Source organism: Sporacetigenium mesophilum DSM 16796, from assembly GCF_059569055.1.
Genome location: NZ_JCANUR010000004.1, coordinates 115344 through 157180 on the forward strand (window position 1 = coordinate 115344; position 41837 = coordinate 157180).

At 28.7% G+C, this 41837-nt stretch carries 48 protein-coding genes (1 of these 48 only partly in view); 39 read left to right on the forward strand and 9 right to left on the reverse strand.

Annotation, left to right across the window (positions count from 1 at the left end; all coding sequences use genetic code 11):
- A protein-coding gene (locus BS62_RS05685; RefSeq protein WP_496490284.1) for a metal ABC transporter permease crosses the window boundary here: on the forward strand, nt 1-61 show its 3' portion. Its footprint begins 791 nt before the window's first position; 61 of the gene's 852 nt are visible here — the last part of the coding sequence; its start codon lies off the left edge, out of view; its stop codon occupies nt 59-61.
- Between the two features lie 19 nt (nt 62-80).
- Here the strand turns inward: BS62_RS05685 and BS62_RS05690 are convergent, their stop codons facing one another.
- Nucleotides 81-2249 carry a type IA DNA topoisomerase gene (locus tag BS62_RS05690; RefSeq protein WP_496490285.1) on the reverse strand — a complete coding sequence of 723 codons (2169 nt, stop codon included), beginning with the start codon at nt 2247-2249 and terminating at the stop codon, nt 81-83.
- Between the two features lie 170 nt (nt 2250-2419).
- Here BS62_RS05690 and BS62_RS05695 point away from each other — a divergent pair, with 170 nt between their 5' ends.
- From BS62_RS05695 to BS62_RS05735, 9 genes are all read left to right on the forward strand, one after another.
- Entirely contained in the window at nt 2420-3034 is a 615-nt protein-coding gene (locus BS62_RS05695; RefSeq protein ID WP_496490286.1) for a fibronectin type III domain-containing protein, read from the forward strand.
- A gap of 102 nt (nt 3035-3136) precedes the next feature.
- Nucleotides 3137-3571 carry a dUTP diphosphatase gene (gene dut / locus BS62_RS05700; RefSeq protein WP_496490287.1) on the forward strand — a complete coding sequence of 145 codons (435 nt, stop codon included), beginning with the start codon at nt 3137-3139 and terminating at the stop codon, nt 3569-3571.
- Nucleotides 3572-3654: 83 nt separating this feature from the next.
- Complete coding sequence (locus tag BS62_RS05705) at nt 3655-3849, forward strand: asparagine synthase (RefSeq protein ID WP_496490288.1); 195 nt, start codon at nt 3655-3657, stop codon at nt 3847-3849.
- A 122-nt stretch (nt 3850-3971) separates the two neighbouring features.
- Complete coding sequence (locus BS62_RS05710; protein WP_496490289.1) at nt 3972-4379, forward strand: hypothetical protein; 408 nt, start codon at nt 3972-3974, stop codon at nt 4377-4379.
- Between the two features lie 512 nt (nt 4380-4891).
- The gene (locus BS62_RS05715) at nt 4892-5125 is read left to right on the forward strand and encodes a DUF1450 domain-containing protein (RefSeq protein ID WP_496490290.1); all 234 of its coding nucleotides are present in this window, start codon (nt 4892-4894) and stop codon (nt 5123-5125) included.
- Nucleotides 5126-5600: 475 nt separating this feature from the next.
- Nucleotides 5601-6131 carry a serine O-acetyltransferase EpsC gene (gene epsC / locus BS62_RS05720; protein ID WP_496490291.1) on the forward strand — a complete coding sequence of 177 codons (531 nt, stop codon included), beginning with the start codon at nt 5601-5603 and terminating at the stop codon, nt 6129-6131.
- Between the two features lie 250 nt (nt 6132-6381).
- Entirely contained in the window at nt 6382-7656 is a 1275-nt protein-coding gene (locus BS62_RS05725; RefSeq protein WP_496490292.1) for a cation:proton antiporter, read from the forward strand.
- 228 nt (nt 7657-7884) lie between these two features.
- A complete protein-coding gene (locus BS62_RS05730; protein WP_496490293.1) occupies nt 7885-9141 on the forward strand; it encodes a cation:proton antiporter in 1257 nt (418 codons plus the stop codon).
- 140 nt (nt 9142-9281) lie between these two features.
- On the forward strand, nt 9282-10520 hold the full coding sequence (locus BS62_RS05735) for a cation:proton antiporter (protein WP_496490294.1): 1239 nt from the start codon (nt 9282-9284) through the stop codon (nt 10518-10520).
- A 27-nt stretch (nt 10521-10547) separates the two neighbouring features.
- Here the strand turns inward: BS62_RS05735 and BS62_RS05740 are convergent, their stop codons facing one another.
- Genes BS62_RS05740 through BS62_RS05750 form a run of 3 tightly spaced genes read right to left on the reverse strand, consistent with a single transcriptional unit; the run spans nt 10548 to nt 11635 of the window.
- Entirely contained in the window at nt 10548-11120 is a 573-nt protein-coding gene (locus tag BS62_RS05740; protein WP_496490295.1) for a manganese catalase family protein, read from the reverse strand.
- Between the two features lie 15 nt (nt 11121-11135).
- On the reverse strand, nt 11136-11411 hold the full coding sequence (locus tag BS62_RS05745; protein ID WP_496490296.1) for a spore coat protein CotJB: 276 nt from the start codon (nt 11409-11411) through the stop codon (nt 11136-11138).
- On the reverse strand, nt 11411-11635 hold the full coding sequence (locus BS62_RS05750; protein WP_496490297.1) for a spore coat associated protein CotJA: 225 nt from the start codon (nt 11633-11635) through the stop codon (nt 11411-11413). The genes BS62_RS05745 and BS62_RS05750 overlap by 1 nt, the downstream gene beginning before the upstream one ends.
- Nucleotides 11636-11861: 226 nt before the next feature.
- Between BS62_RS05750 and BS62_RS05755 the strand changes: the two genes are divergently transcribed.
- Complete coding sequence (locus BS62_RS05755; RefSeq protein WP_496490298.1) at nt 11862-12737, forward strand: tRNA 2-thiocytidine biosynthesis TtcA family protein; 876 nt, start codon at nt 11862-11864, stop codon at nt 12735-12737.
- A 41-nt stretch (nt 12738-12778) separates the two neighbouring features.
- Here BS62_RS05755 and BS62_RS05760 read toward each other — a convergent pair whose 3' ends face one another.
- Complete coding sequence (locus BS62_RS05760) at nt 12779-13054, reverse strand: DUF1294 domain-containing protein (protein WP_496490299.1); 276 nt, start codon at nt 13052-13054, stop codon at nt 12779-12781.
- Nucleotides 13055-13195: 141 nt separating this feature from the next.
- Between BS62_RS05760 and glpK the strand changes: the two genes are divergently transcribed.
- From glpK to BS62_RS05780, 4 genes are all read left to right on the forward strand, one after another.
- A complete protein-coding gene (gene glpK / locus BS62_RS05765) occupies nt 13196-14725 on the forward strand; it encodes a glycerol kinase GlpK (RefSeq protein ID WP_496490300.1) in 1530 nt (509 codons plus the stop codon).
- Nucleotides 14726-14858: 133 nt separating this feature from the next.
- Complete coding sequence (locus BS62_RS05770) at nt 14859-15638, forward strand: sulfite exporter TauE/SafE family protein (RefSeq protein WP_496490301.1); 780 nt, start codon at nt 14859-14861, stop codon at nt 15636-15638.
- Nucleotides 15639-15801: 163 nt separating this feature from the next.
- On the forward strand, nt 15802-16329 hold the full coding sequence (locus tag BS62_RS05775; protein ID WP_496490302.1) for a hypothetical protein: 528 nt from the start codon (nt 15802-15804) through the stop codon (nt 16327-16329).
- 179 nt (nt 16330-16508) lie between these two features.
- Nucleotides 16509-17525, forward strand: a complete 1017-nt coding sequence (locus BS62_RS05780; RefSeq protein ID WP_496490303.1) for a 3'-5' exonuclease — start codon at nt 16509-16511, stop codon at nt 17523-17525.
- A 26-nt stretch (nt 17526-17551) separates the two neighbouring features.
- Here BS62_RS05780 and BS62_RS05785 read toward each other — a convergent pair whose 3' ends face one another.
- Nucleotides 17552-17902, reverse strand: a complete 351-nt coding sequence (locus BS62_RS05785; protein WP_496490304.1) for a hypothetical protein — start codon at nt 17900-17902, stop codon at nt 17552-17554.
- A 198-nt stretch (nt 17903-18100) separates the two neighbouring features.
- Between BS62_RS05785 and BS62_RS05790 the strand changes: the two genes are divergently transcribed.
- From BS62_RS05790 to BS62_RS05875, 18 genes are all read left to right on the forward strand, one after another.
- The gene (locus tag BS62_RS05790; RefSeq protein WP_496490305.1) at nt 18101-18937 is read left to right on the forward strand and encodes a DUF166 domain-containing protein; all 837 of its coding nucleotides are present in this window, start codon (nt 18101-18103) and stop codon (nt 18935-18937) included.
- A 273-nt stretch (nt 18938-19210) separates the two neighbouring features.
- Nucleotides 19211-20398 carry an MORN repeat-containing protein gene (locus tag BS62_RS05795; RefSeq protein WP_496490306.1) on the forward strand — a complete coding sequence of 396 codons (1188 nt, stop codon included), beginning with the start codon at nt 19211-19213 and terminating at the stop codon, nt 20396-20398.
- 226 nt (nt 20399-20624) lie between these two features.
- Nucleotides 20625-20942: a thioredoxin gene (gene trxA, locus BS62_RS05800; protein ID WP_496490307.1), complete on the forward strand. Its 318-nt coding sequence runs from the start codon at nt 20625-20627 to the stop codon at nt 20940-20942.
- Nucleotides 20943-20957: 15 nt separating this feature from the next.
- Entirely contained in the window at nt 20958-21809 is an 852-nt protein-coding gene (locus BS62_RS05805) for an NAD(P)/FAD-dependent oxidoreductase (protein WP_496490308.1), read from the forward strand.
- A gap of 214 nt (nt 21810-22023) precedes the next feature.
- Entirely contained in the window at nt 22024-22863 is an 840-nt protein-coding gene (locus BS62_RS05810; protein WP_496490309.1) for a fumarate hydratase, read from the forward strand.
- Nucleotides 22864-22886: 23 nt separating this feature from the next.
- The gene (locus tag BS62_RS05815; protein WP_496490335.1) at nt 22887-23432 is read left to right on the forward strand and encodes a Fe-S-containing hydro-lyase; all 546 of its coding nucleotides are present in this window, start codon (nt 22887-22889) and stop codon (nt 23430-23432) included.
- Between the two features lie 34 nt (nt 23433-23466).
- Nucleotides 23467-24642: an NAD(P)-dependent malic enzyme gene (locus BS62_RS05820; protein WP_496490310.1), complete on the forward strand. Its 1176-nt coding sequence runs from the start codon at nt 23467-23469 to the stop codon at nt 24640-24642.
- Nucleotides 24643-24749: 107 nt separating this feature from the next.
- Complete coding sequence (locus BS62_RS05825) at nt 24750-25199, forward strand: NfeD family protein (RefSeq protein ID WP_496490311.1); 450 nt, start codon at nt 24750-24752, stop codon at nt 25197-25199.
- Nucleotides 25200-25226: 27 nt separating this feature from the next.
- On the forward strand, nt 25227-26165 hold the full coding sequence (locus BS62_RS05830; protein ID WP_496490312.1) for an SPFH domain-containing protein: 939 nt from the start codon (nt 25227-25229) through the stop codon (nt 26163-26165).
- A 170-nt stretch (nt 26166-26335) separates the two neighbouring features.
- Nucleotides 26336-26791 carry a hypothetical protein gene (locus BS62_RS05835; RefSeq protein WP_496490313.1) on the forward strand — a complete coding sequence of 152 codons (456 nt, stop codon included), beginning with the start codon at nt 26336-26338 and terminating at the stop codon, nt 26789-26791.
- A 210-nt stretch (nt 26792-27001) separates the two neighbouring features.
- Nucleotides 27002-28012 carry a LacI family DNA-binding transcriptional regulator gene (locus BS62_RS05840; protein WP_496490314.1) on the forward strand — a complete coding sequence of 337 codons (1011 nt, stop codon included), beginning with the start codon at nt 27002-27004 and terminating at the stop codon, nt 28010-28012.
- Nucleotides 28013-28041: 29 nt separating this feature from the next.
- On the forward strand, nt 28042-28953 hold the full coding sequence (gene rbsK / locus BS62_RS05845; RefSeq protein WP_496490315.1) for a ribokinase: 912 nt from the start codon (nt 28042-28044) through the stop codon (nt 28951-28953).
- 2 nt (nt 28954-28955) lie between these two features.
- Complete coding sequence (gene rbsD, locus BS62_RS05850) at nt 28956-29351, forward strand: D-ribose pyranase (RefSeq protein ID WP_496490316.1); 396 nt, start codon at nt 28956-28958, stop codon at nt 29349-29351.
- 16 nt (nt 29352-29367) lie between these two features.
- Nucleotides 29368-30858 carry a ribose ABC transporter ATP-binding protein RbsA gene (gene rbsA / locus BS62_RS05855; protein WP_496490317.1) on the forward strand — a complete coding sequence of 497 codons (1491 nt, stop codon included), beginning with the start codon at nt 29368-29370 and terminating at the stop codon, nt 30856-30858.
- A gap of 2 nt (nt 30859-30860) precedes the next feature.
- Nucleotides 30861-31820, forward strand: a complete 960-nt coding sequence (gene rbsC, locus BS62_RS05860; RefSeq protein ID WP_496490318.1) for a ribose ABC transporter permease — start codon at nt 30861-30863, stop codon at nt 31818-31820.
- A 59-nt stretch (nt 31821-31879) separates the two neighbouring features.
- Nucleotides 31880-32791 carry a ribose ABC transporter substrate-binding protein RbsB gene (gene rbsB / locus BS62_RS05865; RefSeq protein ID WP_496490319.1) on the forward strand — a complete coding sequence of 304 codons (912 nt, stop codon included), beginning with the start codon at nt 31880-31882 and terminating at the stop codon, nt 32789-32791.
- Nucleotides 32792-32946: 155 nt separating this feature from the next.
- Nucleotides 32947-33381, forward strand: coding sequence for an NfeD family protein (locus BS62_RS05870; RefSeq protein ID WP_496490320.1), 435 nt, complete (start codon nt 32947-32949; stop codon nt 33379-33381).
- A 15-nt stretch (nt 33382-33396) separates the two neighbouring features.
- Nucleotides 33397-34356, forward strand: a complete 960-nt coding sequence (locus BS62_RS05875) for an SPFH domain-containing protein (protein ID WP_496490321.1) — start codon at nt 33397-33399, stop codon at nt 34354-34356.
- Between the two features lie 76 nt (nt 34357-34432).
- Here the strand turns inward: BS62_RS05875 and BS62_RS05880 are convergent, their stop codons facing one another.
- From BS62_RS05880 to BS62_RS05890, 3 genes are all read right to left on the reverse strand, one after another.
- Entirely contained in the window at nt 34433-34933 is a 501-nt protein-coding gene (locus BS62_RS05880) for a CAP domain-containing protein (protein ID WP_496490322.1), read from the reverse strand.
- Nucleotides 34934-34993: 60 nt separating this feature from the next.
- A complete protein-coding gene (locus BS62_RS05885) occupies nt 34994-35527 on the reverse strand; it encodes a DUF3189 family protein (RefSeq protein WP_496490323.1) in 534 nt (177 codons plus the stop codon).
- Between the two features lie 66 nt (nt 35528-35593).
- Nucleotides 35594-36400 carry a fascin domain-containing protein gene (locus tag BS62_RS05890; protein ID WP_496490324.1) on the reverse strand — a complete coding sequence of 269 codons (807 nt, stop codon included), beginning with the start codon at nt 36398-36400 and terminating at the stop codon, nt 35594-35596.
- 145 nt (nt 36401-36545) lie between these two features.
- On the opposite strand from BS62_RS05890, the gene BS62_RS05895 reads away from it, so the two are divergent.
- The 6 genes from BS62_RS05895 to BS62_RS05920 all read left to right on the forward strand — a co-directional run.
- On the forward strand, nt 36546-37106 hold the full coding sequence (locus BS62_RS05895; protein ID WP_496490325.1) for a GNAT family N-acetyltransferase: 561 nt from the start codon (nt 36546-36548) through the stop codon (nt 37104-37106).
- A gap of 167 nt (nt 37107-37273) precedes the next feature.
- Nucleotides 37274-38671 (forward strand): NAD(P)/FAD-dependent oxidoreductase, encoded by a 1398-nt coding sequence (locus BS62_RS05900; RefSeq protein WP_496490326.1) that lies wholly within the window; start codon nt 37274-37276, stop codon nt 38669-38671.
- A gap of 139 nt (nt 38672-38810) precedes the next feature.
- Nucleotides 38811-38984 (forward strand): DUF1540 domain-containing protein, encoded by a 174-nt coding sequence (locus BS62_RS05905; protein WP_496490327.1) that lies wholly within the window; start codon nt 38811-38813, stop codon nt 38982-38984.
- A gap of 119 nt (nt 38985-39103) precedes the next feature.
- The gene (locus BS62_RS05910; RefSeq protein WP_496490328.1) at nt 39104-39565 is read left to right on the forward strand and encodes a hypothetical protein; all 462 of its coding nucleotides are present in this window, start codon (nt 39104-39106) and stop codon (nt 39563-39565) included.
- 129 nt (nt 39566-39694) lie between these two features.
- Nucleotides 39695-41227, forward strand: a complete 1533-nt coding sequence (locus BS62_RS05915) for a YfcC family protein (RefSeq protein WP_496490329.1) — start codon at nt 39695-39697, stop codon at nt 41225-41227.
- A gap of 149 nt (nt 41228-41376) precedes the next feature.
- A partial coding sequence (locus BS62_RS05920; RefSeq protein ID WP_496490330.1) for a hypothetical protein occupies nt 41377-41837 on the forward strand: 461 nt, incomplete at its 3' end.

Below are 41837 nucleotides of genomic sequence, written 5' to 3' on the forward strand. Positions count from 1 at the left end.
AACAAAAAACATAAGTGGAAAAAAGGCTATTTATGAAAACAAAGCATTAGATACACATTAAAAAAGAGAAATAGCCATGGCTATTTCTCTTTATTTTTATTATCTTCAAATGTCATATCCCATCCCCAATATCCATTTTCTTTCTTTGTGTATGTTAGGGTAGCGTCAAATTTATTTCCTTTTTTAGAAGTAAGCCCTTTAACCTTGCTTTGACCATTTTTTAATATACTTTTTACCATAGTTTTATTAGGCTTTTTCTTTAATGCCTTTAAGAATTTATCTTCATTCCAAATTCCAAATTTACATTCTTGGTAGTTTTTACAAATGAACCCTTTAGATATTTCTACAACATCACTTTTACATACAGGACATTTTCCTAAAGACTCTATATCTTTAGAATTATCACCAGATGTATCTGTAGATGTAGTATATGATTTAGTAGAAGCATTGTATTTATAAATAGTTGTATTTATAGATTTATTAGTATCTTGTTTTATAACATCTACACCCTTTAATACAAACTCAATCATATTTCTTAAATAATCACTTTTAGTATATTGTCCTTTTTGTATATCAGAAAGACTTTTTTCAAGCTTTCCTGTATAATCTACGTCTAAAAGTTCTTTTATAGGGAATATTTCAACTAAGTTTTTACCAAGATCAGTTATATAATACGATTTTCCCTTTTTGCTTACATATCCAACATCTAATATTTTCTTTAATACGTCAGCACGGGTAGCAGATGTACCTATAGAGTAACCTGATAAAACAGCTGTATCTTCTTCAGAGATATTTTTTCCGCAATTTTTCATAGCCTTAAGTAAGGTATCTTCTGTATATGATTTTGGAGGTGTAGTCTGTTTTTCAACTATTTCTAACTTTTCAACATCCACCTCTTCGTTTATATCTACTAGTGGCAATAATTCATCGCCTTCTTCTTTACCGTAAACTTCTAAATACCCTTTAGATTTTAAAACTTTACCCTTAGTTATGAATTTATGATTATTTACATCAGTAGTTATCTCTGTATTTTCATATTCAGCAGGAGGCATGAAGTTTGCCAAAAATCTGTCTTTAATTGCCTTATATACTAATTCTTCATCAGGAGTTAATTTATTAGGAACTATATAAGTTGGGATTATAGCACTATGACTATCTACTTTAGAAGAATCAAATATTCTCTTTGTCTTAGTAAAGTTTATTTTGTCTTCATATGGTAGGCCTTTTTTTAGTTTATCTAGAGTTTGAGATACTTTGCCTGCTAAACTTTCTTCTAAATATATAGAATCCGTTCTAGGATATGTTATGCAACCTCCAGATCCCTTTCCTTCATAAAGAGATTGACACACTTTAAGAACTTTATCAGATGTCCAACCGTTATGTTTAGAAGTTATATATCCTTGTAATGATGTTAAACTAAATAATTTAGGTGCATATTCTTTAGACTTAGATACTTTCTTATCTTTAATAAAACCTTTTTTATTTTGTATATCATCTAAGATTTTTTGTATATCTTCTTTTTTATCGAATCTTGAATTTTTATTTTTAATATATTTGCCAGTATATTTTCCATTTAAAGCTATGAAGTTTCCGTGAAGTTCAAAATAAATTTCAGGTATAAAGTTTTGTATTTCCATATCTCTATCATATACAAGCTTTACTGTTGGAAGTATAACTCGTCCTATATTAAGTAATTTTCCATTACCGTATTTTAAAGTTGCAACACTTGTAAAATTTATACCAATAAGCCAATCAATAACAAGCCTTGTATATCCTGCAGCTTGAAGATTTCTCATCTCAGTATCATCTTTTAAATTTGCAAGACCACGCTTTATATCTTCAGGAGTCCACTCATTTACCAATATTCTCTTTATTGGTTTTTTATTTTTAGCTAGTAAAAACACTAGAAAAGATATAAGTTCTCCCTCTCTGTCGTTATCTGTTGCATTTATAATTAATTCTATATCTTCTTTATGTAAAAGTTCCTTAACTATATTAAATTGTTTTAATTTGCTGCTTTCAACTTTAAATCTAAATTTATCAGGTATAAAAGGAAAGTTATTTATTTTCCAACTTCCAGAATAGGATTTATCATAGTCTTTTGTATCATACAAAGAAACTAAGTGACCTACAGCGTAAGTTACTATATACCCACTGCCTTCAAAATATCCGTCTTGTTTTTTCTTAGCACCCAAAAAAGATGATATTGTCTTCGCAACAGATGGCTTTTCAGCCAATATTAGTTTCATTCTATCCCTCCTAGTTCACTAGTTAGCAATTATTAATATTAACATATTTATTAAATTTTGTATAGAATATATACAATAAGAAGAAACTATATTGTTTTTGCATAAGTTAAAATAAATTTTTACATAAAAACTCTAAATGTACAAAAAATAAAATAATGGAGGTGGTTTGTTTGAAAAATATAAAAAAGTATATATGGGTATGTATTATCTTTACTTTTTTGTTAACTTGTACAATAGTAGCTTTAGATAAAACAGATTCTCCTCAAGGAATTAGAGTTGTATTTTTGTCTAATAAGAAAATATATTTAGAATGGGAGAAAGTAAAAGATGTAGAGTATTACAATATATATAAATGTAATAAAAAAGACGGACCCTATGAAATAATATATAAATCATATGAAAGTTTATATACAATAGAAAATGTAGTACCAGGAACTAAAGTATTTTATAAAATTACTTCTGTGAAAGATAATGCTGAATCAAAATTCAGTGATATAGTACCTGTAGAAATACCAAAAATAGAGCCTCCAAAATCTATTTATATATCTGCAGTTTCTAGCAGTGCAATATATTTAAGATGGGATAAAATATACGAAGCTGATTATTATCTTATATATAGAAGTAACTCAGAAAAAGGAAAGTATATAGAAATAGGTAAAACTGATGTTAATACATATATAGATACTGGTCTAAGACCCCTTACACCATATTTTTATAAAATTAAATTAGTTAAAAATGGAGTAGAATCTTCCTTAAGTGAAGTTGTATATTCTACAACTAACTAAAATGAACTTATGTTATAGTGAAATTTTTTATTTAAATTAATGTATTTCTTTATATAATATTAAGGTTATAATAAATATATAATTTTAAAAGGAGAAAAAAATATGTTTGAATTAAAAATAAAAAAATTACATAGCGATGCAATAATTCCAAATTTTGCTCATGAAGATGATGCTGGAATGGATTTATATTCAATTGAAGAAATTATAATATCACCTAATGAAACAAAGCTAATAAAAACTGGGATATCAATACAACTGCCAAAAAATACTGAAGCTCAAGTAAGACCGAGAAGTGGACTTGCATTAAAGCATAGTATTACAGTTTTAAATTCTCCAGGAACAATAGATGAAGGATACAGAGGAGAGATAGGAATTATATTAATAAACCATGGTAAAAATGATTTTAAAGTTGAAAAAAATATGAAAATAGCTCAAATGGTTATAAAACCTACATATAAAGTATATATACAAGAAGTTGATGAACTAGATAATAGTGATAGAGGAAGTGGAGGATTTGGCTCAACTGGTCTAAAATAACATTTTAATAAAATTTTACATCTAATATTATATATGGATTTGCACACAATAATAACAATCAACATCTAAAGGAGGTTGTCATTATGAAAAAAGGAATGATACCAGTTGCGTTAGGTACTGCAGTTACAGCTACAGGTCTAGCTGTTGATGTTATGCAAATGAAAAAACAAAATTGGAAGAAAAATGATTATATGAATATGGCAGGAGCGCTTTTAGTAGGTGCAGGTGTTGCACACGTAGCTTTAGGAGCTCTTGACATGAACAAAGGAAAAAGATAACAAAGAAATAAAAAAGAGCTTTTATATTATAAAAGCTCTTTTTTATTATTTTTTTGTATTAAAATTATATTTTTTTGAAAATAATATTAATGTAGGAATATAAAATGCAAGGAGAGATATAGATGGCACTAGTTCAAGATTTTTATAAATTTAAATATAGCAAAAACTCTTATTATATTGATATGCAAGTAAATCGAGATGCGATTCTTATAATGGAAGAAGCTTTAAATGAACGACTTAGTAATTATGTAAGAACTAGAGATACTGAATGTGCTTATATGAGGCTAAAAGAATACTTTCAACAAACTAGAAGAGAGCAATATAATCAGTATGTTCATTTAAAATTAAATAAATGTTATTTAAAGTATATAAAAAACCTATATTTATATTTTAAAGATAGGCCAGACTACTATGTGTTAAAGGCATTATATGATTATATTGAAGTATTTTTACTTGAAGATATAGAAAATATAGCTGGATTTAGCAGTTTAGATGAAGATGTAAAAATAAGGGTATTATCTATGATATAATTTTTAAAAATCTTATCAATTCTTTTGATAAGATTTTTTTTTGGTTCACTTTTGTATAAATATTGCATATAATATATTAAAATGATATAATATAAAAAAAGCATTCAAATGTATGAAAAATTAAAAAAAAGAGAAAATATTAATATAGAATTCAATACTATTATAGGAGGTTATATATATGGAAAATAATGAGGTTTTAGTATACTTTGACTATGAATTAGATATGGATTATGATTATGATCCAGAGCATACTTATCAGTAAAAAATGAAAGAGATTTGCAAGATGCAGTTTAATGCGAAATTCATGCAATTATTCTTGCAAAAACACAGAAAATTATCTTGTTATATATTTTTTATATATTACAAAATATACATAACAAGAATAAAAGCAAAGTTCTAATTTGCAAATTGCATGTTAGAACTTTTTTATTGCAATAAGCTTTAAAAGTATAAAACTTGTATTATTTGTTAAATATAACAAATATGTAAAAATACAAGGAGGTATAAATTTAATGGGAATAAGAATACAATTTTGTGAAAATAATTTTCAATATGGGACAGAAGAAGTAAAGACCAGACTAATGGAAGAATTTGATGAAGCAGATATTGAGGTATTTCCATGTTTAGAATTATGTAGAGAATGTGCAGAAGGGCCTTATGCTATAGTTAACAATGAAGTGGTACAAACAGATAGTGCAGAAGCATTATTTCAACAGTTAAGAAATATGATAAAAGAAGATATGTAGACAATAGAAATTATTAGAAAATCTTAAAGTTGAATAAATATATATAAGTTAGAATATAATAATAGTAGTAAGTTGTATAATCCCAAAATACAATGACTATCCAAATACATAAAAAATTCCACGTTTTTTTTAAGTAGAGGTAAAACTCTACTATTTTTTTGTTAATAATAAATTATTTGTTGTAATATTTTGGGTGATATATTTGTAACAATTTATAATTCTGATTATTGACATCATTGCATGATAAATTATATAATTAAAACATACTAAAATGATAGGGATTAGATATGACAAAAGGAGGAAATAAGACATGGTATTTAATAGTGTATTAAAAATGATAGGTAAAACACGATGTTAAAGTTAACTAATATAGCTGATGAAAACATTTCCAAAATATATGTGAAGTTAGAAAAGTTAAATGTTGAAGAAAAATATTTATCTATGGGATTATATCAATAATAAATTGGAGGTTAATATGTTTAAATCTTTAAAGGAAGATATTGCTAATATACAAGAAAATGACCCTGCTAGCCCGAGTTTTATAGAGGTTATGATATTATATCCATGTGTTCATGCCATGATTTCTCATAGAGTAGCACATAAGTTATACAACAAAAAAAGATTCTTTACAGCAAGGCTAATATCACAAGTAAGTAGATTTTTCACTGGCATAGAAATACATCCAGGAGCAAAAATAGGAAGAAAGTTCTTTATTGACCACGGCATGGGAGTTGTTATAGGGGAAACCGCAGAAGTGGGAGATAATGTTACAATGTTCCATCAAGTTACTCTTGGAGGAACAGGAAAAGATAAAGGTAAAAGGCATCCAACAGTTGGCAACAATGTGTTTATAGGAGCTGGAGCTAAATTACTTGGTCCTATTACTGTAGGAGATAATGTAAAAATAGGCTGTAATGCAGTTGTACTTCAAGATGTTAATTCGGATGCAACTGTAGTTGGAATACCAGGAGATGTAGTTAGATTTAGAGGTCAGAAAATTATATAAACTAATAATATATAATTTAGTAAAAAGAGCTTATGAAATTTATTATAAGCTCTTTTTTTGTTGTTTATAGTTAAAAAACGTAATATACAGATATTATTAAAATCTTTGTAATTTACTTGCAATTCTCAATATAATAATATTTTTTATTAGGGTGTTGACTTTAATATTGAATGGGAATATACTGATATGAGTTAAGGCTTAGTATACAAAATTCATAGTCTTTTATTACTAACTAATATGGGGTGATAATATGGAAAGTTCATCAGCAGCGATAGCTACAAGCAACCTATTGCTTATATTTTCAGCGATAGCTATAACAGGTATAGTTTGTGGTAAGCTAAGTGAAAAAGTTAATCTTCCAGATGTAGTATTGTTTTTAATAGCAGGTATAGTTATGGGACCGGCTTTTTTAAATATAGTAAGTATCGAGTCTTTTCCTATTGAAAATAACTTATTGCTTACATTTGGATCAGCTTTTATTCTTTACGAAGGTGGTAGAGAAATAAAGCTTAAAGTTTTAAACAAAGTAAAAACAACGGTAGGTCTATTAGCTACAGTTGGAGTTGTAATTTCAGCAGTTGTGGTAGCGTTTGCAGTGCAGGCGATATTTAAAATAGATTTTATATATGCACTGCTTGTAGGTTCTGTTATAGCATCAACAGATCCAGCTACATTAATACCAGTATTTCAGCAAGTTAATATTAAAGATAGAGTTAAACAAACAGTAGTTAGTGAATCTGCATTTAATGATGCAACAGGAGCAATACTTGTAAGTGCAGTTCTTGCTATAATAACCTCAGGAAAAATATCTATAGCTCAAAATGCTAAAGAACTTGTTATTATGGTAGTAGTAGGTGCCTTAGTTGGTGTAATACTTGGATATGTATTCTCATTACTTATATCTGATAAAAAATCAGGTATATTCCACCAATATGCTCCTATAATTTCAGTATTAATAGTTGCATTAGCTTATGAAACAGCTACATTATTACACGGTAGTGGATATATGGCAGTATTTATAGCCGGACTTATAAGCGGAAATAAAAAAGTATTTGGATTATGGGTACCAGAACAATCTTTCCAATCAGAGCTACACTTTAGAGAAAGTGTTAGTACTTTAGCTCGTATGGGTATATTCGTAATATTAGGTACTCAAATTGACATGGCTTCTTTAAGCCAATATTGGTTACCTTCTTTAATAATAGTTTTAATTTTAATGTTTATAGCAAGACCTTTATCAATAATTCCTTGTGCACTGCCAGATAGAGAAGCTAAGTGGTCATGGAAAGAGATGATATTTATGATGTGGGTAAGAGAGACAGGTGTTATACCAGCAGCATTATCAGGTATAATAGTTGCAATGAAAATACCAGGATATCAAATAGTATCATCAGTTGTATTTATGACAATACTTATAACATTATTATTACAAGCTAGTACAACTAAAATGGTAGCTAGAAAATTAGGAATATTAGAAGAAGAAGAAACAAAGAAACAACACAAGGCAAAAGGTGCAATAATATAAAATTACTATAGAATTAATTAGCTTGATGGTTTTCATCAGGCTTTTTTAATTATAAAGAAATTGAAATTTCTAACTACTAAACTTAAGCAACGGACCTGATCTTCAAGGTCGTTGGGGACATGAGCGAAGCGAATTTTTTATTTAACAAAGAATTAATATTATAAAGGTTGCGTTACTATACCCATAAACATACTAATAATAAGTATAAAAGTATATGGGGGGAGTTTTATGGAAAATATAGCTGCTGTTATAGCTGCAAATAGCTTATTAACAATATTTGTAACTATAATTATAACGGGTATAGTAGTCAGTAAAATAAGTGAAATAATAAATATTCCAGATGTAGTACTTTATTTAATAGTAGGTATATTAATTGGCCCCACTTTGTTAAATGTTGTTAGTATTGAAAAATATCCAGTAGAAAATAACGTTATACTTATATTTGGATCTGCTTTTATTCTTTATCAAGGTGGAAGAGAGGTTAGCTTAAGGATTTTAAATAGCGTTAAGACTACAGTTATATTATTGTCGACTACAGGTGTTGTAATATCGGCACTTGTAGTACAATTAATAACAAGTATAGTGTTTCCAATAGAACCTATTTTTGCATTATTAGTAGGAGCAGTGATAGCTTCAACTGATCCTGCCACATTAATACCTATATTTAATAAAGTGAACATACAAGATAAAGTAAAACAAACTATCATAAGTGAATCTGCATTTAATGATGCAACTGGTGCTATACTTACAGCCGCAGTTATTACCATTATAACTTCAGGAAAATTTTCGGTAATGGAAAATGCACAAGAATTAGGTATTATGCTAGTAGTAGGTATGTTATTCGGTATATTAATATCATTTATACTTTCGATCCTTATATGTGATAAACCATATGGGATATTTCGTGAATATGCACCAATAGTATCTATAATTGGGGTGTTGGCTTCCTATGAATTATCAATAAAATTTGGTGGCAGTGGATATATGGCAACTTTCATAGTAGGGCTTATATGTGGAAATAAAAATCATTTTGGAATAAATCTACGAAATGAAGATAGCTTAGCACAAACATATGTTAGAGAAACCTTAGGAAGTATATGTAGGATGTCAATATTTATATTGTTAGGAACTCAAGTTAATCTTGTTGTACTTGGTCAGTATTGGTTAGAATCTTTGGTAGTAACATTAGTGTTTATTTTCATAGCAAGGCCTTTATCTGTTTTAGTTTGCACTATACCAGATAGAGGTGCTAAATGGGATAAAAAACAAATTTTGTTTATGATGTGGGTAAGAGAAACTGGTGTAATACCAGCAGCATTATCAGGCATAATAGTTTCTATGAAAATACCTGGATATGAAATAGTTTCATCAGTAGTATTTATGGCTATACTTATAACTTTAATAGTTCAAGGAAGTACTACTAAATGGGTAGCTAACAAATTAGGATTATTAGAAGAAGAGGTAATTAAGGATAATTTAATGTAAAAGATAGAATATAAGACTTAACAAAAAAGACTTTATTTTGAATAAAGTCTTTTTTTGTTAAGTCTTATAATACATGATTAAAAACGATGTTAGATACATAAAATAAGCATAATATATTAAACTTTTAAGGAAGTGAATTAATGGAATTTCACGAAATTGCTAAAATTAGTGCAGATAGTTTATTAATTATAGTTGGTATAATAGCTATTATAGGAGTAATAAGTTCATGGATAAGTGAAAAGATTAATATACCTGATGTTGTATTATTTTTATTGTCAGGTATATTAGTAGGTCCTGCTTTTATTAACTTAGTTAGTTTAGAGGGTTATCCAATTATAAATGATTTGATACTAACTTTTGGATCTGCATTTATACTATATGAGGGTGGAAGAGAAGTAAAGTTAAGAGTATTAAATAATGTGAAAATAACAGTAAGTATACTTTCAACAATAGGAGTAGTAGTAACTAGTGTATTAGTAGCATTTGCAGCCTACTATATATTTAATATTGATTTTATATTTGGACTTTTATTAGGAGCAGTAATATCATCAACGGATCCAGCGAGCTTAATACCTGTATTTAATCAGGCTCATATAGAAAATAAATTAAAACAAACTGTAGTAAGCGAATCTGCATTTAATGATGCAGCAGGAGCTATATTAGTTGGATCTGTACTTACAGCTATAACTACTGGAAGAATATCTTTAAATACAAGTTTTATAGAATTGTTGACTATGATAATAGTAGGTACGCTAATAGGAGTAGTATCTGCATTGATAGGTATCGGACTTACATCAGATAAAAAATATGGTATACTTCATAATTATTCTCCGATTATATCTGTACTTATATGTATACTTGCATATGAAGCAGCATCTATGTTTGGTGGAAGCGGATATATGGCAGTGTTTGTAGCAGGTCTTGTAACTGGAAATAAAAAAACATTTGGACTATGGATACCAGAACAAGCCTATATAGCTGGCCTTCATTTTAGAGAAAATGTAGCTACACTTTCCCGTATGGCCATATTTATAGTGCTAGGAACTCAGATAGACTTAAATGTTTTAAATAAATATTGGTTACCGTCATTAATTATAGTATTAGTGTTGATGTTTATAGTAAGACCTATAGTTATATTAATAAGTACATTTCCAGATAGAAAAGCTATGTGGTCAAAAAATGAAATAATTTTTATGATGTGGGTAAGAGAAACTGGAGTTATACCTGCTGCATTGTCTAGTATAATAGTATCCATGGGTCTGCCAAATAATGATATTATATCATCAGTTGTATTTATGACTATATTAGTTACTATTTTAGTACAGGCAAGTACTACAAAATGGTTGGCAGAAAAATTAAATTTACGTGAAGAAATATAAAGCCACTAATCAGTGGCTTTATATTTCTTAGAATACTTTTTTACAATTTCCAAAATCGTATACATCCATTAGAACTTCACCGAATCTTTGGTAGTGAACAACTTCTCTTTCTGCTAGAAATTTTAGAACTTCTTTAATATCTACATTATCAGTCATACTTATAAGACGATAATATGTTGCTAATGCTTTTTGTTCAGCAGCCATATCTTCATGCAAATCAGTTATAGGATCTCCTGTAGATTGAATATAGGCTGCAGTCCAAGGAATTCCTGCTGCATCTGATGGATATACTGCATTAGCATGTTGTGCATAATGAGCTCCAAGACCTGCTGCTTTTAGTTCATCTGGAGTTGCATCTTTTAAAAGTTGATATACCATGGTAGATATTACTTCAACGTGAGCTAGTTCTTCTGTTCCTATATCTGTTAATAGAGCCATTCCTTTGCCAGTAGGCATTGTATATCTTTGGCTTAAATATCTCATAGCGGCACCTAGTTCTCCATCTGGTCCACCAAATTGAGTTATTAGATATTTAGCCATTTCTATATCTTTGCATTTTATATTAACTGGATGCTGTAATTTCTTTTCATAAATCCACATAAAACTTTGACCCTCCTATTTTTGATTATGATAATATTCTGGTTCCCAAGGCCAAGGCTCTTCTATCCATTGCCAAGGATATTTACTTGGAGAAAAGCCGAAGTTTAATAATGGGCCATAATAAGTTTCGTAGGTGCATTTTAATTTAGCAAGCTGATTTGCAAATGAGTTAAAAGTTGCAAGAGCGTTTCTATCATCAGGATGAGTGTCTAGATATAAATTCATATCCAAACATACAAACTCAATTCGTTGTATTTCCTTTAATAAATCACATCTATTCATAGCTGCCATTAGTATTTACCCCCATTCTTTTTATTCTTGTAGTTAGAATCTTTAAGATATATTTCTGGGAATGGGTGTTGCCATAAAAGGTATAATTCTGGGAATATAGTTCCGCATTTTAATGCTGTTTTAGGATCATACATTTTATCAAAAACTTGATTTTCAACAAATGGTCTGGCTAAGTTATTGTTGCCAGTTCCGCATGTATTACATTGATTGTTATTGTAGTTCAATGTCAATTCCTCCTTGCTGATATTAAGTAGACTAGCTACCTAATAATAGATTATGAATATTGGACAAATTTGTTACAGCTTTGTACAAAAAATTATATTGATAAATTTGTAATTAATCATTAAAAATAATGTATTTTATGATAAAATAAGTTTTATGTGTATTGTCAAATATATATAATAAGTTCATTTATGAATATAAAAACAAACAGAAAACTGAGGTGATAAAATGAGCAATTTAGCAGGTAAAGGCTGTGAAATTATAGTTCCTTTTGATGAAAGACAACCACTTAAAGATATTGAGAAAAGTGTCATAAAAAAATATAGAAAGCATCTGTGGTCGAAATTCATAAAAGCTATAAAAGATTTTAGTTTAGTTGAAGAAGGAGATAAAATAGCTGTAGCCATATCTGGAGGTAAAGATAGTTTGCTTATGGCTAAACTATTTCAAGAATTAAAAAGACATGGTCAAATTAATTTTGAACTAGAATTTATTGCTATGGATCCAGGATACCATAAAGATATAAGACAATTGCTAATAGACAATTGCGAATACTTAAATATACCGATACATTTGTTTGATTCTCAAATATTTGAGGTAGCAGATAGAATAGCTCAAGATTATCCTTGTTATATGTGTGCTAGAATGCGTAGAGGAGCACTTTATAATAAAGCTCAAGAGTTAGGATGTAATAAACTTGCCCTTGGACATCATTTTGACGATGTTATAGAAACAACTATGATGAATTTACTTTGTGCAGGTAACTTTAAGACAATGCTTCCAAAATTACACGCAACAAATTTTGAAGGGTTAGAGTTAATACGTCCTCTATATTATGTTAGAGAAGAAAATATTATACGTTTTATACAAAACAGTGGTATATGGCCTTTGAACTGTGCTTGTATGGTAGCTGCTAAAAAGACTGGTAATAAAAGACATGAGATAAAGGATTTAATTAATCAATTAAAACCTAACTTCCAAGATGTAGAAAAATCTATTTTCAAAGCAGCTCAAAATGTAAACATGGATGCCATATTAGGTTGGCAAAAAGATGGAGAGAAGTATTCTTTCTTAGATTTTTATAATGATGAAAATGAAGAGTAAAAAGCAGGATTAAATCCTGCTTTTTTATTTGTTTAAATATATTATATTGTCTTAAAGTAATAGAAAATAAAAATTATATGAATAATTAAAAACATAGGAATTAAAACCTTAAACTTAGTCTTTCGAGTTTTATGATGAAAAACTTTCATTCCAGTATAAGCTCCAAGGGGTCCTATTATACCGCAGAGAATTAAATTGTTTTCAGAAATTCTCCATTTATGACTAATGGCATTGTTTTTATCTATTTTATAAACAATCAAAGCTAATAAATTTAAAAACAAATAAAACAAAACTAATATGTTATTTTCATATATCATCTTAATATAATCCTTTCATATAAATAATATATTATATTATTATAATATAAATATTGTTTATATGCATTTATATTTATCGATAACATAAAACTGTCGCTAAATTTATAATAGTAGATTATATAATTACTAGGAGGAGAAATTATGAACAAGAAGTATATAATGTCCCTTGATCAAGGAACTACTAGCTCAAGAGCCATATTATTTAATCATGATGGAGCAATAATTGGAGTTGCTAAAAAAGAATTTACACAAATATATCCAAATGCAGGCTGGGTAGAACATGACCCTATGGAAATATGGGGAACTCAAATAGGAGTTGCAAGAGAAGTCATAGAAAGAACTGGTATAAAACCAGATGAAATAGCTGCAATAGGTATAACAAATCAAAGAGAAACCGCTGTTATTTGGGATAAAAATACAGGTAAACCAATACATAATGCTATAGTATGGCAATGTAGAAGAACATCATCTATTTGTGATGACTTAAAAGACAGGGGATTAGAAAAATCAATAAGGGAAAAAACTGGATTAGTTGTAGATGCTTATTTCTCAGGTACTAAAATAAAATGGATACTTGATAATGTTAATGGGTCAAGAGAAAAAGCAGAAAAGGGAGAATTATTATTTGGAACTATAGATACTTGGTTAATTTGGAACTTAACAAGGGGAAGGGTACATGTAACAGACTATACTAATGCATCAAGAACTATGATATACAATATAAATGAATTAAAGTGGGATGAAGAATTATTAAAAGAAATGGATATACCAGAATGTATGTTGCCAGAAGTTAAGCCATCAAGTTTTGTATATGGGGCTACATCTCCTGAATTATTTGATGGAGCGCAAATACCTATAAGTGGAGATGCAGGGGACCAACAAGCTGCACTATTTGGTCAGAGATGCTTTGAAGAAGGTATGGCAAAGAATACATATGGAACAGGATGCTTTATGCTAATGAACACAGGTGAAAATATAGTGAAATCAGATAATGGACTTTTAACTACAATAGCATGGGGCGTAGATAATAAGGTTGAGTATGCATTAGAAGGTAGTATATTTATAGCTGGCGCTGCTATTCAATGGCTAAGAGATGAATTAAAAATAATATACAATGCAGAGGAATCAGAAACTTATGCTAATAGTGTAGAAGATACAAATGGAGTATATGTTGTTCCTGCTTTTACAGGCCTTGGTGCACCATATTGGGATATGTATGCAAGAGGAACCATAATGGGGTTAACACGAGGTTCTACTAGAGAGCATATAGTTAGAGCTACATTAGAATCAATAGCATATCAAACTAAGGACGTATTAAATGCTATGCAAGAAGATTCAAAAATAAAATTAAAAACCCTTAAGGTAGACGGAGGAGCATCTGCTAATAACTTCTTAATGCAATTTCAGTCTAATATATTAGATGTACCTGTCAATAGACCTGCAGTTATAGAAACTACTGCCCTAGGAGCTGCATATTTAGCAGGACTTGCAGTTGGGTTTTGGTCTAGCAAGAAAGAGATTAAAGAAAATCAAAGTATGAACAAAGAATTTACAGCAAATATGAGTGAAGAAAAAAGAAATATGTTATACAGGGGATGGCAAAAGGCGGTAAAAAGGGCATTAGAATGGGAAAAGCAAGATTTAGAAGAATCAGCTAATTCAGAAGTATAATTATAACTTACAGGCAGTCTTTAAGACTCTTTATTTTAATACCTTGAATAATATTGTATAATTATAAGGTAAAGGAAGATAACAAGTTGCTGTATTTTATAGAAGGAACTATGAATATAAGGAGTAATATATTATGATAACTATTATACTTTTCACTTTAGTTGTATTTATGTCTAATGTTATACAAGGTATTACAGGATTTGCAGGAACTATTCTTGCAATGCCTTTTTGTATAATGCTAGTAGGAATTGAAACATCAAAACAAGTTTTAAATGTATTGGGAATACTTGCGTCTATATGGATAATTATAATATCATACAAAGATATATTATGGAAAGAATATATAAAAATTACTTCTATTATGGTCATAGGATTATTAATAGGTATGTGGGCATATGATAAAGTTCCAAATGAATTTTTATTAACTATATTACCTTTATTTATAATACTTATATCCATAAGAGGATTATTAAAGATTATAAAAGAAAATAAGAAAGATAATGAAATACATGGAATATCATATTCTCAAAATACTACTATAGACTTGGAAAATAATAAAGGGAAAAATATAATTATGAATACTTTGATATTTATATCGGGCATTATTCATGGAATGTTTGTAACAGGTGGCCCTCTTATAGTTATATATGCTGCAGAAAAAATTAAAGAAAAGTCTAACTTTAGAGCTACATTGTCTTTATTATGGATAACGTTAAATTCAATAGTAGCTTTCGAAGGTATAAAAACTGGAAAATTTACATATGAAGTTAACATATATTTACTTATATCTATAATAGGATTGGCTATTGGTATGATAGTAGGAAATAAACTTCATTATAAGATGAGTGAAAAGCTGTTTATGAAAATAACTTTTGTACTTTTGCTAATATCTGGGATAAGTATATTAATATAAAATAACAACCAAAGTTAATGGTTGTTATTTTTTATACAAGATTTAATTGTATAAATATTCTTTAAATTTAAAAGGGATTTTTATTTAGTATGATGAATTATTATATACATAGTAGAATAAATTATATTATTATTGTTTTTTTATTTATCAAGGGGGGGATTTTGTGTCAGAAGTCTTGAGCAAAATACAAGAAGAAATAAATTCATATAAAATAGAGTTAAATGTCATAGAAAACTGTATAAAAGGAAATATAAATACAGTAAAAAATAAGTTTAGAGAAAAAAATGTTGAGACAATTGAAGAAACTAGATATATGCTATCAAAAGCAAGAGATGATATAGGTTTTATAAGAATGTTTAATATATTAAATAAAAATATAAACAATTCATTAAAAGAAAACATGGAAGTATTAGAAATGACCTGCGAAAAACTAGATTATGTACCTTATAATATATTAGAACGTGAATTAGGTTTAATAGAGCAAAATTGCCAAATAGATATATTAGAACATGTAAAAGATTTTGGATCTATATATGAAAAAATAAATATAAGTATATCTTTTGATGAGATAATAGATAACTTCATTATAAAAGTAGAAGAATATACTAACATATATATAAAACATATAAATAGTTATTTAGAAAAACAAGAACAAAATATAAATAAGTTAAAATTAGCACAAAGCTTTTAGTCTAGTAAGCTAGAGATTTTTTAATCTCTAGCTTATTATTTTGAGCAACAGAACATATTTCAAGGTTGTTGGCTATACGAGCAAGGCGAATTTGTGAGATAATTATTAAATAACTGAAAAAATAATATAAAAGTGATACAATATAAGTAATAATAACTTCATATAGAAAGGAAAGCATTATGAAGAAAGTATATATAGACTTTGAAATGAACATGCCAAGTAATAAATGTAGAAAAGACATAGTAAATGCAGACATTATAGCTATAGGTGCAGTTATGTACGATGAAAATACAAAAGAAACAAATACTTTTAAGTCTCTAATTAAAACTGTAAGTAATCAAGATATATATGATCATATACAGGAATTAACAGGCATAGGAAATGAAGATATGAAAGATGCTCCAAGTTATGAAAAGGTTATGAGAGATTTTAAAAAATGGTTAGGTAACCTAAATAACATAGAAGGGATATACACTTTTGGAAACTTAGATTTAACTTGTTTTACACATACAGATAGAAGAAGTGCAGATAAATATAATCATCCTAGATTTGTAAGTAATATAAAAGATATGTTTATAGATCTAAAGGAAAAGTATATGGACTATGGTATAAAATGTATAAACTATATATCTTTAAAGAATTTATTAGATTATGCAAACATAAAATTTACTGGAGATGTACATGATCCATTAGCAGATGCATATAATCTATTAGTTTTAGATGAAGTTCTAAATGAAAATGAAGAACTACAAGAGTTGCTTATAATAAAAGATGTTATAAAGCCTCCTTTTACAGAATTAAATTGTGAAATTGAAAGCTATTTTGAAAACTATAGGCAGGCACTGAATAATAATAATATTCAAAATGAGTTAAATGAACTTTCAATTGAGATATTAAAGATATTTAGAGATTATCTAGTATCAATAAAAGATATAGATATTAACAATATAGACGACCTAAGAGATATAAATAGAAAAATAAATGTTTTTGATAAAGTAAAAAATATAGAAAAAGGATATTTTGATTTACTAATAGATGTATATTGGGATATGGTAGAACTAATAGAAGATTTAATGTTGTATAAACTAAGTTATGAAGAATATACATCAGAATTACAAAAAATAATAGATTGGTATGAAGAAGACATGAAATCTGAAAATATAAATATTATATCTTATTTAGAAGAGAGCTGTTGATTTTATACCATCAACAGCTCTTATTATTAACAGCAATATTTACTACAGTCTAATACATAACATATATCGTATTTTTCTTTTTTGCATTTTATTTTTTCATAATCAAATGACATTATCTTTATTACGTTGTTTATGTTAATATTAATAGAAGTATGATCAACATCACAATTACACTTTAGTTCCTTTATAATATCTCTTTTTATATTATCAATTACACAAGTGAAATTAAATCCTTCCTCTCCACTTTTTACTACTCCTTTTCTAACTTCATTGACTTCATATCCAAAAATATTATCACAATATTTATTATTTAAATTACACTCATCTATACAGTAAGAAACATGTACCTCAAAGTAATAATAAGACATACAGTCCATAACCCAACCCCCAATAAATATATTCTCTATATTATATTAAATGGAGTATTTTTTTATAACATTATAATATAGAACTAAAAGTATAATATTAAAAAGCCTGTATATTTATAAACAGAATTTTGTACCTTGTATTACAAAAATAACAAAACATATTTGATATAATCTAATAGGGAAAATATATAAAAGCAGGGGGTAAATATGAATATATCTATAATATGTTCTAAAAAAAGTGATAAGCTTCCAAAAAATTTATTTGAAAAGAAACAAGATACTAGATTTGCTAACGTCAAATTCATACCACATATAACTGATGATAAAGAGGTATGTACTGTGTGTGGTAAAAAATGCTTTTGGTGTAGAGAAAAATACAACTTAGATTTTTCAAAAAGTATAACTGAAATTATATATTTAGATGATGTAAATCCTTTATTTTTAGATGATATAAAATATTGTCTTCCAGATACTTTTAAAAAAACGGATTTACTTATAGCTATAGGAATTCATGAAGATATATTAGTTGAATTACCAAGGCTTATGAAAAAAAGCAATATAGGAGCACTATTAGTTCCTTGTGAGGATAGTGATTGGGTTAGTAGATGGACTAGGGAAGAGACTATAAAAGAATGTATTAAGTATGAAATCCAATATGATTTTCCTAAGCCATTTTGTGCCCTAAAACCTGGAGAATTTGATGTAATAAATAAATTTATAGACGAGTTTAGAATAGGAAAACCTAAGTTTAAATTTTATGTAGATGATGATAACATAATAAAAAAGGTTGTGGTAATTACATCTGCACCTTGTGGAAATGGATACAATGTAGCAAAACACCTAGTAGGGAAAAAAATAGGAGAAGAAGCTAAAAAAACTGTTGCAAAATACTGGCATAGTTATCCTTGTATGGGTGGAATGAAAATAGACCCAGAGATAGGGGATACTATATTACATATAGGTGGATATCTTCATTATGAAGCTCTTGAAAAAGCTGAAATAGTAAAAACAAATAAAGTTTTATTAGAAGAAGGGATGGCTTAAGCTATTCCTCTTTTAATTTCCAACTGATAAATTGAGAAACTGACCTGTTTCTCAAGGTCGTTGGCGACATGAGGGGTGTGAATTTATTACTTTTTATGATTGAATTCGATTTTCTTAGGAGAAATTTCGATATATAAATATTTCTCGGGAAATATTTATATAAAATTAGACAAAATTATATAGTAGTTAAAAATAAATTGTCAGATTATATATTACATTTTTTAATGTTTATTATCTTATATATTAATAATACAGTAAAAAGAGGTGATTATATTGTGGTTTGATATTGGACTTATATCTATAGGGGTAATTTTGATTTATTTATTAATCATATTTCCTATAACAAAAATACTAAAGAATAGAAAGAATAAAAAAATAAATAATAGCCTTAAAAAAGCCCAAGAACTATCTAAAAAAGATGCAAAAAACGAAATTATACAGTATGAAAATGGAGATAAGTATAAGGGTGGATTATTAGAATACCGACCTCATGGAAAGGGAACTTATTACTATAAAAATGGAGATATATACAAAGGTGAATTTAAGAACGGAGAAAGACATGGATTAGGGACTTGTTTATTTCAAAATAAAGATAAATATATAGGGTTATGGAAAGATGATAAAATGGATGGTATAGGTAAATATATATATTTAAATGGAACAATTTATGATGGAGACTTTAGAGATGGTAAAATGCAAGGGTTAGCAACATATAAATATATAAATAAAGACATGTACAAAGGAAGATTTGTAAATGGAAAAAAACAAGGAATGGGAACGTTTACATCATCAAAAGGAAATAAGTATATAGGTCAGTGGTATAATGATTTGCAAAGTGGAAATGGAAAATATATATATACAAATGGTTCAAAGTATGAAGGAGAGTTTAAAGAAGGAAAAAGAAATGGTTTAGGTACATTTACAAATCTAAATAAAGAAACATACACAGGATATTGGAAAGATAATGTTCCTCATGGGAAAGGAGTTTATATATATTCAAATGGAGATAAGTATGATGGAGAATTTGGGTATGGATATAGAAAAGGCAATGGAACATTAATATGTTCAAATGGTGATAAGTACCAAGGTCAGTGGAAGAACAGTGTTCCTCATGGAGATGGAATGTATATATATTCAAATAAAGAGCAATATAATGGAGAATTTAAAGACGGTAAAAAGCATGGAATAGGTACATTTATCTCAAAAGGCAATTATAAGTATGTAGGCAATTGGTTATATGACTTTAAGTGCGATGACGGAGTATATTTATTTGACGATGAAAGTAGGCTAGAAGTTACAATAAAAAACTTAGTTATAGAACAAGGAAAATATTATGAAAAAGATAGTAAAGAATTTAGACATATTAATAACTTAAATATATGTCAAAATGAAATGAAAGTGATTAAAAATATAAAAAAATATATATCAAAAAAAGATTTAAAGCCTCTTGTATATCAATAGAAAATAATATTTATAAATTATAGGCATAATATTATCCAAAATATGTTAAAATTAAAAAATAAAAAACATATATAATAAATTTTTTGTTAAATACTAATAATATTGGTGTATATATAAATGTAATATTACAAGTTGTATATAATATTCATATATTACGATATTGACATGTATATAAATTTGATGTATCTTATATATAAGATAAATAATTTATTTAGGAGGATTAATTATGTTAAGAGTAGTAAACAATAACGAATTTCAAACTGAAGTTATAAATAGTAATGGTGTAGTTTTAGTAGATTTTTTTGCTACATGGTGTGGACCTTGTAAAATGGTAGCTCCTGTACTTGAGGCTTTAAGTTCAGAAATGGAAGGAAAAGTAACTATATTAAAAGTAGATATTGATCAAAGCATGGAATTAGCTCAACAATACAAAATAATGAGTGTTCCTACTATGATGGTATTTAAAGACGGGAAGCCGGTTGAAACAATAATGGGATTCCAACCAAAGGAAAGCATAAAAGCTAAACTAGAAGCGCACATATAAATAAGAGGTGATATAATGCGATACGATATAGCAATAATAGGTAGTGGCCCAGCTGGCCTTTCTGCTGCTATAAACGCTAAAATAAGAAACAAAAACATAATAATGTTTGGATCTAATGAATTAAGTTCTAAGGTTACTAAAGCTCCAAAGGTTAATAACTATTTAGGACTTTATGATATAAATGGAGAAGGTCTAAAAAGTAGCTTTAAAGAACATATAGAAAAAATGGATATAAGTATAACTGAAGAAAGAGTAAATAATATATATGCTATGGGAGATTATTTCTCAATAATGGTAAATGACAAAATGTATGAATCAACTTCTGTAATACTAGCAACAGGAGTAGAATATACAAAACCTATAAAAGGCGAAGAAGAATTTTTAGGTAAAGGTGTAGGATATTGTGCTACTTGTGATGCACCATTATATAGAGGAAAAAAAGTTGCTATAGTAGGTTATAACATAGAAGCAGAAGAAGAAGCTAATTTTCTAAGTGAAATAGCATCAAAGGTTTATTATATACCTGTTTATAGAGGAGAATATAAAATAAATGAAAATATAGAGATAATAAAAGACTATCCTCAAGAAATAACAGGAGCAAACTTTGCCGATAAACTAGTTCTTAGAAACAGCGAAATAGACATTGATGGTGTATTTGTTTTAAAAGACAGTGTATCACCTAAACATTTAATGCCAGGCCTTGAAATTGAAGAAGATCATATAAAAGTTGATAGAAATATGAAAACAAATATAGATGGATGCTTTGCCGCTGGAGATTGTATTGGTAAGCCGTATCAATACATAAAAGCTGCTGGTGAAGGTCAAGTTGCAGCATTAAATGCAGCCTCATATTTAGATAAAAAATAAATATAATATAAAATAAACCTTTACTATATAGTAAGGGTTTATTTTATTTGAGTAAGTTACCTGTTTTTTAATACCGCTTAAGACATGAGGCTAGTGAATTTTACACAAACAATATTTAAGTAAATATAAATATTGTTCAGTTATTTACTGTTAAATTATATTAATTAATGATAAAATGTACTTATAAATAAGAATTTAATTTAGGAGTGATAATTTGAGAACTATATATATAAACGAAATAATAAAAGTAGTTAGGGATATGTGTATAAATGCCAATATAAACTTAGGACGAGATGTTATAAATTCAATAAAAGAAAATAAAGAAAAAGAAGAAAGTAAAATAGGGAGAGATATATTAGACATACTTATAGAAAATAGTAAAATAGCAAAAGAAAAGAAGATACCTATATGTCAAGACACTGGTATGGCTGTATTCTTTGTTGAAATAGGACAAGAAGTTATAATAAGTGGTGGAAGTATAACTGATGCTATAAATGAAGGAGTACGCCAAGGATATAAAGAAGGATACTTGAGACAATCAGTTGTAGATCCTATACTTAGAAAAAATACCAATGATAATACTCCAGCGATTATACACTATGATATAGTTGAAGGTGATAAGATAAAAATAAAATTTGCTCCCAAAGGTTTTGGAAGTGAAAATATGAGCAAAAGCAAAATGCTAAAGCCGTCAGATGGTATAGATGGAATACGCGATTTTGTAATAGAAACTGTAAGTATTGCTGGTCCTAATCCATGCCCTCCAATAGTTGTTGGGGTTGGGATAGGAGGGACTATTGATAAAGCTGCACAAATAGCTAAAAAAGCTTTATTTAGACCAATAGGAAGTCACAATGAATCTGAACATATAAAAGAATTAGAACTAGATTTGTTAAAAGAATTAAATAAACTAGGCATAGGGCCTCAAGGTTTTGGTGGAAACACAACAGCATTAGCTGTTAATATAGAAACATTCCCAACTCATATAGCAGGACTTCCTGTTGTAGTAAATATAAACTGTCATGCATCAAGACATGAAGAGATAATACTGTAAAAGGAGATATACATATGAGCAAAATTAAAAAGATAAACTTGCCTATAAATGAAGATACTATTAAAGAGTTAAAATGTGGGGATATGGTAAGTATAAGCGGGGTTATATACACTGCTAGAGATGCGGCGCACCAAAGGCTTATAAACTCTATAAATAAAGGAGAAAATCTTCCTTTTGATATAAAAGACCAAATAATATATTATGTAGGCCCTACACCAAATAAACCTGATGAAGTTATAGGATCTGCAGGACCTACAACTAGTTATAGAATGGATGACCTGACTATACCTCTACTAAAACTCGGACTAAAAGGTATGATAGGTAAAGGGTCTAGAAGTGATATTGTCGTAGAGGGTCTTAAAGATTATAACGCTGTTTATTTTGCAGCTATAGGTGGAGCTGGTGCATATATATCAAACTCAATAACATCATCAAATATTATAGCTTATGAAGATTTAGGAGCAGAGGCAATAAGAAAATTAGAAGTTATTGATTTTCCAGCTATAGTGGCTATAGACTGTAATGGAAATAGTATATATAAACTAGGTAGAGAAAAATATAAAAAATAATATATAGAAAATGAAACTAGAGAGGAGAAACTAAATGAAAGATTATTCACAATTAGCCTTAGAATTACATAAAAATCACAAAGGTAAAATAGAGATAAAAAGCAAAGTAGCAGTTGAAAATAAAGATGATTTATCAATTGCATATACTCCAGGGGTGGCACAACCATGTCTTGAAATAGCTAAGGATAAAAACTTAGCATATGAATATACATCAAAGTCAAATTTAGTAGCAGTAGTAAGTGATGGAACTGCAGTTTTGGGCCTTGGAGATATAGGAGCAAGTGCATCAATACCAGTGATGGAAGGAAAGGCAGTACTTTTTAAAAGTTTTGCAAATGTAGATGCATTCCCTATATGTTTAGATACTAAAGATGTAGATGAAATAGTAAGGACTGTTAAATTACTTGAACCGGTATTTGGAGGAATAAATTTAGAAGATATAGCAGCTCCTAGATGTTTTGAAATAGAAAATCGATTAAAAGAAGAACTAGATATACCTGTGTTTCATGATGATCAACATGGCACTGCTATAGTTGTAGTTGCAGGCCTTATAAACTCACTAAAACTTACTAATAAAAAAATAGAAGATATTGAAATATTAGTAAATGGAGCTGGATCTGCAGGAATAGCTATATCTAAGCTGTTATTAAGTTTAGGTGCAAAAAATATAGTATTATGTGACAAAACAGGAGTTCTTCATAAGGGAAGCGAAGATTTAAACTGGGCACAAAAAGAAATTGTTGAAACAACAAATAAATATAATGAAAAAGGAACATTAAAAGAAGTAATAAAAAATAAAGATGTGTTCATAGGTGTTTCAGGTCCAGGAGTGTTAACTAAGGAAATGGTACAAAGTATGAATGAAAAAGCTATAATATTTGCTATGGCAAACCCTAACCCAGAGATAATGCCTGAAGATGCAAAAAATGGTGGAGCATTTATTATAGGTACTGGAAGATCTGATTTCCCTAATCAAGTAAACAATGTTCTTGCTTTCCCAGGAATTTTTAGAGGGGCATTAGATGTAAGAGCTAGTGAAATAAACGAAGAAATGAAAATAGCAGCAGCATATTCTATAGCAAATTCTATAAAAGAAGAAGACCTAAATGTAGATAATATACTTCCAAAGGCATTTAACAAAGAAGTTGCTATTAATGTAGCTAATGCAGTTAAAGAAGCTGCGATAAAAACTAATGTAGCTAGAATATAACAAATAAAGGGGTTGTTCCATAAGGAATAACCTCTTTATTTGTTCAAAAATGTAGTAATTTAGAATCATTATAGTATATAATAGATATAAAAGCGGGGTGATTAAATATGTGGATTGATTTTTTAAGTTCTTGGATATTTTGGGCAATATTAGGCTGTGCACTATTAATAATAGAAATGTTTACAACTAGTTTTATATCTATATTTTTTACTATACCAGCTTTCATAACAGCTATAATAGCATTCTTTGTAAAAGATTTATCAGTTCAAATATTTATATTTGCCATACTAGGATTAATAAGCATAGTATTTGGAAGACCGATATTACAAAAGCATTTTAAGGTAAATAAAACAATTAAACATTCAAATATATATGCTATTATAGACAAAAAAGGATTAGTAACAAAAACTATACAAGCTCACGATTATGGACAAGTAAGAGTTAGTGGAGAAGTATGGACTGCTAAAAGTGAGTTAGGAAACACTATAGAAGTAGGATCAAAAGTAATTATAAAAAAAGTTGAAGGCGTAAAGGTATCAGTGATTTTAGATAAATAATTAAATAATTAAGAGGAGGAAACAAAAATGCTTTATATAGTTTTATTTATATTATTATTAGTTGTTGTATTTGCATCATTATCTATTAAGATAATACAACAGTCAGAGGTTCTTATGATAGAAAGACTTGGAAAATATCACAAAACAGCTCAATCAGGTCTTAACTTTGTAATTCCTATATTAGATAGGGTTGTTAAAAAAATAGATTTAAGAACTCAAGTTATAGATTCACCACCACAACCGGTTATAACTAAAGATAATGTAACTATGAACATAGATACAGTAGTATATTATCAAATAACTGATCCATTTAAAGCAACTTATGAAATAGCAAGTTTAGTACAAGCTATAAGATACTTAACTACAACAACGTTAAGAGATATAATAGGAACATTAGAATTAGATAAGACATTATCTTCAAGAGATGATGTAAATAATAGACTTCGTGTGATATTGGATGAAGCAACAGATAGATGGGGAGTAAGAGTAGAAAGAGTTGAGATAAAAAATATAGAACTTCCAGAAGACATAAGAGAAGCTATGGAAAAACAAATGCGTGCAGAAAGAGAAAAGAGAGCGATGATACTTCAAGCTGAAGGTACAAAGCAATCATCAATAACAGAAGCACAAGGACATAAAGAATCTCAAATATTAAGAGCTGAAGCTGAAAAACAATCTGCCATACTTAGAGCAGAGGCAGAAAAAGAAGCTCAAGTAAGAAGAGCAGAAGGTGAAGCAGAGGCTATAAAACAAGTAGCAGAAGCAGAAGCTGATAAGATAAAATTTATATATGATGCATTAAAAAGTGCTAATATAGATGAGGCCATGTTATCAGTTAAGTATATAGAGGCTCTAAATGAAATGGCTAAAGGAAATAATAAAGTATTTATACCTTATGAGTCTAAAGGCCTATTAGGAAGTATAGGAGCTATAAAGGAAATAATAAACGAAGATAAAAATAAATAAAAAATAAAATATAATTTTAAAAAATACAAAGGTATTTAAGTGTTAATATAGAAGTTTAATAATAAGGAAGATAAGGCTGCTAAATATGTAGTCTTATTTTTTATTTTAAATAATTTAATGCAAAATTGGATAAAATTATAAATACAAAACTATTTAAAGGAGGTGACATTATGAAAAAGTTATTTTTTTTAACACTAGTAATTTTATTGTCTATTTTAGTCTTTGATGGATATAGTAATTATAAAACTACTAGTCTTTTAGTAGATAGTGAAAGCCAAATAACACAAAGATATAAACAAGAAGTTGATAAATTGGAATTATATTATGATAAAAAAATACAAGGACTTATATCAATAGCAGCAAGAGAATATAAATCACTACCAGAAGAAAAACAAAATAAAACTTCTAAAATGAAAATAGGATTCAAATATATGGATAAAATAAGCGACATTGAAGATCAGTGTGATAATGAAGTAGAAAAGTTACTTGCAAATATGGAAAAAGAACTCAATAGCTTAGGATCTAAAGAAAATACTATAAAAAATAAAGTAAAAGAAGTTACAGATTATTATAAGGAAAAGAAAGAAGAAAGAAAAGAATACTATATAAAAGAGGCAAATCAATAATAAAGAGAGCATATAAGTGCTCTTTTTTAATTGTAATAAATCAATATAATATGATGCACAGATGGAGATAATAAGTATATCATATTTGATTAAAAATAACTCGAATTATGTAGAAAATGGTTGTAAAAAGTGTTGCATACTATAAATAGTGTATGATATTATTTAGGTAACCGGTTAAGTAAATCGGTTACCTAAATGGAGGAGATATAATTGACTATAACAATTAAAGATATAGCTAATTTAGCTGGAGTTTCTAAAACGACAGTTTCAAAAATAATAAATAATAAAGATCAAAGCATAAGTGAGGCAACCAGACAAAAGGTATTAAATTTAATGAAAGAATATAATTATGTTCCAAATAAGTTAGCACAAAGTTTGGTTACAAAGAAAACTAAAACTATTGGCCTTATAATTCCAGATATACGAAACCCATTTTTTACTGAAATAGCAAGAGGGGCTGAAGATAAGGCAAGTAAAGAAGGATATAATCTAATTTTTTGTAATACAGATGATAAAGTTTCTAAAGAAGAAATTTACTTAGATATGTTAGTAGAAAAAATGATAGATGGAATAGTATTTGCACCATCATCAAAGTCAAGTAGTGAAGATAAAAAATATAAAAAAATAAAAGTTCCTATAGTTTTAGTTGACAAAAATATAAACATAGAAAACGTAAAAGGAACTGTTAAAGTTGACAACTTACAAGGTACTTATGAAGCTACTGATCATTTAATAAAAAGTGGTCATAAAGACATACTATATTTATCAGGACCTTTAGAAAATGATATCTCAATAGAGAGATTAAATGGATATAAAAAAGCTTTAAAAGAAAATGAAATAACATATAGACAAGATTACATTATAGAAGGTCATTATAGTACAAGTTGGGGTCAAGAAATAATAAATGAAATTGCCAATAGTATAAATTATAGTGCTATATGTTGTGCCAATGACTTAATAGCAATAGGTGCAATAAGGGCCCTAAAAGAAAATAATAAAAAAGTTCCAGAGGATATAAGTGTTATAGGGTTTGACGATATAAATATAGCAAATATTATAGACCCGCCTTTAACTACTGTAAAACAGCCAGCCTATGAAATTGGATATAAATCTGCACAACTCCTTATTGATGTGTTAGAAAATAGGTGCGATAACATACAACACACAGTATTTACACCAGAATTTATAATAAGAAACTCAACTACGAAGAAGAAAATATAATAAGACTCTTCTATAAAAGGAGGAAAACAATGAAAAATATATGTGTAATAGGTAGTCTTAACATGGACTTAGTAGTAAATGTAGATAATATGCCTAAAAAAGGACAAACAATAATAGGAAATAGTTTTAAGGAAGTGCCTGGGGGCAAAGGTGCAAATCAAGCGGTTGCAATAGCAAAACTAAATGGTAGTGTCAAAATGGTAGGAAAAGTAGGAAATGATGGATTTGGACAAACTCTAATAAATGCCTTAGATAAAGACAATGTAAATACGGATTATATTAAAACAGATGATATATCAACAGGTGTAGCACTTATAACTGTAGATAAAAATGCAGAAAATTCAATAGTTGTAGCACCAGGTGCAAACTATAAACTAAAAGAAGAAGATATAGATGAATGTATAGATGCAATAAAAACAAGTGATATAGTAGTAGTTCAACTAGAAACTCCTATTAATACTATAAAATATGCTCTTAAAAAAGCTAAAGAATTAGGTAAATACACAATATTAAACCCAGCGCCTGCAGTTAAATTAGAAGATGAAATAATAAAAAATGTAGACTTATTAACACCAAATGAAACCGAACTTGAAATATTAAGTGGAGTTAAAATAAATAATGAAGATGATATACAAATAGCTTCAAAGGTTATGATAGAAAAAGGAGTTAAAGAACTTATAGTAACTCTAGGATCTAAAGGAAGCTTATATATAAATAAAGAAAATTATAAATTCAAAAAAGCATATAAGGTAGATGCAATAGATACAACTGCAGCAGGTGATAGCTATACAGGAGCACTTGCAGTAGCTTTATCCCAAGATAAAAACATAGAAGAAGCTATGGATTTTGCATCAAAGGTAGGTGCACTTTGTGTAATGAAAGAAGGAGCACAAATTTCACTTCCAACACTTAAAGATGTAGAAAATTTCAAGGAGGTTTAAACATGAAAAAATCTATATTAATAAATAGTGATATATCTTATGTTGTGTCTAAAATGGGACATACAGACAGTATAACTATATGTGATAGTGGACTTCCTATACCAAAAAATGTTCAAAGAATTGATTTAGCACTGAAAAAAGGTATACCGTCATTTATTGATACCTTAGATACAGTACTTGAAGAATTAAAAGTTGAAGAAGTTATAATAGCTTGTGAAATGGAAGAAATGAATAATGATCTATACAATGAGATAGTTAAAAGATTTAAAGATATAAAAATTACTAAAGTAAATCATGAAAATTTTAAAAGTTTAACAAGAGAATCAATGGCAATAGTTAGAACTGGAGAATATGCACCGTATGCTAACATAATACTAAAATCTGGCGTAGTTTTTTAAAAGAGGTGAGACAAATATGAAACCTATACTTCAAATGAAAGATATTATAAAGGTATTCCCAGGGGTTAAGGCCCTAGATGGAGTTAACTTAGAGTTACATACAGGTAGTGTTATGGCCCTACTTGGAGAAAATGGAGCAGGAAAATCTACACTTATGAAGATACTAAGTGGAGTTTACAAAAAAGATGGCGGAGAAATATACTACGAAGGAAAACTTGAAGATATAAAAGGACCTAAAGATGCTCAAGGTAAGGGTATAGCGATAATACATCAAGAGCTTAATCTAATACCTCATCTTACTATAGGAGAAAATATATTTTTAGGAAGAGAGCCTAAAACTGCATTTGGAAATATTAATTGGTCTAAGTTATACAGAGAATCAGATGAATTACTAAAAAAACTTAATGTAAACAGAAGTTCTAAAGAATTATTAGGGTCACTAAGCTTGGGACAACAACAGATGATAGAAATAGCAAAGGCGCTGTCTTTAAATGCTAAGATAATAATAATGGATGAACCAACAGATGCACTTACAGATAAAGAAACAAAAAGTTTATTTGAAGTTATAAATGAACTTAAAAAAGATGGAAAAGCAATTGTTTATATATCTCACAGATTAAAAGAAATATTTGAAATATGCGATGATATAACAGTACTTAGAGATGGTAAATATGTAGGTGAAGAAAAAGTTACTAACTTAACTGAAGATAAAATAATAGAAATGATGGTTGGTAGAAAGCTTACAGAACAATTTCCAAGAACAGATACAAAAATAGGAGATGTAGTATTAGAAGTTAAAAACTTATCGAATGAGTATATAAATAATATATCTTTTAATGTGAAAAGTGGAGAGATATTAGGAATAGCAGGACTTATGGGATGCGGAAGAACGGAACTTGCTAAAACTATATATGGACATATCAAAAAACAAAGTGGAGAAATTTATATAAATGGAAATAATATAGAAAATAAATCGGCAAAAGATGGTTTATATAATGGTATAGCATATGTATCTGAAGATAGAAAGGGAGATGGTTTAATTCTTGGTCTTTCAGTAAAAGAAAATATGACTATATCATCACTAGATAAGCTTATAAGTACGGGAAGAATAGATAAGACAAAAGAAAATAAAGAAGTAAAAGATTATATAGGAAAAATGAATATAAAAACTCCAAGCCAAAATCAAATAATAAAGAATTTAAGTGGAGGAAATCAACAAAAAGTTGCAATAGGCAAAGCTCTTATGACAAATCCTAAGGTTTTAATACTTGATGAGCCGACTAGAGGGGTAGACGTAGGGGCTAAGAAGGAAATATACGACCTTATAAATGAGTTCAAAAAAGAAGGGAAAGCAGTAATTATGATATCTTCTGAAATGCCAGAGATACTTGGAATAAGTGATAGAGTTTTAGTTTTAAGTGAAGGAAAAATATCAGGTGAATTTGATATAAAAGATGCAACTCAAGAAAATATAATGAAAAGTGCTGTTGGCACAAAGGAGGTATAATAATGAGCAAGAGTTCAGTTGAAAATAAAGGTTCAATTATAGACCTTTTAATAAAATATAAATCTCTTATAGGATTGTTAATATTGGTAATAATAGTATCTATATTAAGTCCGACTTTTTTTACTGTTCCAAACTTATTAAACGTATTTAGACAAACATCTATAAATGCTATTATAGCAGCAGGTATGACATTTGTTATATTAACTGGTGGAATAGACTTATCTGTTGGGTCAATACTTGCTTTTAGTGGCGCAGTAGCAGCTAGTATGTTGGCATCAGGAAGTAGTGTTATAGTTGCGACTATCGTTGCTGTTGTAATAGGTGCTGTATCAGGATTTGCTAATGGAATAGTAATAAGTAAAGGAAAATTACAACCATTTATAGCTACTCTTGCTACTATGACAATTCTTAGAGGTTTAACATTAGTATTTACTAATGGAAAGCCTATAGCAATAGGAACATCAAACAACGCTATATCATTTGGGAAAATAGGTGGAGGTCAGGTCGCTGGAATACCAACTCCAGCTATAATAATGGTATTAGCATTTGCAGTATGTTTTTATATATTAACTCAAACTAAAATGGGAAGATACGTATACGCCCTTGGTGGAAATGAAGAAGCAACTAAATTATCAGGCCTTGATACTGACAAAATAAAAACTTATGTTTATACAATAAGTGGTATATTAGCAGCAATAGCAGGTGTTATAGTTACAGCTAGATTATATTCAGCTCAGCCAACTGCAGGTAGTGGATATGAACTTGATGCTATAGCAGCAGTTGTTTTAGGTGGCACAAGCTTATCAGGTGGACAAGGTACAATAATAGGTACAGTTATAGGTGCATTAATAATAGGAATATTAAACAACGCACTTAATATACTTGACGTGTCATCGTATTACCAAATGATAGTTAAAGGTATAGTAATACTTATAGCAGTGTTATTAGATAGAAAAAGATAATCTGACTTAAAAGCCGAAGCTTTTATGTATAAAAATTTAATGAAAAAGGAGATTAACTAATGAAAAAGATTTTTTCAATGTTAATGGTTGCAGTACTTGCACTAGGTGTTTTAACAGGTTGTGCACAAAAAGAAGGTTCTTCTAATAATGAAGGTGGTAAAAAAATAGGTTTAGTAGTATCAACTTTAAACAATCCATTCTTCGTATCTTTAAAAGAAGGTGCTGAGGCTAAGGCCAAAGAATTAGGTTATGAGCTTGTAGTTTTAGATTCACAAAACGACCCAGCTAAAGAATTATCAAATATGGAAGATTTAACAACTAAAGGTGCTTCTTTAATAATGTTAAACCCAGTTGATTCAGATGCAGCGGCAGCTTCAGTTCAAGTAGCAAATGGAGCTAATATACCAGTTATAACATTAGATAGAGCTGCTAATGGTGGAGAAGTTATAACTCACATAGCTTCTGATAACGTAGCAGGTGGAAAAATGGCTGCTGACTACTTAATAGAAAAATTAGGTGGAAATGGTAAATTAATAGAATTAGAAGGTATACCAGGTTCTTCAGCTGCAAGAGATAGAGGTAAAGGTTTTGAAGATGGTATAAAAGGAAGTAAATTAGAATTAGTTGCTAAACAACCAGCTGATTTTGATAGAACAAAAGGTTTATCAGTAATGGAAAACTTATTACAAGCTAACTCTGATATAGTTGCTGTATTTGCACAAAATGATGAAATGGCTTTAGGAGCTTTAAAAGCTTTAGAAGATGCTGGTAAATCTAATGTATTAGTAGTTGGATTTGATGCAACTGATGACGCAGTAAAATCTGTAGAAGAAGGGAAAATGGCTGCTACAGTAGCACAGCAACCAACATTAATAGGAGAATTAGGTGTTGAAAGTGCTGATAAAGTAATAAAAGGTGAAGCTGTTGAAAAATTCGTTCCAGTTGAATTAAAGTTAGTAACTAAAAAATAAATATAGCTAATTTATTAAAAAGGCTGCCCAAAAGGCAGTCTTTTTAGTTTTTGAGCAAGATACCATCTGGTCGTTGGCGACATGAGCTCAGCGAATTTTCTCAATAAATAGTCTCTATTTATTATTTTATGAATACAATATTAGGGGGTGAGTATATGTGGGGTATTTGGCTTATTATAGGTTGTGTACTTTTTATAGTTGAAATTACAACAGCTTCATTTTTTACAATTTTCTTTTCCATAGCAGCATTTCTAACGATAATTGTTTCACTTTTTGTAGATAACATAGTAATTCAAATAATAGCATTTTGTGTATTATCAACAATAGGATTACTAAAAGGAAGATCAGTACTTGAGAATTACTTTAAAGTAAATCAGGAAGTTAAATCATCAAATGTAGCTGCTCTTATTAATAAAGTAGGAGTTGTTACAAAAAAGATACAGCCTCATGAATATGGTCTAGTTAAGATAGAGGGAGATACATGGACTGCTAAAAGCAATTTAGAAGAAACTATAGAAGAAGGTCAAATGGTTATAGTAAAAGATATAGAGGGCGTTAAATTATTAGTAGAATTATTTAAGGAATATTAAAAAGGGGGAAAAATAATGGGCATTATAACATCTTTGGTTCCAATTTTCTTTACAATGTTATTGGTAATAGTAGTTGTAGTATTAGCATTATCGTCAATTAAAATAATACAACAATCTGAGGTTTTGATGATAGAAAGATTAGGTAAATATCATAGAACAGGTCAATCTGGACTTAATTTCATAATTCCAATACTAGATAGAGTTGTTAGAAAAATAGATTTAAGAACCCAAGTTATAGATTCGCCACCACAACCTGTTATAACTAAAGACAACGTTACTATGAATATAGATACAGTAGTATATTATCAAATAACTGACCCATTTAAAGCGACTTATGAAATAGCTAATTTAGTTCAGGCTATAAGATATTTAACTACTACCACTGTAAGAGATATTATAGGTACAATGGAGTTAGATAAAACTCTATCATCAAGAGATGATGTAAATAATAGACTTCGTGTAATTTTAGATGAAGCAACAGATAAATGGGGATTAAGAGTAGAAAGGGTAGAAATAAAAAACATAGAACTTCCAGAAGATATAAGAGAAGCTATGGAAAAACAAATGCGTGCAGAACGTGAAAAGCGTGCTATGATACTTACCGCAGAAGGTAAGAAGCAGTCTGCTATAACAGAAGCACAAGGGCTTAAAGAATCTCAAATACTAAAAGCAGAAGCTCAAAAACAAACCACTATATTGGATGCAGAAGCTGAAAAAGAATCAAAGATAAGAAGAGCAGAAGGAGAAGCAAATGCTATAGAAAAGGTAGCAGAAGCAGAGGCATCTAAAATAAAGTTTATATATGATGCGTTAAGAAATGCTGATATCGATGAATCTATGCTAGGTGTTAAATATATAGAAGCTTTACATGAAATGGCAAAAGGAAACAATAAAGTATTTATACCTTATGAATCAAAAGGTTTATTAGGAAGTATAGGAGCAATAAAAGAAATAATAAACGAAGATAAAAAATAATTAAAAATAATAAAGTGAGTTAGAAATTTCTAACTCACTTTTATATTTTTGTAGTTTATTAATATTTTTATAATTATTATCCTATGAATATTGATATACAATAATATATTCCCTCATCATTTCTAGATATCCCTATTCCTACATATTGATATTTAGGACTTAGTATAAGCTTTCTGTAGTTAGGAGAACTTAACCAAGATTTTACTAAAGCATCTGGTTTATTAAAGCCCTTATATATACTTTCTCCAGCATATTTATATTCTATTTTAAATTTATCTAACATATCAAAAGGGGACCCATATATGGGAGAAATATGATTAAAGTATTTTATAACAGCCATATCATCACATTTTAAAATTGCTATATGGTTAAGGTCAGAATTCATATCTATGGTTTTTAAATAAGATTTTTTTCTTTCTTTATTAATAAGTCCTACAATTTCTTTTTGAAAACAATCTATATTAAAACCTTTAATTCTATTAATATATACATTATATACAAATTCAGTAATACAAAAAATAATTATGATGATAAATATTGTAATTAAAATTAAAGTAACTATAATCTCCTTATACATTTTAAATAAATATCCTCCTTATTATAAAATAGTAAAAGAAGATTATAATTGTTACATATTTTAGTTTTTGCTTTGTTTTTTTATCTTGTGTAAATAACTTTCAGTTGGAAGTATTTGAACATTTGCATCACTAGTGCGACCTGTTTCTTTTGCATAATCAACTAATGCAACGATATCTTTATATGATTTTTTGGCTCCTCTTATTAATAAAGGAACACCTATAAAATCTATTTTCATCCAACGAGAAGTTAATCCACCAAATGTCATAGGTAATGGAACTGTAGGTGATGTATTAGTAAATACAACTTGATCATTTAATATATGTTCTTCTTGGAGTCTTTCGGACATACTGTATAAACCAGGAACCAAATATTTAGATCTACCTCTTCCAATTGTATATACTTTATTTCCATCTTCATCTATTCCTTTAAAAATTAATTTTCCAAAATCTTTTCGAGTCAATTTATTAAAATCATTAGTATTTAGTATTTCTTCTTTTGTTGGTTCGCGATTAGGATCTAATTTTTTTAGATGGTAGGCTGCAGCAAGTGCTGAGGAGTGAGTACCACCATAGCAATTATAAATATAAATCATTAATACAACCTCCAATATTTCTATATTATAGAAATATTATTTACATTAGCTACTAAAATTATTTATTTAAGGTAAAAATATAACTCTAAATAATTCTCTAGGGCCTACATTCGGTCTATTCACAGCTAAAGGTCCATTCATCACATTAATTCCTACAATTTGTCTGCTTCCAGCAGTTTGTATCGCTATTCTATTATCATTAGTCAAAATATAAATATTAAAGGTTTCAAAAATTCCTATTTGAGTAGCTTCATCAACTAAAATACTTCCACCACCATTAACTGCAGTTACATATCTATCATTTGCAGTTAAGATACCTGCCTGATTAGACTTTATATATTCAAATCTAAATGTTTCGTATTGGCCTACAGAACTTGCACCAGATAATAAAGGGCCACCACCAGGCGTTGCTGATACATAAGTTCCATTTGATGCTTGTAGGGCTATATCTTTACCAGAAATAGACTGAGTATATTCATCTAATTGTGGAGCATCAGCTAAAAACAAAAAGTCAAATAAAGCCCTTGGTTCTACAGTATTTCCTATAGCCTCTAAAGTCCCAGTTGTAGTATTCAAATATACATATTTTCCGTTTGGCGCCTTAATAGACACCTTGTTTATAAGTCCAGGAACTTCTATTATTATAGAAAAACCTATAGGTGTAACTGAAGTTGCCTCAAGTATATTAGTTTGTGGATTTATAGTTACAAAACGCAAATCAAAAGCTTGAAGGGCTATAGTGTTATCTGGAAGAATAATTGGAACAAACTTTACTAATGTAGTCAATATATTTCTTGTCGCTACTAATAATCCACCGAGGCCTCTTTCTACTTCTACATACATGCCATTACTGGCACGAAATCCAATTTCCATTTTATCAACTCCTATATATTATTAACTTATTTTATAATATGAAGTTAGTTATTATATAAGTTACACATATATAAATAAAGTTTTCCAAAATATTAGATGTATTATATGATAAAATTATAGTTAAATAATAAATTGAGGTGATATTATGATAAGACATGCTAAAAAAGAAGATTCTAAAAAAGGCTCAATCTTAATAGAAAATGCAATTCATGATATAGCAAATATGTTAACTGGAAAAGATGAACACAATGAAGTAATAGAAGGCTTGAGATACTATTTTGAAAGAAAAAGAAACAGATTAAGTCATGAAAATATAATAGTAAAAGAAATAAATGGTGAAGTAGTAGGCCTTGTTTTATCTTATCATGGAAAAGATGCACATATTATAGATAAGCCTATAGAAGATAAAGTAAGAGAAATAAAAAATGACCCAGAATTTAAAGTTGATAAAGAAGCAGACATAGATGAATATTATATAGATACATTATCTGTAGATGAAAAATATCAGGGGAGAGGCATAGCCAAAGAACTTATAAAATCTGTAGAAGAAAAAGCCAAAAATTTAAAATATAATAAGTTAGCACTATGCGTAGACGTAGAAAATTATACAGCATTTAATTTGTATAAAAAACTGGGCTATGAAGTGGATAAGGATATATATATAAACGAAAAGAAATACTATCATATGGTAAAGTACATTGATTAATTTCAAAAATAATATAACATAATGAATTTATAATAGTAATATAATTTAATAAATTTATGGCAATGGAGAAAAGGTAAGGCCTATAAACTTAATGTATTAAGTTTATAGGCTTTTTTGCATTTTTAAAAACACAAAACTTTATATAAAAATAAAATGGGGGTAAAAATATGTACGATATAGCAATAATAGGCGGTGGAGTTATAGGGTGTAGTATAGCAAGGGAATTATCAAAATATAAATTTCAAACGGTAATATTAGAAAAAGAAACGGAAGTATGTAAAGGAACAACAAAAGCTAATAGTGCTATTATCCACGGAGGATATGATGCAAAAGAAGAAACTTTAAAAGCTAAACTAAATGTTAAAGGAAATAAAATGTACACAAATTTGTGTAAGGAGTTAAATGTAGAATTTAAAAGAATTGGATCTTTAGTAATGGCTTTTGATGAAGAAAATATGAAAACTCTAGATATACTTTATAAAAAGGGGTTAGCTAATGGTGTAGAGGGCCTTAGACTAATAACTGATAAAAATGAAATTAATATTTTAGAACCTAATATAAATGATAATGTTATAGGACTATTACTTTGTGAAAGTGCTGGTATAGTTTGTCCATTTGATCTAAATTATGCTCTTATAGAAAATGCTATTAATAATGGAGTAGAGTTAAAGACTGAGCATGACGTTATAAACATAGAAAAACAAGAAAATTATTTTGATATATATACAAATAAAGGAATTATACAATCTAATTATGTCATAAATGCAGCAGGAGTATATGCAGATGAAATAAACAAAATGATTGGTGGAGATGAATATTGTATAATACCTAGAAAAGGAGAATACAGAGTTTTAGATAAATCAGAATCTAAAAAGATAAATCATATATTATTCCAATGTCCAAGTAATATAGGAAAAGGTGTACTGATAACTCCAACGGTATACAATAACGTATTACTTGGACCAACAGCAGTAGAAGTAGAATATAAAGAAGATATATTAGTATCTGATTGTTCATTAGAATTTATATCTAATTCAGTTCAAAAAATAATACCTAAAATAGATACGCTCAAGACTATAAAGTCTTTTGCAGGACTTCGTGCAACTCCTAATACTAAAGAATTTATGATATTTGCATCAAATAAATGTAGGGGATTTATAAATGTTGGAGGTATAGAATCACCAGGATTAACAGCAGCTCCAGCTATAGCAGAATATGTAATTCATATATTAAAAAATGAAGGGTTAGAACTTATACAAAATACAAACTTCAATCCTTATAGAAAGAAGGCTAAACCATTTAGAAATATGAATAAAGAAGAAAGAGAAGAAGTTGTAAAACTAGATGAAAAATACAATGAAATAATATGTAGATGTGAACAGGTCACCGAAGCTGAAATAGTAGATGCTATTCATAGGGCAGCAGGTGCAAAAACCGTAGATGGTATAAAAAGAAGAACAAGATCAGGAATGGGAAGATGCCAAGGTAGATTTTGTGGACCGAAAGTAGTTGAGATATTAGCTAGAGAATTAAATATATCTATAGAAGATGTTTTAAAAAAATAAAGAAAATTAAAATGATATTAGGAAATATACAGAATTTGCTTTAGTTTAAATTTATTTAAAAGCTACATATTACAAATAATTATTACACATAATATATTTGAACCGACAGGTTACATAAAATTAAAGGGAGGTATTTACTATGCATAATATAAACAAAAGTATAGGATGTACAGTTTCAGAATGTAAGTATCATGCTAAACAAGATAATTTCTGTTCACTAAACCAAATAAAAGTTGTTAAGCATGAAAATAAAGCTAAATCAGTTGAATGTACAGATTGTGGTAGTTTTGAAGCAGATAATTCAATGAGATAGTAATATGTAAGTTGCTAAGAGAAATCTTAGCAACTTTTTTATTGTAAAAAAGTTATTAAACTAAAAAATATCTAATATAGTTTATTAAGAGTAAAATATTTAGTGTAAGGGGTAAAATAATGAACTATATAAAAACATACATAGTACATATATTATTTGGATTATGTTCCACTGTACCAATTGGATTTACAAACTTTTTAGTAGCTTTATTACTAGCCGGTCAAAGACCGTTAACTATAAACGGTATATCATCTTTAATAGCTCTTTTATCTTGGGGTTTTTATGGATATTTATGTGGAAAATACAAAGATAAGTCATTTATAAAATTTAATATTGGATTTTGGACTATAGGTATATTTGTAGTGATACTTAGTATTTGGATAAAAACAGGGCCAGATGCAATTATGACTATTTTAGGATTTTTATCTATTGTTTACATAGGTCCCATTTATGGATTATCATATTTTGTTTGGGGTATGAGTAAAAACATAGTATTTTTAATAATCGGGGTATTAATACATTTTATTATGGGAATTATAGGATATAAAATGGGGAGAATAAAAGACAACGGGAATAAATAATTCTACGTTGTCTTTTATTTTAAAAGAATTATTTATTCAAATTACTAAAATGTTAGATTGTTAAATTGTTTACAATACTGTAAAAAATTGTTATAATTTGAGTGGAAAATAAACAAAGGAAGGTGAATTATGAGTACAAATCAAAAGAAAAACAAAATTTCTTTCCCTTCAGCTTATACTGTTATATTAATAGTAATGATTCTTGTAATGGGTCTTACTTACTTAATACCAGCAGGTAAATATTCTAAGCTTACTTACGATGGGGAAATAAACAAATTTGTAGTAGAATCTCCAGTTGGAGATATGAAAGAGTATGATGCTACGCAAAAAACTTTAAATGATTTAGGTGTAAATACACAAGTTGAAAAATTTACAGATGGATCAATATATAAGCCAGTTGCAATACCAGGAACTTATGAAAATGTTGAAAGAGAATCACGAACTTTAATAGGTGCAATAGTTCAACTAATAAATGCTCCTATACAAGGACTATATGATTCAATAGATATAATAGCATTCGTGTTAGTAATAGGTGGTTTAGTTGGAGTTGTAAATCATACTGGTTCATTTACAGCAGGAATAAATTCATTATCAAGATCATTAAAAGGCCATGAAAAATGGTTAATAGTTATAATAACTTCATTAATAGCTTTAGGAGGAACGACATTTGGACTTGCTGAAGAAACTATAGCTTTTTATCCAATAGTAGTGCCTGTATTCTTAGCTGCAGGATATGATGCCATAGTGGCTATAGCAGCTATATACATAGGTTCATCTATAGGGTCTATGGCTTCAACAGTAAATCCATTCTCAACTATAATAGCTTCCAACACAGCAGGTATAAACTGGACAGATGGAATGGGATTAAAAGTAGCTATGTTATTAATAGGTACTATAATATGTATAATATATATAATAAGATACGCTGAAAAAGTTAAGAAAGATCCTACTAAATCTTTGGTATATACACAAAAGAAAGAAATAGAAGAAAGATTTTTATCAGAGTATGACGAGTCAAATATACCAGATTTTAATATAAGAAGAAAAATAATGTTAATATTATTTGCCGGTGCATTTGGAGTTATGATATATGGAGTTAAGGAATTAGGTTGGTGGTTCCAAGAAATGACGGCCTTATTCTTAGGAGTTACATTATTAATGATATTTTTTGCTAAGCTTGATGAAAAAGAATTCGTTGGAGAATTTGTAAGAGGTGCATCAGAGCTTTTAGGTGTTGCACTTATTATAGGTTTAGCACGTGGTGTTACTATAGTAATGGATGCTGGTATGATAAGTGACACTATATTAAATGGATTAAGTAATGTAGTTTCTGGAATGAGTGGAGTATTATTCTCTACAACTATGTTTATAGTTTACAATATATTAGGATTCTTTATATCTTCTTCATCTGGACTTGCAGTTTTATCTATGCCAATAATGGCTCCTCTAGCAGATGTAGTTGGAGTAGGAAGAGATGTAGTTGTAAGTGCTTATCAATATGGATTAGGTTTAATAAGCTTTATAACACCAACAGGATTAATACTTGCATCATTAGCTATGGTTGATATAACTTATGATAAGTGGCTAAAATTTGTTATGCCTCTTGTAGGTATAATTGCAGTTTTATCTATATTAGTATTAGGTATAGGCGTTATGATGTAACTATAAGTAAAACCTCTAAAGAACTTCTTTAGGGGTTTTTTGCTGTCTTTATAATCTATATAAAGTAACATAATTATTTATCTAGGCATAAAATAATTTAGCAAGTAATTATAGCTTGCACAAAACTAGATAAAGAAAAGGAGAATATAATGTATTATAATATGATGAATCCTTATTATTACAACTATATTGCACAAAGACAACAAAATGGAGAAGGTTTTACTAACCAATTACCTGGTGGAAATCAAGTACCTAGTGGAGGAATATTATATGTACCTGGGATGGGATATATGACTTTATTACCTGGAACAACTATATTTATTCCAGGGATTGGCTACATGACTTTTACTCCAACAATGACTGCAAACATGATAAATCAAATAGGAGCAGGAATGCCAGGAATGCCACAAATGCAACCACTAGGAGGAGGAGCAGGAGAAGTAGGAACATCACCACAAGGTGGAGGAATGGGAACATCACCAGGAATGGGAGGAATGGGAACATCACCACAAGGTGGAGGAACAGGGACATCGCCACTAGGAGGAGGAACAGGGACATCGCCACTAGGAGGAGGAACAGGGACATCGCCACTAGGAGGAGGAACAGGGAC

Coding starts and splice junctions, on each gene's coding strand:
- rbsD (WP_496490316.1), top strand. CDS start 28,956: ATGAAAAAATCTATATTAATAAATAGTGATATATCTTATGTTGTGTCT.
- epsC (WP_496490291.1), top strand. CDS start 5,601: ATGTTTAAATCTTTAAAGGAAGATATTGCTAATATACAAGAAAATGAC.
- BS62_RS05900 (WP_496490326.1), top strand. CDS start 37,274: ATGTACGATATAGCAATAATAGGCGGTGGAGTTATAGGGTGTAGTATA.
- BS62_RS05910 (WP_496490328.1), top strand. CDS start 39,104: ATGAACTATATAAAAACATACATAGTACATATATTATTTGGATTATGT.
- BS62_RS05870 (WP_496490320.1), top strand. CDS start 32,947: ATGTGGGGTATTTGGCTTATTATAGGTTGTGTACTTTTTATAGTTGAA.
- BS62_RS05895 (WP_496490325.1), top strand. CDS start 36,546: ATGATAAGACATGCTAAAAAAGAAGATTCTAAAAAAGGCTCAATCTTA.
- BS62_RS05785 (WP_496490304.1), bottom strand. CDS start 17,902: ATGGACTGTATGTCTTATTATTACTTTGAGGTACATGTTTCTTACTGT.
- BS62_RS05705 (WP_496490288.1), top strand. CDS start 3,655: ATGAAAAAAGGAATGATACCAGTTGCGTTAGGTACTGCAGTTACAGCT.
- BS62_RS05715 (WP_496490290.1), top strand. CDS start 4,892: ATGGGAATAAGAATACAATTTTGTGAAAATAATTTTCAATATGGGACA.
- BS62_RS05725 (WP_496490292.1), top strand. CDS start 6,382: ATGGAAAGTTCATCAGCAGCGATAGCTACAAGCAACCTATTGCTTATA.
- BS62_RS05880 (WP_496490322.1), bottom strand. CDS start 34,933: ATGTATAAGGAGATTATAGTTACTTTAATTTTAATTACAATATTTATC.
- trxA (WP_496490307.1), top strand. CDS start 20,625: ATGTTAAGAGTAGTAAACAATAACGAATTTCAAACTGAAGTTATAAAT.
- BS62_RS05805 (WP_496490308.1), top strand. CDS start 20,958: ATGCGATACGATATAGCAATAATAGGTAGTGGCCCAGCTGGCCTTTCT.
- BS62_RS05735 (WP_496490294.1), top strand. CDS start 9,282: ATGGAATTTCACGAAATTGCTAAAATTAGTGCAGATAGTTTATTAATT.
- rbsB (WP_496490319.1), top strand. CDS start 31,880: ATGAAAAAGATTTTTTCAATGTTAATGGTTGCAGTACTTGCACTAGGT.
- BS62_RS05710 (WP_496490289.1), top strand. CDS start 3,972: ATGGCACTAGTTCAAGATTTTTATAAATTTAAATATAGCAAAAACTCT.
- BS62_RS05825 (WP_496490311.1), top strand. CDS start 24,750: ATGTGGATTGATTTTTTAAGTTCTTGGATATTTTGGGCAATATTAGGC.
- BS62_RS05830 (WP_496490312.1), top strand. CDS start 25,227: ATGCTTTATATAGTTTTATTTATATTATTATTAGTTGTTGTATTTGCA.
- BS62_RS05835 (WP_496490313.1), top strand. CDS start 26,336: ATGAAAAAGTTATTTTTTTTAACACTAGTAATTTTATTGTCTATTTTA.
- BS62_RS05875 (WP_496490321.1), top strand. CDS start 33,397: ATGGGCATTATAACATCTTTGGTTCCAATTTTCTTTACAATGTTATTG.
- BS62_RS05740 (WP_496490295.1), bottom strand. CDS start 11,120: ATGTGGATTTATGAAAAGAAATTACAGCATCCAGTTAATATAAAATGC.
- BS62_RS05780 (WP_496490303.1), top strand. CDS start 16,509: ATGAAGAAAGTATATATAGACTTTGAAATGAACATGCCAAGTAATAAA.
- BS62_RS05790 (WP_496490305.1), top strand. CDS start 18,101: ATGAATATATCTATAATATGTTCTAAAAAAAGTGATAAGCTTCCAAAA.
- BS62_RS05885 (WP_496490323.1), bottom strand. CDS start 35,527: ATGATTTATATTTATAATTGCTATGGTGGTACTCACTCCTCAGCACTT.
- dut (WP_496490287.1), top strand. CDS start 3,137: ATGTTTGAATTAAAAATAAAAAAATTACATAGCGATGCAATAATTCCA.
- BS62_RS05770 (WP_496490301.1), top strand. CDS start 14,859: ATGATAACTATTATACTTTTCACTTTAGTTGTATTTATGTCTAATGTT.
- BS62_RS05690 (WP_496490285.1), bottom strand. CDS start 2,249: ATGAAACTAATATTGGCTGAAAAGCCATCTGTTGCGAAGACAATATCA.
- rbsC (WP_496490318.1), top strand. CDS start 30,861: ATGAGCAAGAGTTCAGTTGAAAATAAAGGTTCAATTATAGACCTTTTA.
- BS62_RS05755 (WP_496490298.1), top strand. CDS start 11,862: ATGAGCAATTTAGCAGGTAAAGGCTGTGAAATTATAGTTCCTTTTGAT.
- BS62_RS05820 (WP_496490310.1), top strand. CDS start 23,467: ATGAAAGATTATTCACAATTAGCCTTAGAATTACATAAAAATCACAAA.
- BS62_RS05760 (WP_496490299.1), bottom strand. CDS start 13,054: ATGATATATGAAAATAACATATTAGTTTTGTTTTATTTGTTTTTAAAT.
- rbsK (WP_496490315.1), top strand. CDS start 28,042: ATGAAAAATATATGTGTAATAGGTAGTCTTAACATGGACTTAGTAGTA.
- BS62_RS05730 (WP_496490293.1), top strand. CDS start 7,885: ATGGAAAATATAGCTGCTGTTATAGCTGCAAATAGCTTATTAACAATA.
- BS62_RS05890 (WP_496490324.1), bottom strand. CDS start 36,400: ATGGAAATTGGATTTCGTGCCAGTAATGGCATGTATGTAGAAGTAGAA.
- BS62_RS05745 (WP_496490296.1), bottom strand. CDS start 11,411: ATGGCAGCTATGAATAGATGTGATTTATTAAAGGAAATACAACGAATT.
- BS62_RS05905 (WP_496490327.1), top strand. CDS start 38,811: ATGCATAATATAAACAAAAGTATAGGATGTACAGTTTCAGAATGTAAG.
- rbsA (WP_496490317.1), top strand. CDS start 29,368: ATGAAACCTATACTTCAAATGAAAGATATTATAAAGGTATTCCCAGGG.
- BS62_RS05915 (WP_496490329.1), top strand. CDS start 39,695: ATGAGTACAAATCAAAAGAAAAACAAAATTTCTTTCCCTTCAGCTTAT.
- glpK (WP_496490300.1), top strand. CDS start 13,196: ATGAACAAGAAGTATATAATGTCCCTTGATCAAGGAACTACTAGCTCA.